Genomic DNA, 55,967 nt, shown 5'->3' with positions numbered 1-55,967 from the left:
TGTCGTCCTTGCTGGTCTCGCCCTTGTTGAAGCGCAGGTTCTCCAGCAGGAGGACGTCGCCGTCGCCCTGGGCGACGGCCTTGTTCTCGGCGTCCGTCCCGACGGTGTCGGTCGCGAAGGCGACCTCGCGGCCCAGGACCTCGCCGAGGCGCTGCGCCACGGGGGCCAGCGAGAAGGCGGGGTCGGGCTCGCCCTTCGGGCGGCCCAGGTGCGAGCACACCACCACGCGGGCGCCGGCCTCGGCCAGCGCCTTGACGGTGGGCGCGACGGCGCGGATGCGGCCGTCGTCGGTGATGTTCTTGCCGTCGAGAGGAACGTTGAGGTCGGCGCGCACGAGTACGCGCCGACCGTTGACGCCCTCCTTCAGGAGTTCGTCCAGCGTCTTCATGAGACTGCTAGCCGACCAGCTTGACGAGGTCCACGAGGCGGTTCGAGAAGCCCCACTCGTTGTCGTACCAGCCGAAGACCTTGACCTGGTTGTCGATGACCTTGGTCAGGAGGCCGTCGATGATGCACGAGTGCGGGTCGGTCTCGATGTCCTTGGAGACGATCGGGTCCTCGGTGTAGTACAGGATGCCCTTGAGCGGGCCCTCGGCGGCGGCCTTGAGCGCGGCGTTGACCTCTTCGGCCGTCACGTTGCGGGAGGCCTCGAAGGTGAGGTCCGTGATCGAGCCGGTCGGGACCGGGACGCGCAGCGAGTAGCCGTCGAGCTTGCCGTTGAGCTCGGGCAGCACCACGCCGACGGCCTTGGCGGCGCCGGTGGTGGTGGGGACGACGTTGAGGGCGGCGGCGCGGGCGCGACGCGGGTCGCTGTGCGGGCCGTCCTGCAGCATCTGGTCCTGGGTGTAGGCGTGGATCGTGGTCATCAGACCCTTTTCGATGCCCACGGCCTCGTTGAGGACCTTGGCCATCGGCGCCAGGCAGTTGGTGGTGCACGAGGCGTTCGAGATGATGTTGTGCTTCTCGGCGTCGTACTTGTCGTTGTTGACGCCCATCACGATGGTGATGTCCTCGTTCTTCGCCGGAGCGGAGATGATGACCTTCTTGGCGCCGCCGTCGAGGTGGGCCGAGGCCTTCGTGCCGTCGGTGAAGAAGCCGGTGGACTCGATGACGACGTCCGCGCCGACCTCGCCCCAGGGGAGGTTCTTCGGGTCGCGCTCGGAGAACGCCTTGATGGTCTTGCCGTTGACGGTGATCTCACCGTCGCCGACCTTGACCTCGTACGGCAGGCGGCCGAGGATCGAGTCGTACTTGAGCAGGTTGGCGATGGTCTTGAGGTCGCCAAGGTCGTTGAAGGCGACGATTTCGATGTCGGCGCCAGAGGCGAGAACCGCCCGGAAGAAGTTGCGCCCAATGCGGCCGAAGCCGTTGACGCCCACACGGATGGTCACGTGGCCATCTCCTCGCTTGAACAGGATCGAATATCTGACTGAGACCGGGAGCGGTCTCGTACGCGATCCGTTCAGCCGAATAGCGACGGTGGAACAGATCGCTGTTCGGCCTCGTCGCCGAGCACTCTTTGACCCTACCGCTGCGGTTCCTGAACCTGTCGCGGCCGGTTCCCCCCGATCATGTCACACCCGGAACATGGGTGTGACATCGCGGTTAAGCCTAACCGTTGACCGGCCGCCGATGCGGGTTTCCGCGCGGGGCGGCGGGCGGGTCCCGCAAGCCTCACGCGACGAGCATTTCCTCTTCGGCGACAACGTCGTCGGGGCCGGGGATGCCGTGCTCCTGGGCGCGCTTGGTGGCCATGTTGATGAGGCGGCGGATGCGCCCGGCGATGGCGTCCTTGGTCAGGGGCGGGTCGGCGAGGGCGCCGAGCTCTTCGAGGGAGGCCTGGCGGTGGTCGAGGCGCAGGCGCCCTGCGGAGGCCAGGTGCTCGGGGACGTCGTCGCCGAGGACCTCGAGGGCGCGGGTGACCTTCGCGGCGGCGGCGACGGCGGCGCGCGCGGAGCGGCGCAGGTTGGCGTCGTCGAAGTTCGCGAGGCGGTTGGCGGTGGCGCGCACTTCGCGGCGGACGCGCCTCTCCTCCCAGGTCAGGACCGAGGAGTGGGCGCCCAGGCGGGTGAGGAGCTCGCCGATGGCGTCGCCGTCCCGGATGACGACGCGGTCGACGCCGCGCACGTCGCGGGACTTGGCGGCGATGCCGAGGCGGCGGGCGGCGCCGACGAGCGCGAGCGCGGACTCGGGGCCGGGGCAGGTGACCTCGAGCGAGGAGGAGCGGCCGGGCTCGGTGAGCGAGCCGCGGGCGAGGAAGGCCCCGCGCCAGGCGGCCTCGGCGCAGCACGGGTAGGCGCCGACGACGTGGTTGGGCAGGCCCCGGACGGGGTAGCCGCGCTGGTCGGTGAGGCCGATCTGCTTGGAGAAGGCCTGGCCGTCGGCCATGACGCGCAGCAGGTAGTGGTTGTTGCGGCGCAGCCCGGCGGCCACGAGGACGTGGATCTCGGACTCGTAGTGGTAGAGCTTGTCGATCATGCGCTTGGCGCGGCGGGCGACGTTCCCGGCGTCGACCTCGGCCTCGACGACGACGTTGCCCTGGCCGACGAGGTGGAGGCCCCCGGCGAAGCGGAAGAGCGCGCCCAGTTCGGCGCGCTGGCAGCAGGACTTCGTCACCTCGATGCGACTGAGTTCGTCCTTGACCTCCGAGGTCATCGCCATTCGTTAACCACCATCTTCGACCAGCAGGTTTCCCAATACGGCAGCCAGCGCGGCGACATCGTGCGTCACGCCGTCGGAGGCGAGGTCCGCCGCGACCAGCTGGGCCTCCAACGATTGTGCCGCACTGTTCAACGATCCGGGATCGGCGAGGGTTCGGGTGTCGCCTGAGACGACGTAGTGAAACCGGACACCTTCGGCGTATCGGCGCAGCGTGTCGACGTGACCGGCCAGTGTCAGGCCGTCCGTCTCCTTCTCCTCGGAGAGGTTGAGGACCACGATGCGGCGGGCCTTGGCGGCGCCGATGGCCTCGCGGAGGTCGGGCAGGAGCAGGTGCGGGATGACGGAGGTGTACCAGGATCCGGGGCCGAAGACGTGCCAGTCGGCCTCGGCGACGGCGTCCAGGGTCTCGGGGCAGGCGGTCGCGGCGGCGGGGAGGAGGCGCACGTCCTTGACGCTGCCGTCGGCGACGGCGATGTCGTGCTGGCCGACGATCGTGCGGGTGCCGGGGCCTTCGGCGAGGTCGGCCTCGATGTCGAGCGGGGTGCAGGACATGGGGAGGACGCGGGCGCGGGAGCCGAGGAGGCGGGCCGCGAAGTCGAGGGCGTCGACGGGGTTGGCGTGGAGTTCGAGGAGGCCGGTGAGGACGACGTTGCCGACGGGGTGGCCGGTGAGGAAGTCCCGGCCGCCGAAGCGGTGGGAGAAGAGCCGCGCGGTCTCGGAGCGGTCGGGGTCGGCGGTGGCGACGAGGGCCTTGCGCAGGTCGCCGGGGGGAAGGACCGGGCGGGTGGCGCGGATGTCGCCGGTGGAGCCGCCGTCGTCGGCCACGGTGACCACGGCCGTGAGGTCGAGGTCGAGTCTGGAGAGGGCGCGGAGCGAGGCGGACAGGCCCCTCCCGCCGCCGAACGCGACGACGCTGGTCATGCGCTCACCTCGGGGATGGGGCGGCGGGGAGCGGGGGCGTCCGGGGGACCCGCGGGCGCGGCGGCTCGATCGGGTCCCGCGGGCGCACAGGTCACTCGTTGCCCCGGTCGCGGTGGTGGGTGTTGGCGGGGAACCCGGCGGCGTTGAGGCGCTTCGCCAGCGATTCGGCGATGGCGACGGAGCGGTGCTTGCCGCCGGTGCAGCCGATGGCGATCGTCATGTAGCGCTTGCCCTCCCGTTCGAACCCTTGCGTGGTGCCGAGCAGCAGGGAGGTGTAGGCGGCGACGAACTCCTCGGCGCCGTCCTGGCCGAGGACGTAGTCGGCGACGTCCTGGTCGGTCCCGGTGTGCTCGCGCAGGGTGGGAACCCAGTACGGGTTGGGAAGGAATCTTACGTCGGCGACGTAGTCCGCATCGCGCGGGATGCCGTACTTGAACCCGAATGACATGCAGGTGAACTGGAGTCCCGGGGTGGAGGGGGCGAGGAAGGCCTCCTCGACGCGCGAGCGCAGCTGGTTCTCGTTCAGGTGCGTGGTGTCGAACAGGGTGTCGGCCGAGCCGCGGGCCGGCTCGAGGATGCGGCGCTCGGCGGCGATGCCGTCGGCGAGCATGCCGTCCCCTTGGAGCGGGTGGGCGCGGCGGACCTTCTCGAAGCGGCGGATGATGATGTCGTCGTCGGCGTCGACGAACACCAGGTGCGGCTTGAAACCGCCCTTGCGGAGGTCTTCGATGACGCCCACGAGGTCGGTCATGAACGCGCGCGAGCGCACGTCGAGGACCATCGCGGTGCGCCGTACCTCTTCTCCCCCGGCCGCGGCCAACTCGGCGGCCTGGCCGACGAGCGATTCGGGGAGGTTGTCGATGACGTAGTAGCCGACGTTCTCCAGTGCGCGGGCCACGGTCGAGCGGCCGCCGCCGGAGATCCCGGTGACGATCACGAGGTCCAGTTCGCCGCGGTCGGTCCCGCCCTCTTGCACTGCTGCCACACCCATAAGTCCAGTATCCCCGAGTTCGTTCCTGCCGCCGTGGTGACACGGCTTCGACGTGCTTGTCGAGCTGACAAGCGTATTACTACCCAGCGCTTCTCAAGCCCCGTTGTCGTCGGGATTACGCAGATGTGTCTGCAAGGCCTCGGCCAGCTTCGGGCCGATGCCCGGGACCGCCTCCAGATCGGACAATTCGGCCTCGCGGATGCGCTTGACGGAGCCGAACTGCTTGAGGAGGGCCTTGCGCTTCGACTCGCCGAGTCCGGGCACGCCGTCGAGTGCCGAGGTGATGAGCCCCTTGCGCCTTCTGGTGCGGTGCAGGGAGATCGCGAAGCGGTGGGCCTCGTCGCGGACGCGCTGCATGAGGTAGAGGGCTTCGGAGGTGCGCGAGAGGATCACCGGGTAGGCCTCGCCGGGGAGCCAGATCTCCTCGAGGCGCTTGGCGAGCCCGGCGAGGTTGATCGTGTCGATGCCGAGCTCGGCGAAGACGGCCTCGGCGGCGGCGACCTGCGGCTGGCCGCCGTCGACGACGAGCAGCTGCGGCGGGTAGTGGAAGCCGCGCTTGGGCTCGTCGTCCTCCTCGGTCGGGGAGCCGGCCGGCTGGTCGGCGAGTTTGGAGAGGCGCCGGCGCAGGGTCTCCTGGAGGCTGGCGAGGTCGTCCTTGCGCTCGCCTTTGATGACGAAGCGGCGGTACTCGCTCTTGCGCGGCAGGCCGTCCTCGAAGACGACCATCGACGCGACGACGTCCTCCCCTTGGGACTGCGAGACGTCGTAGCATTCGATCCGCAGCGGCGCCTCGGGCAGGTCGAGTGCGTCGGCGAGCTCTTCGAGGGCCTTGGAGCGGGCCGTGAGGTCCCCGGCGCGCTTGAGCTTGTGGCGCTGAAGGTTCTCGATGGCGTTCTTCTCGACGGTCTCGGCCAGGGCGCGCTTGTCGCCGCGGCGGGGGATGCGCAGGTCGACCTTCGCGCCGCGGCGCTCGGACAGCAGCTCGGCGAGGGCCGGGGCGTCGTCGGGGAGGGCCGGGACGAGCACCTCGCGGGGCACGACCTCGTTCTGCTCGCCGTAGAACTGCAGGCAGAAGCTCTCGACGATGCCGGCGAGGTCGACCGGTTCGGGCTTGTCGATGACCCAGCCGCGCTGGCCGCGGATGCGGCCGCCCCGGACGTGGAAGACCTGGACGGCGGCCTGCAGCTCGTCGTCGGCGACGGCCATGACGTCGCAGTCGACGTCTTCGGCGAGGACGACGACCTGCTGCTCGAGGACCTTGTCGAGGGCGGCGAGGTCGTCGCGGAGGCGGGCGGCCCGCTCGAACTCGAGCGCTTCGGAGGCCTCCTGCATCTCGTTGATGAGGCGGCGGCGGACGGGGGCGTGGTCGCCGGACATGAAGGCGCAGAAGCCGTTCACGAGTTCGCGGTAGTCCTCGGCGGAGATGCGACCGACGCACGGCGCGGAGCACTTGCCGATGTCGGCGAGGAGGTTGGGTCGGCCGATCCGGTTGCAGCGCTTGAACTCCGTGTCGGAGCAAGTGCGGATCGGGAAGACCCGGGTGAGGAGGTCGAGGGTCTGGCGGATGGCCCACGCGGAGCCGAAGGGGCCGAAGTAGCGCACGCCTTTGCGGCGGTTGCCGCGCATGACGGTGGCGCGCGGGAACTCCTCCCCCACGGTGACGGCGAGCCAGGGGTAGGACTTGTCGTCCTTGAACATGACGTTGAACCTGGGGTCGTACTCCTTGATCCAGGTCCATTCGAGCTGGAGGGCCTCGACCTCCGTGTTGACGACGGTCCACTCGACGCTGCGGGCGGTGTTGACCATGCGGCGGGTGCGCTCGTGCAGCCGCGTCTCGTCGGCGAAGTACGAGTTCAGCCGGTTGCGGAGGTTCTTGGCCTTGCCGACGTAGATGACGCGCCGGTCGCGGTCCCGGAAGCGGTAGACGCCCGGCGCGGTCGGGATGGTGCCGGGGGCGGGACGGTAATCAACTGCCACACCACAAGGATATGACCCGCCCCCGACACTCCCGTGCCTACGGCATGGCCGCCAAGGCCTTCAGCTCCGCCTGGAGGTCGTCGACCTCTTCGCGGGAGATGCCCCGGGCGGTGAACCACGAGCCCAGGTTCTCGACGTCCCTGGTGAGGAAGTCGAAGCCGAGCGGGTTCGCGTACAGGTCGACGACCTGCGGCAGGTCGAGCACGACGAGCCGCCCGTCGTGGACGACGGTGTTGTACGGCGAGAGGTCGCCGTGCGCGAAGCCGAGCTCGGTCATGCGCCGCAGCGCCTCGGCGGCCTGCTCCCACAGGCTCTCGAGTTCGGCCTCGTCGGGCTTGGTCTCGGCCAGGCGGGGAGCGGCGGTGCGGCCGTCGCCGATGAACTCCATGAGGACTTCGCGGCCGAGGATCTGGACCGGGTACGGCACCGGGACGCCGGCGTTGTACAGGCGCTTGAGCGCGTCGAACTCCGCGGCGGCCCACCGGCCCGCGGCCTGCTCGAGGCCGAAGGTGGTGCGCTTGGCCATGGCGCGGGCGTCGCGCGAGCGCTTCGCGCCGCGCCCTGCCGTGTAGTCGCCGGCCCGGTTGAACTGGGTGTGTTCGGCGCTGCGGTAGCGCTTCGACGCCAGGATCACGGCCCGGTCGGTGCCGGGGACGGCGCGCTCGATGAGGAAGACGTCGGCTTCCTTGCCGGTCTTGAGGACGCCGAGTTCGTAGTCGACGGCCCCGTGGTCGGTGATGACCCACTCGGGGCGGGGCTCGGGGCCGCGCTGCAGCGGCTCGGAGTCCCACCAGATCGACCATCGGTCGCCGGTGGGCGGGCCGTCGTCCTGCGGCATCTCGTCGAACTGGGTGCGCATCTCCTCGAACCGGGCGTGCTCCTCGGCCGAGAAGAGCTGGCTGTTCTTGGAGGTGCGGCGACCGCGCTTGGTGGATTGGAAGGATTCGGAAAAGTCGGACTTGCGTGCCAAGGTGGCGAGCTCCTGGAGGAAGGTCCGTCGCTCGCTGTGGAATCAGCGCGAGCCGACGGGAGGTGAACTGAGTTTCAAGGCATGAACGCGGACAACGACAGCCATCAGTGACACCTCCAATCCTCAAGAGTCCCAAGGCGACACGCCTCGGGCAACAGCGCCAACCCTAGCGGATCGCCCCGCGGTCGCGCAACCGGTTTTTCGCCGTGACCCCCAGCACGTCAGTGACCTGCGGATTCGTAGCGGGCGAGGCCCGCCTTCGCGATCAGGACCGCGATCGCGACGAGCGCGAGGGCGACCGCGGGCGGCACCGCCAGCCACCACGCGGGGAGGTCGCCGGTGAGGATCCGGACCGGGATGTAGTTGACGAACGCCAGGGGCACGACCCAGGTGAGCACCGTGCGCACCGCCCGGGGGTAGATGGTCAGCGGGAAGCGCGTCGCGGTCTCCTGGGTCTGGGAGGTGAGCCAGGCGAAGACCGGACTGGGGCCCTTCAGCCAGAAGTTCGCGCAGTTCATGGCCGTGATGACCGTCAGCTGCACGACCACGGCGCACGCGAAGAGCAAGACCGCGGCGGGGACCATCGCCAGCGGGACGCCCGCGCCGCTCCAACCGATGACGATCATCGTCAGGCCGGTGGTCATGTTCGCGGCCGACTGCATCCCGATCGCGCTGGCGCCGATCTGCATCATCGCCGGGGCCGGGCGGATGACGGCGTAGTCCAGCTCGCCGTTCACGATCATGCGGCCGAGCCGCCACATGCCGTCCCAGCCGACCTCGGTCACCGAGTCGGCCAGGACCATGAAGCCGATGAGCAGGAGCATCTGCGGGAAGCCCCAGCCGTCGAGGGTCGTGACCTGCGCGAAGACCACCGCGATGAACGCGATCTGGGCGGCCTGCTGAATCAGCGCGACCGAGACCATGGTCCAGAAGTCGGCCGGGTATTCCGTGATCGAGCGGAACTGCGCCGCGATGAGGCGCGTGTAGAGCGATGCCGTGTGCCGCATGTTCAGCCTCCGTGAATCGTGACGGCCCGGACCGCGCGGCTCCACAGCCAGCGCCCGAGGAGCCAGAGGGCGACCACCCACGCGGCTTGGGCAGCGATGAGCCCGAGCGCGCCGAGGGTGTCGACCCGGCCCAGGTAGATCTGGGACGGGGTGGTCGTGAAGTGGACGAACGGCAGGCACCAGGCGAGGGCCTGCAAGGGCGCGGGCATGATCGCCAAGGGCACCATCGCCCCCGAGAAGAACGCCACGACGGTCTGCCGCGCCCACATGATGCCGTGGTAGCTGCGGGTCCAGAAGCACAGCATCGTGGACAGGTAGACGACGCTGAAGGCGATGGGCGCGATCAGGGCGATGCTGACGAGCGTGAGCAGACCGGCGGCGAAGGTCGCCGGCGGCAGGGGTGTGAAGAAGACCAGGGCGATGGCCAGCCCGACGACCATGGTCGGCAGGGAGCCGGCGAGGCCGCCGTAGAACTCGGCGGCCCGCGCGCGCTGGAAGTCGACGGGTTTGAGCAGGTCGATGGCGACGCTCCCGTCGAGGATGCGCTGCGCGGTGTCGGAGCCGCTGAAGACGAAGGTGGCCGTGACGAAGGCGATCACGTAGTACGTGCGCATCGCGTCCCAGTCGTACCCCGCGACCGACCCCTGCTCGGCCAGGATGGTCCCCCACAGCGTGAGCGACACCAGCAGCTCCCCGCCGCCGAGGACGACGCTGAAGATCCAGTTCATGCGGTAGGCGAGGCGGCGCTTCAAGGCCACCGTGGCCAGCGCGAGGTCGACGGAGAACGCGCTCGGGCGCGCTCGCAGGGGTGCGGCGGTCAACGGCATCAGTCCCAGGAGTGGAGGAGGGCGAGAGGACAGCTTGCCCGGCAAGGGATTGCCAGTCAAAGCCATTTCCACACACCGCGCACACCGAGATTGATACACAAATTATGATACGGTAACCAATATGGGACTCAAGAAGCCGAGCGAGATCGGCATCCGAGAACTCCGGCAGCATGCCAGCGAGTACCTGGCCTGGGTGGGTCAAGGCCACGAGATCATCGTGACGAATCACGGCCGTCCGGCGGCCCGGCTCGTGCCGATCGAAGACCCGAACGAGGACCGGATCGAGGCGCTGATCCGCTCCGGCCGCCTCATCGGACCCGAAGACCCCGGAAATCCGCGCGACATCAAGAGCATCCCCGCCGCCCCTGACACCGCTTCAAGCCAGGAGATCCTCGATGAACTGCGCGAGGACAGGTTTTGATCTACTTCGACACCTCGGCCCTGATGAAACTCGCGGTCACCGAGAATGAGACGCCCGCCCTTGAGGCGTGGTTGGACGAGCGTCCCGAGCAGCCTTGGGCCACAAGCGACCTGACCCGGGTCGAGCTCCTGCGCGGTGTGATGCGCAGGCAGCCGATGGCGCTGCTGCAGGCCCAGCAGCTCATCACGCGCATGATCCGGATCCCGCTGTCGGACGGCATCCTGCTCTGCGCGTCCACGTGTCAACCGCCGACCTTGCGATCACTGGACGCCATCCATCTGGCGTCCGTGATGGAATTCCGCAAGGAGGTCGACTGGATGCTCGTCTACGACAAGCGGCTCCTCGAAGTCGCGAACCTCAACGGCATCAACGTCGTCTCGCCTTCCTGACCGCTGCGGGGAGTTCGCCGGGGCGGGCTTCCCGAACCGCCTCGACCGTGTCGAACGGCAGCCCGATCGGATCCGCCGTCACCTCGTCGAGCCAGGAGGCCATGCTCGGCCGACGGGCGTCGCCAGGCCGCGATCGCCGATCCGAGTCAGTGACCGGCCGAGTCATAGGCTTTCACTCCGGCTCGGAAGACCAGGACGGCGAGGAGGACGGTGGCCGCGGCCGCGAGGGGCGGGGCGGCGAGCCAGACCGGGTCGAGTTTGCCGGTGAGGATCTGGGCCGGGATGAAGCTGGCGAAGGCCAGCGGGAGGCCGAAGGTGAAGACGATGCGGACCGCCGCGGGGAAGATCGTGAGCGGGAAGCGCATCGCCTCGTTCTGGAGTTCGGCGAGCATGAACGCGGCCACGGGGGTGCGGCCCTTGACCCAGAAGTTCACCGCGTTCGCGATCGTCAGCAGCGCGGCCTGGATGACCGCCGCGCACAGGAGCAGGAAGAGCGCCAACGGGATCGCGGCGGCGCTCAGCCCCGCGCCGATCCAGCCGACGGTCATCATCACCAGTCCCAGGGTAACGTCGCCGAAGACCTGCATGCCCACGTGCTTCGACCCGACCTGGATCAGGACCGGCGCGGGCCTGGTGAGCCGGTAGTCCATGTCGCCTTCGACGATGAGCTTCCCGGTGTCCCAGATGCCGTCCCAGAACAGGGCGGTGGAACCCCACGAGACGGCGAGGAACCCGGCCAGCAGCAGCATCTCGTGGTAGTTCCACCCCGCGATGGCCTTGACGTTCGCGAACAGGATGCTCAGGAACGAGAACAGCATGAGCTGCCAGGTGGTCCCGGAGAGGGCCATGACCCAGAAGTCGGCCGGGTACTCCGCGATCGAGCGGAGGTAGGCGCCGATCGAGCGGCGGTAGACGCCCGCGGCGTGGAGGGCGGGACGGGCGCTAGCCGCCATGGACGGTCACCTTCTTGACGAGCTGCCGCCAGATGAGCCGGGCGATCACCAGCAGGCCGACGGCCCAGGCCGCCTCGGCGGCGATGAGTCCGAGGGCGCCCGCGGTGTCCACGCGGCCCAGGTAGATCGAGGCGGGCGTGGTGGTGAAGTGGACGAACGGCATCGCCCAGGCGAGTCCCTGGAGCCAGCCCGGCATGAGCGCGATCGGGATCATCATCCCCGAGAAGAACGCCAGCATGCTGTCCTTGGCCCACTGGATGCCGAGGAATCGCTGGGTCACGAAGCAGCACAGGATCGCCAGGTAGCTGAGGCCGAACGCCAGCGGGAAGATGAACAGGAGGCTGAACGCCGTCAGCGCGGCCGCGAGCGGCGACGCCGGCCCCGCAGGACGGAAGACCAGGACCGCGATGGCCGTGCCGAGGATCGCCGCCGGGATGGAGGCCATCATCCCGCCGATGTACTCCGCGGCCCTCGCCCGCTGGAAATCTATGGGCTTCGTCAGGTCGATCGCGACGAGGCCGTCCAGGATGCGGTTGGCCATGTCCCACTCAGCGCCCGCCCACGCGAGCGTCGTCGTCAGGAAGCCGAGGACCAGGTACGCCTTCATCGCCGGCCAGTCGTAGCCGCCGATCTCGCCGTCGCCGATGAGGTGGTTCCACACCGCGAGGCCCGCCAGCATCGCCCAGCCGCCGAAGAGGACCGAGAACAGCCAGGTCGTCTTGTACGCGATCTTGCGTTTGAACGCGATCGTCGCCAACGCGATGTCGACGCCCGCCATGTCAGTGCCCCGCGGAGTCGTAGGCGCGCAGGCCGAGCCGGTAGACGCCCACGGCCAGCAGCACCGAGCCGAGCACGGCCGCCGGGACGCCGAGGAGCCACCACGCGGACTGGTGCCCGGTCAGGACCGCCACCGGCACGAAGTTGATGAACGCCACCGGCACCAGGAACATCGCCACGAGCCGCACCCCGCTCGGGAAGATCCCCAGCGGCATCTTCATCGCGTTGCCCTGCAGCTCGATCAGGAGGAACGCGAAGATCGACGCCTGGCCCTTGATCCAGAAGTTCACCGCGCACAACGCCGTCACCAGCGCCGACTGGATGATCCCGGCGCAGACGACGGCCAGGACGCCGATCGGCGCCGCGGCGAGGCCGATCCCGGCCCCGATCCAGCCGTAGACGAGCATCGCGGCCCCGAAGACCACCTCGCCGATCGACTGCATCCCGATGTGCGAGCTGCCGACCTGGACGATGACCGGCGCGGGCCGGGTGATGCGGTAGTCGATGTCGCCCTTGATCACGAACCCGCCGGTGCTCCACGCGCCGTCCCAGAACAGCGCGTTGCAGCCGCCCGCGATGCTGAGGAGCCCCGAGAGCATCAGCATCTCGTGGTAGCCCCATCCGGCCACGTCGGGCACGTTGGCGAACAGCACGGCCAGGAACGCGAACTGGAGGATGTTCCAGACCGCGCCGGCCGAGGCCATGACCCACAGGTCGGCCGGGTACTCGACGATCGAGCGGATCTGCGCGAACCAGGTGCGCCAGTAGATCGCGAGCACGTGCCGCGCGGGCACGCCCCGCTTGAGCGTCATCATGTCAGCCACCGTGGACCGTCACTTTCTTCACCGCGCTGCGGAAGACCAGCCAGCCGAGCGCCCACAGGCCCGCGGCCCAGGCGGCCTCGGCCGCGAGGAGGCCCAGGGCGCCGGCGGTGTCGACACGGCCCAGGTAGATCGCGGAAGGCGTGGTCGTGAAGTGCGGGAACGGCAGCGCCCAGGCGAGGGCCTGGAGCCAGCCGGGCATGAACGCCAGCGGGATCATCAGCCCCGAGAAGAAGCTCAGCAGCGCCTCGCGCAGCCACATGACGCCCAGGTAGCGCTTCGTCCAGAAGCACACGAGGGTCGAGAGGTACGTCAGCCCGAACGCCAGCGGGAACATCAGCGCGAAGCTCACGAGCGTCAGCAGCCCCGCGAGCGGCGACACCGGTCCGGGCGGCTCGAAGAGCAGCCAGGCGGCGACGACGCCCATCAGCGCGGTCGGGAACGTCGAGAGCATCGACCCGATGTACTCGGCGGCGCGGGCGCGCTGGAAGTCGACCGGCTTGGTCAGGTCGACGGCGATGTGCCCGTCGAGGATGCGGTCGGCCATGATCCAGTCGGCGGCGCCGAAGACCATGGTCGCGGCCACGAACCCGATGATCGTGTAGGCCCGCATCGAGTCCCAGTCGTACCCCGAGAGGGTGCCGGAGCCGATGAGGTTCTGCCACATGACCATCGCGATGAGCATGGAGCCGCCGCCGATGGCGAGGCCGAAGAACCAGTGCGACTTGTACGCGAGTCTTCGTTTGAACGAGATGACCACGAGCGCGCGGTCGACGGCGAGAGTATGACTCATACGGCGTTTACTCCGGTCCGGGGAGGCGAGCGCAGCGAGCGGCGGGTGCGGGCGTCACTTGGTGAGCTCTCCGGCGTACAGGCGGCGGATGACGTCCTCGATGCTCGGCTCGGAGAGGGACAGGTCCCTCGGGGCGAGCTGGGCGGTCAGGGAGCCGAGCACTTCCGCGGTGGTGAAGCGGCTCGACTCATATGTCACGGTGACCTCGGAGGGCGCCTCGCCGGCGGTCCACTCATAGTCGGGGAACTTCTCGGCCAGCTCGGGCACGTCCGCGGCGCCCTCGAGGTAGAGGTTCACGGCCTTGGTGGTGATGTAGTGGGCCTTGAGCCGCTCGATCGAGCCGTCGTAGGCGATGGCGCCCTTGTCGATCACGACGATCCGCTCGCACACCTCCTCGATGTCGGCCAGGTCGTGGCTGGTCAGCAGGAGCGTGGTGCCATCGTTCACGAGCTCGCGCAGGAACGCGCGCAGGCGGTCCTTCACGGAGATGTCGAGGCCGATGGTCGGCTCGTCGAGGTAGACCATCTTCGGGTCGTGGATGAGCGCGCACGCCAGGTCGGCGCGCATGCGCTGGCCGAGCGAGAGGGTGCGGGCGAGCGCGGGCATGAACTCGCCGAGGTCGAGCAGCTCGTCGAACTTCTCGATGCGGGCCTTGTAGTCGGCGTCCGATACGCCGTACATGTGCTTGAGGAGCTTCAGGGACTCCTCGACGGGCAGGTCCCACCACAGCTGCGTGCGCTGGCCGAAGAGGACGCCGATGTCGTGGGCGTTGGCGATGCGCTCGGTGTGCGGGTCGCGGCCCATCACCCGGACGGTGCCCTCGGAGGGGCGCAGGATGCCGGTGAGGAGCTTGACCGTGGTGGACTTGCCCGCGCCGTTCGGGCCCACATAGGCCACCGACTCGCCCGGTTCGATGGAGAGGTCGATGCCGTCGACCGCGGTGTAGTTCTTGTACTTGCGCTGCATCAGGTGCTTGACGGCGCCTTTGAACCCCGAGGCCTTGTCAGGTCTGCGGAAGGTCTTGGTGAGGGCTCGGGCTTCGAGAATCGGCATGCTTCCACCGTAGGAAGATCCGGTGGGAGCGGGCCACTCGTTTTCCGCCTCTCAGGACGCCGGCTCGGCCTCCCGGGCGGCCTCGTCGGACCGCGTTTGCGCCGGTACCGCCTTGCGGGCCTTGAGTTTCCGGCGTATCAGGCCGGGCAGCCGGGGCGCGTTGCGAATCAGCTCACGCGGATGTATCCGCTCGAGCGGGAGGAAGCAGGCCATGGCCACCAAATGGGGCAGGAAGCTGATCTCGACGGCGAGGAACACCGTGAGGTGGAAGCAGTAGAAGAACGCCACGATCCCGTACTTGAGGCGTTTGGCGGCCACGAACATCACGACGGGGCTGAGCAGTTCGAACCCGACCATGCCCCATTGGGAGAGGCGCAGCAGACCGGGGTATTCGAGGAGCCAGTTCGAGTACTCCGTGCCGCGCCGCAGGATCGCCCACGTCATGGTCGCGGAGTTGACCCATTCCCAGCCGCCGTAGCGGATCTTGGCCCAGGCCGCGAAGAAGTACGTGCAGACCACGCCGATCTGGACGAGGTTGAAGCCCCACCCCACGTGCTCGGAGAGGTTGCGGCGGTCGCCCCAGCGGGCCTTCGGCATGGTGGGCAGCAGGAACAGGAGGATGAGGAAGGCGAACTTGCCGTGGTCGACCTTCCCGTAGGACATCGCGATGATCATCCACTCGAAGTAGGCGATCGCGCAAATCCATCCGAACAGTCGCGGGGCCTTGTTGCACATCATCGGGACGGAGGCCGCGAGGAGCACGACGAGGGTGCCGACGACGATCTCGTAGTCGGGGACCGGGAACACCGGCAGCACGCGGGCGATGAACAGCGGCTGGTAGAGCTCGCCGGGGACGTGGCGGTGGCCGAGGATCCACGGCATGTACCACCACCAGTCGACCCAGATGAACGCTCCCGCGAGGAAGCGCATCGCGGCGACGCGGCCGAGGGCCACGGGCTGGAAGAACCAGCCGGTGGCCTTCTGCGCCAAAGGAAGGGGGGTCATTCGTCGGCCCCTTCACGGGTGTACGTGGCCTCGACGACCTCGACGACCTCGCCGGTCTGGTGGCCGTCCTCGAGCCGGTACTGGCGTTCGATGATCTCGACGGTGACGATCTCGGGCTTGTCGGGGTTGGTGTTCTCGTACGCCTGCGCGATGTACTCGAGCAGCGAGGGGTCCTCGATGAAGCGGCTCTTCTGGCCTTCGACCTCGGCGCGGCGGAAGCCGGTGGCGGCCTCGGTGAGGCTGAACCGCTCGCCCTCCTCGTTGACGGCCTCGACGCGGGTCGATCCGGCCCAGCCGTCGAGCTCCTTCGAGAACGAGTACATCTTGAAGGGCGCGAAGGGGAAGAAGTCGTCCCCGCCCCAGAAGGTGGTGGCGGTGACCAGGGCAAGCACGACCATCGAGATCGTGATCCGCAGGGCCCGCCCGGCGGGGCGGACCTTCGCGTACTGAGTATCCACGGCAAGAGTATGGCACGGGTGTGCCACGGGGCGCGGTGCCGCGTCAGCCGGTCGCGGTCAGCTCCGGGTCGCCCTCACCGGGGTTTCGCCCGCCCGGGGTCCGCTTGCGGCCCTTGAGCTTCGCGCGGGCGCGGCGGGCGAGGTCCCGCGGGTCGACCCGTTCCAGCGGCAGGAAGCAGGCCATGGCGAACAGGTGCGGGAGGAAGCTGATCGTGAGGGCGGCGAAGATCGCCACATGGAACGCGTAGAAGAACGCGACGATCCCGTACTGCAGCCGCTTCCACGGGTAGACGAAGAGCACGAGCGGCGTGAGCAGTTCGAACGCGATCATGCCCCACTGGGCGACGGTGAGGAGCTGGGGGAAGTCGAGCAGCCAGTCGGAGAAGACGGTGCCGCGCCGGATGATCGCCCACGTGAACACCCCCGAGTTCGCCCATTCCCAGCCGCCGTAGCGGAACTTCGACCAGGTCGAGAGGAAGTACGTGCACACGACGGCGATCTGCACCAGGTTGAAGCCCCACCCGACGCGTTCGGAGAGGTGCTCGCGGTCGCCCCAGCGGGCCTCGGGCATCATGCACAGCACGAGCAGCAGCACCATGAAGCCGAAGCTCGCGTGGTCGACCTTGCCGTACGAGTTGTAGATGAGCATCCACTCGAAGTACGCGATGAACAGGATCCACCCGAACAGGCGCGCGCGGTAGCCGAACATCACCGGCAGCGCGGCCGCCAGCATCACGACGAGGGTGCCGGTGACGATCCAGTAGTTCGGGGCGGGGATCGGCAGGACGCGGCCGATGAGCAGCGGCTGGTACAGGTCCTCGGGCAGGAAGCGGTGCTGGATGATGAACGGCTTGTACGCCCACCACTCGATCCACACGAAGAGCCCGGCGAGGAACCGCATGGCGGCGACCCGGCCGAGGGCCACGGGCGTGAAGAAGAAGCCGTTCACATAGCCGGTCACGGCGCGTCCCCTTCGGTCCAGGTGGCGGCGATCTCGACGGTCTCGGCGCCGGTGCGTTCGCCGTCGCGCAGCTCGTAGCTGACGATCCGCACCTCGGCGGCCACGATCTCGGGACTGTCCGGGTGGGCGTCCTCATAGGCCTCGGCGACGAGCGCCAGGAGCGCCGGGTCCTCGCGGAAGCGGCTCAACTGGCCCTCGAGTTCGGCGCGGCGGAACCCGGTGTCGTTGTCCCCGATCGGGAAGCTGCGGCCGGTCGCGTCGGTGAGGATCAGGCTGGTGCTGTTCGCCCAGCCGTCGGGGTCGTGCGCGTGCGAGTACATCTTGAACGGCGCGAACGGGAAGAAGTCGTCAGCGCCCCACAGCGAGGTCGCCATGAGGGCGAGGACCATCGCGAGGGTCCCCGCGATCCGCGCGAGCTTCCCTCGGCGCGTCAGCGGTGGCTCGGCGACGTCTTTCGGCACCGGGCGAGTATGCCATACCGAGTATCGGCCCCCGCCAAGGCATCAGGCTCCGGCGAGGCGGTCCCGCTCGGCCTGCGGCAGCGAGCACGCGGCGGTGCCGCCGGGCAGCTTGTGGCGGTTGCGGGAGATGAGCCGGTACAGCGGCCACATGAGCCACGAGGCGGGCTTGAGCGAGAGCGCCCAGCCGGCCGGCTTCCAGTACCACTGGGCGCGACGCAGCAGCACCGCGATCGCGTCCGGCCCGGCCTGCTTGAGGCCCGGCTCGACCCAGATCACGGCCGCCTCGGCCTCTTCCTGGGTGACACCGAGCGATTCGAGGTCGGCCCACTGCCACGGGACGACCTTCGCGGCGGTGCGGACGCGCCGCTCCAGGAACCGGGCGGACTGGGAGCAGAACGCGCAGTCGCCGTCGTAGATGAAGGTGTGCTCCATGCCGCCTCGATTCAACTCCGGGGGATGCGGGTCATGCGTGCTTTCTCGACGGTACCGCTCCGTACAGCGCCTCGCGCATCGCCGTGACCGGCGCCTCGTCCAGGCCGGTGAACTGCGTCCACTGCCGCACCGCCTGGGCGAGCAGCAATGCGAGCCCGTCGAGGACCTGCACGCCCTGCTGCTCGGCGTCGGCGGCGAGCGCGGTCGGCCACGGGTCGTAGAGGATGTCGAACAGGACCGCGCCGGGCTTCCAGATGGGACGGATGCCGTCCGTGACGCCCTTCGGCACGGTCGCGATGACCAGGTCGGCGGTGCCGACCTCGGCCGCCTGCTCCCAGCCTCGGGCCTCGAGCCTCAGCCCGAGCGCCGAGGCGACCGGTTCGAGCTCGGCGATCGCCTCGCGGCGACGGGCGTAGACCTTGACGGCGCTCGAGCCGAGCGCCTGGGCCGCGGCGAGCGCGGCGCGCGCCGAACCGCCGGCGCCGAGGATCGCGACCTCCTCGGCCGCGGTCAGGCCGACCTCGGCCAGGGCGTCCACGATCCCGGGCGCGTCGGTGTTGTCGGCGAGGCGGCGCCCGCCGCGCAGCACGAGCGTGTTGGCCGCGCCGATCGCCTCCGCGACCGGCGTCGCCTCGTCGGCGACGGTGAGCGCGATCTCCTTGAGCGGCATGGTGAGCGAGAGCCCGGCCCAGGTCTCGTCGAGCGAGTCGACGAAGCGGGCGAGCGCGGGCTCGTCGCATTCGTGCCGCGTGTAGGTCCAGTCGTGCAGCCCGGCCGCGACGTACCCGGCGTTGTGGATGACCGGGGAGAGCGAGTGCTCGATGGGCTTGCCGAGGACGGCCGCGCGCATCAGGCCATCCCGTTCTCTTGGGCGATCACGGTGTTGGCCTCGTGGTCGTCGTGGTCGTGCGCGAACAGGGCCCGGCCGTCCTCGTACGCGGTCACGAAGAAGAGCCAGTCGCCGTCGACGGGGTTGGCGGCGGCTTCGAGCACGGCGGCGCCGGGGTTCGAGATCGGCGTCGGCATGTAGCCGGCGTTCTCCTGCGCGCTGGCCGCCCACGGGTTGTCGGGGTCGCGCATGACCTCGTACCAGTTGATGTCGGCGTGCGAGGTGATGGCCTCCTCGCCGTTGTAGAGGCGGCCGTAGTTCCAGATGGCCTCGGACTCGAAGCAGTTGCAGTTGGTCTGCCCGTGGTCGATCCAGCTGAGGTAGAGCTTGTTGTACATGACCCGGGCGATCCTCGCGTCGTCCTCGGCGATGCCGGACTCGGACTGGACGATCGAGGCGATCTGCAGCGCCATCCACGGGTAGATCTTGAACTCGCCGTTCGTCGGCGGGTTGAACTGCTGCTCGGAGAGGGAGCTCGGGTCGAAGTCGGGGTCGGGGTCCGAGATGTTCTGGATGTCCTCGAGGAAGCCGATCTCCTCGATCTCGGCGTTGAACCGCTCGATCATGGCCTTGAGCATGTCCTCGGCGGTCCACTTCTCGTCGAACTCGTACGTCGACGGGAACAGGAAGCCCTCAACGGACTTCTCCTGCCGGTCGCCGAAGCCCTCGAACCAGAGCGGGTCGACGCCCAGGGCCTCCGGGTCGTCGGCCAGTGCCTCGAACTCCTCGATCGGGACGCCGGTGTGGTCGGAGAGGGTCTTGAAGACCTCGAAGATGCGGAAGCCCTCGGGGATGGTCACCGCGTTGGTCATGCGGTTCTCCTCGTTGAGGAGGAAGTCCAGCGCCGAAGCGGCCGACATCTCGGCCTGCATCGTGTAGGTGCCCGGCTGGATCCCGGTGCCGGCGTCGTTGTTCTCCTCGGAGGCGTTCAGGAACGCCTTAGCGGAGGCGACGACGCCTTCCTCTTCGAGGTGGTTGGCGATGTCGGAGACGAACCAGCCCTCCTCGACGGTCACGGTGACCTCGGTGCCGTTGCCGTCACCGGAGAAGTCGTCGGCGATGAAGTAGTCCTTGATGACGTTGTTGTACGCCCACCAACCGCCCACGCCGATGATGGCGAACAGGGCCACGACCAGGGTCATCGCGATCAGGGACTTGCCGGAGTCCTTGCGGCGGTGGCTCCTGGGAGCATCCGTCCGCTCGTCCTCGGTCCGGAAATCGCCGAGCATCCTGTTCTCTACCTCCGCCGCTGGTCCAACCATTGCTGAAGGATCTCCACCGCGGCCGCCTGGTCGACGATGGAGCGCTTCCGCCTGCCGCGCACGCCGCCTTCGTTCATCTTGCGTGTCGCGACGGCGGTGGTCATGCGCTCATCGGTCAGGGTCACCGGTACGGGTGAGACGTGCTCGGCGAACCGCTGCACCCAGGCTCGGGTGTGGGCGGCGGCCGGCCCCTCTTCACCCGAAAGAGTAACGGGTAGGCCGACGACGATTTCGACAACCTCGTACTCGCGGGCCGTTTCGGCGATTTCCCGGATATCGCTCGGAATGTCCTCACCAGCGGTTTTGAGGTCGCGACGAACGGTCGCGACGGGAGTGGCGAGGAGCCCGTCCGGATCGCACACGGCGATCCCGACGCGCGCTTTGCCCAGATCGATGCCGAGACGGCGGCCCCGCACCCACTCGGTGGATGCGGGGCCGGACGCTGCGTCTTCCATCTAGGCCGTGATCGCGCCGGTGACGGCGGCGAGCAGCTGCGCGGCCTGGTCGGCCGGGACGCCGCCGCCCTGGGCGACCTCGTCGTTGCCGCCGCCCTTGCCGGACAGCGCGGCCTTCACGAGCGCCTGCGCGGAGACGTGCTGCGCCTGCGCGGCCTTGTTGGCCGCGACGACGATGCTGGCCTTGCCGCCGGCGGTCGCGACGACCGCGGCGACACCGGGCTGGTCCTCGGGCAGGTGCCCGCGGATCTGCATCGCGAGGCCCCGCACATCGCCGCCCTTGGTGCCCTCGGGCGCCTGCACGGCCGCGACCTTGACCGCCCCGACCTGCTTCGCGGCGGCCGCGAACTCGGCGGCGCGGCCGGAGACGGCCTTCGCCTGCAGGTTCGCGAGCTCGCGCTCGGCGTCCTTGGTGCGCTGCAGGATCGCGCGCACCCGCTCGAGCACGTCGCCGCGCTGGGCGCCGATCTCCTCGGCGATCTGCGTGACGAGGTCGCGTTCGCGGGCGAGGTACTTGTAGGCCTCCATGCCGGTGGCGGCCTCGACGCGGCGCTGGCCGGAGCCGACCGAGGACTCGCCGGTGAGGACGAGCGGGCCGATCTGGGCCGAGCGGGACACGTGCGTGCCGCCGCAGAGCTCGCGTGACCAGGGGCCGCCGATCTCGACGACGCGCACGGTCTCGTCGTAGGTCTCGCCGAACAGGGCGACCGCGCCGAAGTCCTTGGCCTCCGGGAGCGTCATGTACTGGACGGCGACCGGCAGGTCGTCGCGGACCGCGCGGTTGGAGACCTCTTCGATCTCGCTCTTCGTCTCGTCGGAGAGCTTCGCGCGCCACGAGAAGTCGAGCCGCAGATAGCCGGGGCGGTTGAACGAGCCGGACTGGAGCGCGGTCGGGCCGAGCACCTCGCGCAGGGCCGCGTGGACCACGTGCGTGCCCGAGTGCGCCTGGCGGGCGCCGAGGCGCCACTCCGGGTCGACCGAGGCCTCGACCTTGTCGTCGATGACGAGCTCGCCTTCGAGCACGCGGACCTTGTGGACCACGAGCTTCTTGACCGGGCGCTGCACGTCGAGCACCTCGGCGAACAGGCTCGGGCCGACGAGCTTGCCGGCGTCGGCGTGCTGGCCGCCGGACTCGGCGTAGAACGGGGTCCGGTCGAGCACGACCTCGACGATGTCCCCGGCCTTCGCGAGCGGGATCGGCTGGCCGTCCTTGAGCAGGCCGATCACGCGCGACTCGGTGTCGAGCGTCTCGTAGGCCTTCCAGTCGGTGGGGCCCTGCTCCTGGAGGAGCTGCCAGTACGCGGACAGGTCCGCGTGGCCGGTCTTGCGGGCCGCCGCGTCCGCCTTCGCGCGCTGGCGCTGCTCGGCCATGAGCTGGCGGAAGCCCTCCTGGTCGACCGAGAGGCCCTGCTCCTCGGCCATCTCCAGGGTCAGGTCGATCGGGAAGCCGTACGTGTCGTGCAGCTCGAACGCCTTGGAGCCGGAGAGGGTCTTGCCGCCTTCGGACTTGGTCTCGGTGACGGCGGTGTCGAGGATCGTGGTGCCGTGCTTGAGGGTCTTGAGGAACGCCTCTTCTTCGCCGTACGCGTAGGACGAGATCCGCTCGAAGTCGGTGCGCAGCTCGGGGTACGCGGCGGACATGCGCTCCATGGCGACCGGCAGCAGCTCGGGCATGGCGGGCTTGTCGTAGCCGAGGAGGCGCACGGCGCGGATCGCGCGGCGCATGAGGCGGCGCAGCACGTAGCCGCGGCCCTCGTTGGAGGGCACGACGCCGTCGCCGATGAGCATCAGCGAGGAGCGCACGTGGTCGCCGATGACGCGGAAGCGGATGTCGTCCGGGTGGGACTCGGAGGCGGTGTGCGAGGTCGAGACGCCGTAGCGCTTGCCCGTCAGCTCCGAGGCCTTGTCGATGATCGGCCGGACCTGGTCGGTCTCGTACATGTTGTCGACGCCCTGGAGGAGCGCCGCCATGCGCTCCATGCCCATGCCGGTGTCGATGTTCTTCTTCGGCAGGTCGCCGGTGATCTCGTAGCCCTCCTTGGCGGGGCCGCCGCCGCGGATGTTCTGCATGAACACGAGGTTCCAGAACTCGAGGTACCGGTCCTCGTCGACCTCCGGGCCGCCCTCGGGCCCGTAGTCGGGGCCGCGGTCGTAGTACAGCTCCGAGCAGGGGCCGCACGGCCCGGGGATGCCCATCGACCACATGTTGTCGGCCTGGCCGCGGCGCACGATGCGGTCGAGCGGGAGCCCGATCTGCTTGTGCCAGATGTCGATCGCCTCGTCGTCGTCGAGGTAGACCGTGGCCCAGATCTTGTCGCCGTCGAGGCCGAGGCCGCCCGACTCGAGAGAGCCGGTGGTGAGGTCCCAGGCGAAGCGGATCGCCTGCTCCTTGAAGTAGTCCCCGAAGGAGAAGTTGCCGTTCATCTGGAAGAACGTGCCGTGGCGGGAGGTCTTGCCGACCTCGTCGATGTCGGGCGTGCGGATGCACTTCTGCACCGACGTGGCGCGGTTCCAGTCGGGGGTCGCCTGGCCCAGGAAGTAGGGCACGAACGGGACCATGCCCGCGGGCACGAACAGCAGGTTCGGGTCCTCGAAGGCGGGCAGCGGTGCGCTGGGGACCACCGTATGGCCGTTGGACTCGAAGAACTTCAGAAACCGGCGTTGGATTTCAGCGGTCTCCATGGGGCACCTCCTTCAAGGGTCTAGTACAGGCGGCCGGGCGCGGCCGGGTCGTTCTCGTCGTCGGCGTCGAGCAGCGGCTGGATGTCCTCGCCGCGCTCGATCGCGTCGAAGAGCTCGGCCTCTTTGGCCCGCTTCGCCTCCGACACGTCCGCCCAGAACGCTTTGAACGATTCCTTCATTTCAGCACCGGCGCCGCTCACCCGCTCGGCGACCCCGCCGGGAGTGACCGACTCCGCCGCCTTCGTGACCTTGCGGACCACGATCACGCCGACCGCGATGCCGATGCCTACCCAGATCATCCGTTTCAACACGGTGACTCCTCAACCTGATTATCGCGCGACGGCTATTCGGCGGACTTCCGGCGGGACTTCGCGGCCCGCTTGGCCTCGCGCTTGGACTGGCGGGAGGCCTCGACCATGCGGCGCACCTGCTGCTCGTCGACCTCCTGGTTGCGCTTCTTCACGGCGGTGCGCAGGCCGAACCCGAACGCGGCGGCCTTGATCAGCGGCGAGCCGACGGCCGAGACGACCAGGCTGGTGATGTTGGCGACGTTGGAGGAGATGTGCGCGGCGTTCCCGGTGATGGCGCCGACCTTCTCCAGCTCGCCCTCGACCTGCGTGAGGTTGCCGTTGACGTTGTCGAGCGTGGTGTTGACGTTCCGCAGGATCGGGCCGATCTCGTGGTCGACCTTGTCGAGCGTCTTATTGACGCGATTGAGGGTCGCGGTGCCCTTGTTGATGAGGCGGAAGGCGAGCATCACGCACAGGAGGAAGAAGCCGAGCCCCGCGAGCAGGACCCCCAGCTCCCAGACGCTCCCGGTCCATCCTGCCGCCAAGGTCTCCTCAGGCACGGTCTCCCCCTGTCGCGATACCCCGGTGTCCGACACCGGCGATGAAGTGTGTGGTCCCGTCGCTCTCGGCCTTGTCCACGGCTCCCCACCCTGGCCGAGGCCGCTTGCGAACCGTCAATCGGCGCCGAGCACCCCCTCGCGCGGCCAGCGGCCCCGCCGAGACGGGGGCGGCGCGGCGCAGACGAACCGGGGGCTCTCGCACGAGAGCAACGCGGTGTCGACCTTACCTTGCGGGACCGGACATCCGGCGCAACGGGGCGCGTCGGTCCACAGTCCAGTCCCCGAGGGACGCTCAGCCCGCCGACTCGGCACCGCGTTCGGCGGCGAGGCGCGGCAGGGCCGCCTGCTGCGCGATGACGGCCGTGACCTCGGCGCCGACGCACAGCTCGTAGCGGTCGCCGCAGTCGACCGGGACGACCCACAGCTCCAGGTACAGCTCGTCGCGGACGTAGCAGCCCTCCTCGCCCAGGCCGCCGACGCACTGCTCGGGATCGGCGGGGACCCAGCCCGCGTTGAGGACCGCCTGCCAGTACTCGTTCGCCGTGTCGTCCACTGTGCCTTCAGAAGTCCACGTGCGCATCCGCACCCGGCACTCCCCCAGGCACCAGCGGGAGCCGTACGTCTCGTCGTGCACGCTCACCGCGGCCCAGCCCGGCACCTCGAGCTCGTCCACCGCCCGGCGCGTCGGATCGACCGAAAAGGCCCGTCCCAGCCACAGCACCGCCGCGACCAGGAGCACCGCCAGGACCGCGATCACCGCCACGGTCATGCGCAGCCGCTCGATGCGCGCCCCCGACCGCTCGAGGTCCGCCGCGATGCGCTCCGACGCGCGCCCGGGGCGGCGCGGCGGTTCAACCATCGGCCGGCCTGCGCACGATCCGGCGCAGCTTCTCCAGGCGCTCGCCGATCTCGGCCTCGCGCCCGTGCCGCGTCGGCCGGTAGTAGTCCCGGCCGGCCACCACGTCGGGCGCGTACCGCTGCGGGACCACGCCCCGCGGATCGGCGTGCGGGTAGACGTATCCCTTGCCGTGGCCCAGGTTGCTCGCACCGCCGTAGTGGGCGTCGCGCAGGTCCGCCGGGACCGGGCCGATCTTCCCCTGGCGCACATCGCGCATGGCCTCGTCGATCGCGGTGATGACCGCGTTCGACTTGGGCGCGGTCGCGAGGTGCGCGACGGCCTGCGCGAGGTTGATCCGGGCCTCCGGCAGGCCGATCCGCTCGACCGCGGTCGCGGCGGCCGTGGCGGTCAGCAGCGCGGTCGGGTCCGCCATGCCCACGTCCTCGGACGCGAAGACGACCAGGCGGCGGGCGATGAACCGCGGGTCCTCCCCCGCCACGATCATCCGCGCCAGGTAGTGCATCGCGGCGTCCACATCCGAGCCGCGGAGGCTCTTGATGAACGCGCTCGCAACGTCGTAGTGGCCGTCCCCGTCGCGGTCGTAGCGGACCGCCGCCGTGTCGATCGCGGCCTCCACCACGGCGACCGTGATCTCGGTGCCGCCCTCGCCCGCCACGGTCAAGGCCGCGGCCTCCAAGGCGGTCAACGCCTTGCGGGCGTCGCCGGCGGCCGTGCGCACCAGGTGGTCGCGCGCTTCATTGTCCAGGGTTACCGCGCGGTTCAGGCCCCGCTCGTCCTCGACGGCGCGGTCCACGAGCTCCCCGATGTCGGTCGCGTCCAGCTCCCGCAGGGTGAGGAGCACGCAGCGGCTCACGAGCGGGGCGACCACTGAGAAGTAGGGGTTCTCGGTGGTCGCGGCCAGGAGCGTGATCGTGCGGTCCTCGACCGCGCCGAGCAGGGAGTCCTGCTGCGTCTTGGTGAATCGGTGCACCTCGTCGATGAACAGGATCGTCTGCGGGCCGCCCGTGCGGCGGACGCGGCGGGCCTCGTCGATCGCGGCGCGCACGTCCTTCACCCCGGAGTTCAGCGCCGACATCGCCCGGAAGCGCCGCTCGCCTTGCGCCACAAGATGGGCGATCGTGGTCTTGCCCGTCCCTGGCGGGCCCCACAGGATCACCGACATCGGCTGGCGGCCCTCCACCACCTGGCGCAGCGGCGAACCGGGGCCGAGGAGGTGGTCCTGGCCCACGAGCTCGTCGAGCACGCGCGGACGCATCCGCACCGCCAGCGGCTCGTCCCCCGAGGCCGAGCCGGTGCCCAGAATCCCCGAAGCCTGCGGTTCGGGCGGGGGTGTGTCGTCGAACAAACCTGGAGCGTCCATATCCGAACCAGCGTAAGCCATCTGCGAGTGGTCATCGAGTCACGAGGGGTCGCGTGAATCTGCCGTCAAGATTTAGGTTAGGCTTGCCTTGCTTGTTTGGATTTCGAACATGTGTGGCTCACTTCCGTGAAAGGCCCGGCCATGTCTGCCCTGATCACCCGCCGTCGCTTCGCCCTGCTCGGCGCCGCCGCCCTCACCGCCCCGCTGGCGGCTTGCGGCTCCGACGACGAGCCGGACGAGACCGCTACGGAGGACCGGCCCGTCGTCCTCTACAGCGGCCGCAACGAGGAGCTCATCCAGCCGCTACTCGACCAGTTCACCGCCGCGACCGGCGTCGAGGTCGACGTCCGGTACTTCGACACCGCCGAGGCCGCCGGCCTGATCCTCGAGGAGGGCGACCGCAGCCCCGCCGACCTGTTCCTGTCCCAGGACGCCGGCGCGCTCGGCGCGGTCGCAAAGGCCGGGCTGCTCAGCGAACTCGACGCCGCCCTCCTCGGCCTCGTGCCCGAGCAGTACCGGTCCTCCGACGGCACCTGGGTCGGCCTGACCGGCCGCTCCCGCGTGATGGTCTACGACCCCGCGAAGATCAGCGCGGACGAGCTGCCCGCCTCGGTCTTGGACCTCACCGCCGAGCCCTGGGACAAGCGCGTCGCCATCGCCCCGCTCAACGGTTCCTTCCAGGCGTTCGTCACCGCACTGCGCGTCGCCGAAGGCGACGACGCCGCCGCGGCGTGGCTCGAAGGCATGGCCGACGCCCCGCAGCGCGAGAAGAACGGCCCCATCGTCGAAGGCGTCGCCGCCGGCGAGCTCGAAGCCGGCCTGGTCAACCACTACTACGTCTACGAGAAGGCCGCCGAAGCCGGCGTCCCGGTCGAGGAGTACGGACCGGCGCTGCACTTCTTCGCCCCCGGCGACCCCGGCGCACTCGTCAACGTCTCGGGTATCGGCGCGCTCGGCGACTCGCTCCGCAAGCCCAACGTCGCATCGCTGCTCGAGTACCTGCTGGCGGCCGAAGCGCAGACGTACTTCGCCGAGACCACCTTCGAGTACCCGCTCATCGAGGGGGTCGCAGGACCCGCGGGACAGCCCGCGCTCGCCGAACTCGCCGGACCCGCGATCGACCTGAGCGACCTGGACGACCTCGAGACCACGGTCCGGATGATCCAGGAAGCCGGGCTCGCGTAGCACGAAACGCGGCATCCGCATGACCGACCTCGAAGGCCGCGGCCGCGCGGCGACCCGCCTGCCGGCGCTCCTGCGCCGGACCGGGCGGGCCGCCGCGTGGCTGTGGTGCCTGCCCGCCGTCATCGCCGCACTCGTACCGCTCGTCTACCTCGCCTGGCGCACCGCCGAAGCGGGGGGCGCAGCGGTTCGGGACCAGTTGTCCCGCCCGCGCCTGGCCGAGATGACCGCCAACACGCTGCTGCTGTCGGCGACCGTGACGGCCGCCTGCCTCGTCCTCGGCACCGCCACGGCGTACCTGATCTCACGGACCGACCTGCGCGCTCGGACGGCGTTGAACCTCGCGGCGGCACTGCCGCTCGCGGTGCCCACCTACGTCGCCGCGTTCGCGTGGCGCGCGGCCTTCCCAGAAGCCGCGGGCTTCTGGATCTGTGCGCTCGTACTGACCGTCTCCAGCTTCCCGTACGTCCACCTGCCGGTCGCCGCGGCGCTCAGCCGCACCGACCCGGCAATCGAGGAGCAGGCGCGGATCCTCGGCGACGGTCCGTGGCGGACGTTCTTCAAAGTGACGCTGCGCCAGGTCGCCCCGGCGGCGGGGGCCGGGGGGCTGCTGTGCGCCCTCTACGTGTTCCACGACTTCGGCGCGGTCTCCATCCTGCGCTACGAGACGTTCACGACCGCGATCTACTCGGCCTGGCGGCTCGGATTCGACCGCACGGGCGCCTTGGTCCTGTCCACTGCGCTCGCCGTGCTGGCCCTGCTCCTCCTCGGCGGGGAGTGGGCCGCCACCGCACCGGGAAGTCGTGCCCGGCTCGAGAGCGCCTCCGGGCGCGAGCCGGCCAGGACCCGGCTCGGACGCGCCGCCCCGCTCGCCTACCTCGGTCTCGCCGCACTCACCGCGTTCTCGCTCGGGGTCCCCGCCTGGAGCCTCGTCCGCTGGACCCTCGAAGGCGTCTCCACCGCCGATCCGGCCGAAGTATGGTCCGCTGCATGGACCTCCCTGAGCCTCGCCGCCGCGGCGGCGGCACTGGTCGTGGTGCTCGTCGTCCCCGTCGGGCTCTACGTCGCGCGGCACAGGGGCGTGCTCCCGGCCGCCACCGAACGCGTCATCTACCTCGGTTACGCGCTGCCGGGCGTGGTCATCGGCTTGTCCCTGGTGTTCCTGGCGATCAACGTCGACTGGGTCTACGAGCGCTTCTACCAGTCGGCCCCGCTCCTGGTGTTCGGCTACGCGGTGCTGCTGCTGCCCTTGGGGCTGGGTGCGGTCAAGGCCAGTGCGGCGCAAGCGTCGCCGCAGTTGGGGCAGGTCGCGGCGTCGTTGGGTGCGGGTCCGGCCAAGCGGTTCGCGACGGTCACACTGCCGTTGACGGCACCGGGGATCGCCGCCGGCGCGGCGCTGGTGTTCCTGACCGCCATGAAGGAGCTCCCGGCGACGCTGCTGCTGCGCCCGGCCGGGACCGAGACCCTGGCGACCCGCCTGTGGACGTATACCGACATCGCGGCCTTCTCGGCGGCCGCTCCGTACGCCGCGCTCATCGTGGCGGCTTCGGCGGTGCCGATCTGGTTGCTCAGCAGAAGGATCGGAGGCTCCGGCCATGAGTGAGCTGCGCATCGACGACCTGCACAAGTCCTTCGGCGGCACCGTCGCCCTCGCCGGCGCGGACCTCGCGGTCGCCGAGGGCGAGATCGCCGCCGTCCTGGGGCCTTCCGGCTGCGGGAAGACCACGCTGCTGCGGTGCGTGGCCGGGTTCGAGCGGCCCGACGGGGGCTCTATCACGGTGGCGGGCAGGCGGGTCGAGCATCTGCCTCCGCAGTCGCGACGGATCGGCGTGGTGCCCCAGGAGGGTGCGCTGTTCCCGCACCTGTCGGTGGACCGCAACGTGTCCTACGGGCTGCGGGGAGCGGGGCGGACCGGGCGCGTGGACGAGGTGCTGGACCTGGTGGGTCTCGGCGGCTACGGGCGGCGGATGCCGCACGAGCTGTCGGGCGGCCAGCGCCAGCGGGTGGCGTTGGCGCGGGCGATGGCGCCCCGGCCGGAGCTGATCCTGCTCGACGAGCCGTTCAGCGCGCTCGATGCCGGGCTGCGGCAGTCGCTGCGCGGCGAAGTGGCCGCGGCGCTGCGCGCCGACGGTGCGACCGCAGTGCTGGTGACGCACGATCAGGACGAGGCGTTGAGCCTGGCGGACCGGGTGGCGGTGATGCGCAATGGGCGCATCGTGCAGGTCGCCCCTCCCGCGGAGGTGTACGGGTGCCCGGTCGATCCGTGGACGGCGTCGTTCGTGGGCGAGGCGGTCTGGCTCGAGGGCGAGGTGGCCGCGGGTGTGGCGGAGACCGTGGTCGGCGACGTCGCGGTCGAGGGTCCCGACGGGCCGGCGCGCCTGCTGCTGCGGCCCGAGCAGTTGCGGTTCGGCGACGGGCCGCCAAACGCAACTGTGTCGAAAGTAGAGTATTTCGGGCACGATGCGCTGGTGACGCTGGAGTTCGAAGGCGGCGTGTCGCTGCGGTCGAGGGTGCTGGGCAGGCCTCCGGTCGCGGGACAGCCGGTGGCGGTGTCGGTGGACGGCCCGGCGCACGGGTTCGAACGCTGAGCCCGCCGAAGCGAGAAGGCCGCCGCACCGGAGCCCGGTGCGGCGGCCTTAGAGCCTGCGGAGACTACATGCCGCCCATGGAGGAGGTGAACTCCTCGAAGTCGTGCAGGTTGGTCGACTCGGGGGCCTTGATGTCGTACGACCCGCCGATCTCGGTGATCTCGCTGGTCATCTCCATGGTCATGCCCTCGATCTCGGGCATCGCCATGGTCATGGACTTGAGCAGGCCGTCGCCGTCGAGCGTCACGGTCACCTCGGTGCCCTCGATCATCGCGGCCGCGTCGGAGCCCGCGTCCGAACCGGCGCCGAGGCCGGCGCCGCTCAGGCCCGCCAGCGCCTCGGAGTCGGCGCTGAGCGTGCCGGTGTAGACGCCGTCGCCGGTCTCCTTCACGTCGGTGAGGCCGGTGAGGATGAGCTCGGTCTGCTGCGCGAGGTCCATGCCGCCGTACTGGGCGTAGGCCTCGGCGATCGCGTCCTCGGAGGTGAGGTCCATGGTGAACCAGGCGTCCTCGCCGTAGCTCTCGGCCATGGCGTCGAACATGCCGCCGGAGAGCTGCATGTACATGATGTCGTCGACGACGACGGTCTCGGTGTGCATGTCTCCGAACATGTCGCCCATCATGGCCTGCTCTTCGGCGCTCATCTGCTCGCCGGAGGCCTCGATCATGGCGCTCATGTAGATGTCGGCGCTGGCCTTGGAGCTCTCGCCTTCGTAGGCGCCGGTCATGGCCATGAACTCGACGCCGTCGACGGTCATCGAGGCCTCCATCTGGTAGGAGGAGGCGTTCAGGTTCTCGACGGAGGCGAGGATCGCTTCGCCGGGGCTGAGGGCGGCGGCGCCGCCGTCTTCGGCGGCGGTGGTGGTCGCGCCTTCGGTGGGCTTCTCTTCGCTGCCGCAGGCGGTCAGGCCGAGGCCGAGGGCGGGGATGGCGAATGCGCCGATGAGGCGGGTCGCGGTACGGGAAGACATGGGTGCTCCTGAGTATCGGGGGAACGGGGTTCCGGTTCAGAGCTTAAGGGACGGCTTCCATACCCGAAGGTACGGAAGCCGCCCCTGATCCGAATCGTTACCAGGCCTTTTGCAGCCGTTCGTACTCAGCGGCAGTGATCGGAAGCACGGTGCCGTGGCGCGGACTGGACGGCAGGTCGTACTCGGCGACCGGGGTCCACTCACCGGAGGCGAGGTCGGTGGTCTCGAACGGGACGTAGCCGCGTCCGCCGAACTCGTCGATGAAGAGGTACCACTTGTCCTCGGTGTTGGACTTGAAGACGAGCGGGCCTTCGCCGGCGCCGATGGCGCCCGAGCCGATGCAGTCGGCGAGGAACCGCCATTCCTCGTCGGCGGCGAGGGAGGCGGCGGTCTCGGCGAGGATGAACTTGCCGCAGGGGGTCGAGGCGGTGTTCGAGCGCTCGTCCTTGGTGAAGCGGTAGTAGACGCCGTCGTCCTCGATCATGGTCGAGTCGATCGTGGAGTAGCCCTGGTCGACCCAGACCTGCGCTTCGGAGAAGTTGACGAAGTCGCGGGTCGTCGCGTACATCATGCGGTGGTAGAAGCCCTCGGAGTGGTCCTCGGTGGTGAACAGCGGCGAGGCCCAGTAGACGACGTACGCGTTCTGCTCGGGGTCCCAGTAGGCCTCGGGCGCCCAGGTCGCGCCGGCGTTCTCGGGCGAGACCTCGACGAGTCGGCCTTCGCTCCAGTTCACGAGGTCGTCGCTCTCCCACACCATGATGGAGAGGCTGCCGTGGCGCTGGGCCCGGTTCCAGTCGCCGTTGCCGTTGATCTTGAGGTCGGTGGCGATGAGGAAGAACCGGTCCCCTTCGGGCGAGCGGATGAGGAACGGGTCGCGGACGCCCTGCTCGCCCTGGTCGGAGGTCAGGATCGGCTGGGCGTCGTTGAGTTCCGTGAAGCTGAGCGGGTCGTTGCCGTCGCTGAGCGCGCCGTAGACCTGCTCGCCGGTGGGGGTGCCCTCGCCGGTGAAGTAGGTGAAGAAGTAGCCGGTGTAGTCGGCTTCGGCGGGCAGCGGCGGGACGGTCGCGATGAAGGTCAGCTTCTCCTTGGCGTCGCCGCGCTGGACGGTGGCCTTGAGCTTGACGGTGTAGGTCTCGCCGCCGGGCTGGGCGCGGTGCACGAGGCCGTCGTTGGCGATGACGGCGCGGTTGTCGGACTTCCAGGTGATCTGGGAGCCGTTGGCGCCTTCGGTGGGCAGGTGGATCGCCGAGCGGACGTCGTCGAGGTTCGGGATGGCGATGGCGGCGGCGTCGAGGGCGACCGCTTCCGCGTTGTCGTATTCGGCGAGCACCGTCGCCGTGAAGTCGCGTTGCTCTTGCACGGAGCCGAGGATGGCGGTTGCCGTGAGGGTGACGGACGCGTCGGCGGCGTCCATGTCCGGGCGGGTGACCGTCCCGTCGGCGCCGATGACCTCGGGATCGCTTGAGGTCCAGGTGATCTGGGAGCCGTTCGCACCGCGGGACGGCAGGTCGAGGTCGGCGGTGACGGCGCTCGTGTCGCCGAGGTCGATCGCGTCGGCGTCCTGGGCGGCCTTCTCGGCGCTGATGTGGGCGGCCTGCGCGCCGATCTCCGCCCCGGTGAGGGCGCCGTCGTAGATGCGGAAGTCGGCGAACTTGCCGTTGAGGTAGCGGTCGCCGCTGTAGAGGGAGCGGCCGAGGTAGTTGGCGGTGGTCACGCCGGCGCCGATGTCGCCGGGCTTGATGGTGACCCCCTCGTTGCGGGCCACTTCCTGGCCGTTGAGGTAGAGGACGGCGGTGCCGCCGGCGAGGGTGTAGGCCAGGTGGTTCCAGGTGCCGCGCGCGAGGTTCTGGCCGGTCGAGGCGTTCTGCTCGCAGGCCCAGTGGCAGGTGGAGATCGAGGTCCGGTAGCCGTTGCCGGTGGTGAAGAGGTAGCCGTCGCCCCAATCGCCGCTGGAGTTGCCGAGGCCGTAGATGAAGTACGGGCTCGCCTGCTCGGGCTCGATGTACACCTCTGCGGTCACGGTGACCGCGTCGAGGCCGGCCAGGAGGTTGTCGGGCATGTCGACGTAGTCGTCCACGCCGTCGAGATCGAGGCCGTCGTTCCAGGTGCCGCCGACGAGGACGCCGTCGCGGCCGTGGCCGGAGGCGTCGGCGACGACGCTCCCGCTCGTCTCGTCGAACTGGTACCAGAGCAGCGGCCCGTCGGCCGGGGCGGCGATCGCCGCTGATGCCGGAACCGTCACGGCCGCAACGGCGACGAGGGCTCCGATGAATCGTTTAGACGTCACTGTCCAACCTTCTTCAACTCGAATCGATCGCACAGGTAGACGCCTGAGTGACCGATAACCAACAAGGGGTTGGCGCCAGCTTATTCCAACCATCGACATAAGCGAACGTGACAATGTCACGATTCTCGATCGATTTCGGTGGGCCCTCTCGTCTGGACATTTCGGCTAAATCCTGCCTACGATGGCAATTTCATAGATATTCATCTATATCAGCTTTTCTTCGCTTTCTTACCCGGCACCAAGAGAGACAAGGACCAGCGATGCGACGCAGACTGCCCGCCATCGGCGCGGCCCTCGCGGGCCTGACCCTGGCCGTCGGCACGGCCACGGCCTCGGCCCAGGAAGCCCCCGACCCCGGGGCGCTCCAGGACCCCGCCTTCGACTTCCGAACCGGCGACACCGTCGCCACCGGCCTCACCATCCCGTGGGGGCTCGGGTTCCTTCCCGACGGATCGGGGATCGTCGCCGAACGCGACTCCGGCGACGTGCTGCGCATCGGCACCGACGCCGACCCGGTGGTCCTCGGCAGCCTCGACGTCGTCGGCGGTACCAGCCAGTTCGACGAGCGCGGGCTCCTCGGCCTCGCGATCTCCCCCACCTTCACGACCGACGGCTGGGTGTACGCGTACCTCTCGACCGCCGAGGACAACCGGGTCGTGCGGTTCACCCTGAACCGCTTCGAACCCGAGCCGGTCATCACCGGCATCCCCGCCGCGCTCAACCACAACGGCGGGCGGCTCTCCTTCGGTCCGGACGGCAAGCTCTACATCACCACCGGCGACGCGAACGACACCGCGAACGCCCAAGACCTCGACAGTCTCGGCGGAAAGATCCTGCGCGCCAACGCGGACGGCACGGTCCCTGAGGACAACCCGATCCCCGGCTCCCTGGTGTACACCTGGGGCAACCGCAACGTGCAGGGCCTCTCCTGGGACGCCGAGGGCGGCCTCTACTTCTCCGAGCTCGGCCAGAACACCTGGGACGAGCTGAACTACGCCGAACCCGGCGCGAACTACGGCTGGCCGGAGGTCGAAGGCACCGGCGGCGCACCGGAGTTCGTCGACCCGCTGGTCACCTGGGCCACGGCCGAGGCCTCGCCTTCGGGCGCGGAGGTCGTGGGCGACACGATGTACGTCGCGGCGCTGCGCGGCCAGCGCTTGTGGACGGTCCCGGTCGCGGGAGGCGAAGCGGGCGAACCGGTCGCGGTCCTGGAAGGGACCCTCGGCCGCATCCGCACAGTCGAACTCGGCCCGGACGGCTGGCTGTGGGTCGCCACATCGAACGGCGCCGGCCAGGACAAGGTCGTGCGGTACCGGCCGATCGGCGGCTGAGAACGCGAAGCGGCCCACGGCGATCGGCGGATTTTGGGGGTCGTTGCAACACTGCTGTTAGTTGGTGGTGTTGAGGAGTTGAGCGAGGCGCTCGGCGGGGGTTTCCCAGCCGAGCGTTTTGCGTGGGCGCCCGTTGAGTTCGGCGGCGACCGCGGCGAGGTGTTTGGCGCTGTGGACGGACAGGTCGGTGCCTTTGGGGAAGTACTGGCGGAGCAATCCGTTGGTGTTCTCGTTGGAGCCGCGCTGCCAAGGGCTGGCCGGGTCGCAGAAGAACACAGGGATGTCGGTGGCGAGGGTGAAGGCCTTGTGGGCGGTGCGGATCGCGGCGCCCTCACGGCGGCGGTCGGCGATCAGGATGCGGTCGTCCTCGCCCAGGTACCGCGACGGCCCTGCCACGACAGCGACCGAAGGCGCCGCCCGCCTGTCGGCGGGCAGCGCCTTCCGGTTCCGGCTCGCGTGCGACCCGTACCGCCATGTCGAGCCGGTCCGCCGGTCGACACCGACGATCCGGCACGCGGCCGTGTTGCTATATCCCTGCTCCATGAGCTGAAAGTATGCGTCCCGCTCACGAGTCAGCTTCATCGCGCCTTGCGGCTTGCACCGGTCCTCACGGATCTCGAAGTCCATCGCATTCCCTTGTGTACCAAGGTGTTGCAACGACTCCCAGAACCCACGAATCGCCGTGGGCCGCTTGCCGGCGCCTAGCCTTCTCCCCCGCCGCCGCCACCGGCGGCTTCAGAGGTCTCTCCATTGGTGGGGTCCGCGGAGGTCGGTCCGGCCGTCGTCGGTTCCTCCGACGTCGGTTCCTCGGTCGTCGGTTCCTCAGTCGTCGGCGTTTCGGACGGCGTCTCACTCGGTGTCTCTGAGGTCTCCTCCTCGGTGGAAGGCTCCCAGTGCGAGTCGTCGTCATCGTCGTCGTCGGCGCTGGTCTCAGCTTCGGTGGACGGCGCCTCTTCGCTGGTCGCCGCCGCCGAGGTCGTCGGGGTGGGCTCCTTGATCTGGGCGTTGCGGCCATTGGTGTAGTTCCACCAGATCAACGACCCGATGATGACCATCACCGCGACGACTGCCGCCGTGATGAGCCAAGGAGTGACCCCGCTCTTCTCGCCTTCCTGCATCATCGCGCCGGTCGGCTGCTCGGCGGTGTTGCCGCCTGCGCCGACGCCGGCGCCGATCAGCGCTGTCTGGTCGGAGCCGAAGTACTGGGTCTGCCCATCGGGCGGGGTCGTCGGCGAGACGGGGATGCCGCCGGTGACGACGCGGCCTTCCCGGGCAGAGCGGGCCATCTCGGCGGCCGAGGTGTAGCGGGCGCGCGGGTCCTTCTGCAGGGACTGGAGCACGACCTGGGCGACCCCGGCGGGGATGTCGCGGGAGAGCGGGGGCGGGGCCTGGGTCATGTGGCCGTTCATGACCGCGACGGGCGTGTCCGAGACGAACGGCGGGCGGCCCATGAGGGCCTCATAGGCGACGATGCCGAGGGAGTAGAGGTCGCTGGCGCCGGTGAGTTCGGCGCCGTTGAGCTGCTCGGGAGAGGCGTACGCGAGCGTTCCCATGACGGTGCCGGTCTCGGTGAGGCCGGAGGCGCCGCGGGCGGCGGAGATGCCGAAGTCGACGATCTTGGCCGCGCCCGTCTCCTCGTCCACGAGGAGGTTGGCGGGCTTGATGTCGCGGTGGATGATGTCGTGGCGGTGGGCGGTCTCGAGGGCGTCGGCGGCGGCGGCGACGATCTGCATGACCTCGGCGGGCGGGAGCGGTCCGCGGTCGCGCAGGATGTCGGCGAGCGAGCGGCCGCGCACGAGTTCCATGATGAGGTAGGAGACTTCGCCGTCGTCGTTGGTCTCTTCGCCGTAGTCGTAGAGCGCGACGATGCCCGGCGACTGGAGGGCTGCGACGGCGCGGGCCTCGAGCTGGAAGCGGGCGCGGAACTTGTCGTTACTGGACAGTCCAGCGTGGAGGATCTTAATCGCGACGGTGCGGCCGAGCCTGGTGTCGGTGCCTTTCCAGACCTCCCCCATGCCGCCTGCGGCAAGCCGCTCGTCCAATCGATAGCGACCCGCCACCAAGGTCCCGCTCTGCACGTCGAACCCGCTCCTCTTACTCCTGCTTCGGCCGGATGTTACATATAGCAGCCGTCAGCGGACCACGGCCGCCGCCTTCACGGACTCCTGCCAGTCGGAATTGGCTGAGGGGCAACCGGGCACGCATCGAACGAACGGCGGCCCGGGCCGTAGACCCGGGCCGCCCACTACGACATCGTAGGACTAACCGGCAAGCTGTTCGGTACCCGCTTCCTCCTCCGGCACGAAGTCGATGCCGGCCTCGGCGCGCTGCTCCGGGGTGATGCGGGTGGGAGCCGAGGTCAGCGGGTCCATGCCGCCGCCCGACTTGGGGAACGCGATGACGTCGCGGATCGAGTCGGACTTAGCGAGGAGGCCGCAGACGCGGTCCCAGCCGAGGGCGATGCCGCCGTGCGGCGGCGCGCCGTACTTCAGGCCCTCGAGGAGGAAGCCGAACTGCTCCTTGGCCTCCTCGTGGGAGAGGCCGAGCACGTCGAAGACGCGGCTCTGGACCTTGGCGTCGTGGATACGGATCGAACCGCCGCCGAGCTCGTTGCCGTTGCAGACGATGTCGTACGCGTAGGTGAGCGCGTTGGCGGGGTCGGTCTCGAACTTGTCGACCCACTGCGGGTTCGGCGAGGTGAACGGGTGGTGGATCGCGGTCCAGCCGCCGTCCTCGGTGGGCTCGAACATGGGGGCGTCGATGACCCAGCAGAAGGCCCACGCCTCGGGGTCGATGAGCCCGGTGCGCTTGCCGACTTCGAGGCGGGCGGCGCCCAGCAGCTCCTGCGCCTCGCGGCGGTCGGCGCCGGCCGCGAAGAACACGGCGTCGCCGGCCTTGGCGCCGACGGCGTCCGCGAGCCCGGCCAGGTGCTCCTCGGAGAGGTTCTTGGCGACGGGGCCCTTCGGCTCGCCGGTCTCGGCGTTGAAGGTGATGTAGGCGAGGCCCTTGGCGCCGCGCGCCTTGGCCCAGTCCTGCCAGCCGTCGAGCTCCTTGCGGGTCTGCGAGGCGCCGCCGGGCATGACGACCGCGCCGACGTAGCCGCCCGCGTCGATCGCGCCGGCGAAGACGCGGAACTCGGTGCCGCGCAGGTAGTCGGTGAGCTCGACGAGCTCCTGGCCGAAGCGCAGGTCGGGCTTGTCCGAGCCGTAGCGGTCCATGGCGTCGTGCCAGGTCATGCGCGGGATCGGCAGCTGGATCTGGTGGTCGGCCAGCTCGGACCAGAGGGCCTGGACGACGCGCTCGCCCAGGTCGATGATGTCGTCCTGGTCGACGAAGGAGGCCTCGATGTCGAGCTGGGTGAACTCGGGCTGGCGGTCGGCGCGGAAGTCCTCGTCGCGGTAGCAGCGGGCGATCTGGAAGTACTTCTCGAAGCCGCCGACCATGAGGAGCTGCTTGAACAGCTGCGGGGACTGCGGGAGGGCGTACCAGGTGCCGGGCTGGAGGCGCACGGGCACGAGGAAGTCGCGGGCGCCCTCGGGGGTCGAGCGGGTCAGCGTCGGGGTCTCGATCTCGACGTAGCCGTCCTCGACCAGGAGGTTGCGGGCGATGTGGTTCGCCTTGGAGCGCAGGCGGATCGCGTGGCTCGGGCCGGTGCGGCGCAGGTCGAGGTAGCGGTGGCGCAGGCGGATGTCCTCGGAGACGTCCACGTGGTCGTCGATCTGGAACGGCAGCGGCGCGGACTCGGACAGCACCTCGAGGACGGTCGCGTTGATCTCGATCTCGCCGGTGGGCAGTTCGGGGTTCTCGTTGCCTTCGGGGCGGCGCGCGACGGTGCCGGTGACGGAGACGCAGTACTCGTTGCGAAGCTTCTGGGCCGCCTCGGCGGCCTCGGAGTCGCGGAAGACGACCTGGACGACGCCCGAGGCGTCGCGCAGGTCAACGAACTCCACCCCGCCGTGATCGCGGCGACGCGCCACCCATCCGGCGAGGGTGACTTGCTGGTCGACGTCAGCGGCACTCAGCGTGCCGGCGAGGTGTGTCCGATACACGGGTTCAAAACTCCTCGAAGGAAACGGTTGGTCGATCGACCGGCGGAGCCGGTTCGGACCCCGGGGCTCGCCCGGAACGCCCGCGCCGAGGCCCGCTCCGCGGGCCGGGGCCAATGACATTCTCTCGAGAACCCGGTGCCAGCAGCAATCGTATAACCGCCCGCACCGCAGCGAACCGCCCGTGCCGCCCGCCACGGCCGACGTCACCCAGGTCACCGCGGTGAGCATGGCGAAGCTAGGACGGGCGGCGCGCACGGTCAGCGCGCCAGCGAGCTACCGCGCCTCTGCTTCCGCGCGCGAGTGCAGTACTTCGCACCTCCTCCGGCACGCGAGCGCGCTACCCCGCACCTCCTTCGGCGCGCGAGCGCGCTACTCCGCACCCCCTTCAGCGCGCAAGCGCACTGAAGCCGAGCAGTCTCACCACCACGTCGAGGAAGCGGCGGGCGTCGGCGACGATGGCGTCGGCCTCCTCCGGGGTGACGATGTCGGGGATGCCGGCCTGCGCGAGGACCCGTTTGCGGGCGGTGCGGGCGAAGTGCGACGCCCACTCCTCCAGCTCCGGGGCGACGCCGCGCAGCAGCTCCCAGGTGCTCGACGGGCGGCCGGGCCGGCGCCGTCCGGTGGCGTCGCCCGCCCGCACGGCGAGGACGGCCACGGCCACTCGGAGGGCGGCCAGGTGGGCCTCGGCGTAGCGTTCGCCGGGGCGGGTGCGCTCGGCGGCGTCGTCGAGGTCGACTCGGGCGGTGGCGAGGAGCTGGAGCGGGGACCGGTTGGGTAGTTGGTCGGCGGGGATGCGCAGACGGGAGTTCTGCACGGTGCCCGCTTGCACCAGTCGGGGGCCGCTCGCGCCGCGGGTTCCCACGGGCGAGGCGGATCGGGTTACAGCGGGTCGAGAAGCTGCCATGACGTGGGCCTCCTAAACCTGTTCGAACTTGCGTTCGAGAAATATGGAACCACAGGGGTCCGACATTTCCAACCCCCATCGTCGCCCGAAATCAGCAAATCGCTACGGAGTGTCGCCCATCCGACAGGACTGTCGTTGCGCGGCAAAGCGAAAGGGCCGCGAACCTAACGGTTCGCGGCCCTTTGCGTTCACCTGCGGCACACCTGTTGTTCGATCAAACGCGGGCGGCCGCGCTAAGCCGCCCGCGTCCGGGTGGCTACTCGGTGATCTCGTCGATCATGCGGAGGTGGCCCCGCGCCTCATCGGCACGGCCGAGCCGCTGCAGCGTGCGGCCGAGGAGCCGGCGGGCGTAGAAGTCCGCCGGGTTGGCCTCGACCATCTTCTCGGAGAGCTCGAGCGCCTTGTTCAGCTGCGCGGACTTGAAGTACGCGCGCGCGGCGACGAGCATGACGTCCGGGTGGTCCGGGTGGTCACGCAGGAGCGGCGCGAGGAACTGCAGGGCCCCCAGCGGGTCCTTGAGCGCGAGCATCTCCTCGGCGTCGCGCAGCCGCCGGGTCTCCTCGGGGATCCGGCGCGGCCGCGAGTCGGAGTCGATGAACGCGGCGATCTGGTCGTCGGTGATTTCTTCGTAGCGCATGCCGCTCACAACGCAACGACCCCTCGGATCATTCCCGCCCCTGCTCAGTCGTTGCGCAGCGCCGTCGACACCACGATCACCAGCTGCAGCAGGCCCAGGGCCGCCAAGAGCATCCACGCGGTGACCGCGATCGTGATCGCGCCGCCGATCCACTGCTCGACTGCGCCTTCTCCGATCGCGCCGCCGCCCGCGACGGCGATCACGCCCGCCGCGCCGAAGCCCAGGGCCACCACGATCTCGCGGACCGACCGCTCCCCCATGGTGATCATGCCGAGTTCGCGCAGCCCCACCTGCCTCGCGCGGTTGCGCGTGAGGACGTACATCCAGCACAGCGCACCCGTGACCGTGACGCTCCATCCCGGCGCGCCGAGGAACCACAGCGCGAGCAGCCAGGCCCCCTCCGAGAGGCGCGCGGCCAGCGGCTCGAACACCAGGACCCGCCGCGACAGGCTCGTCGAGCGCGCCGCCAGGAGCGCGTACGACGCGTCCGCCAGCGCCGTGACCGCGATGAGCGGCAGGGAGACCAGGATGATCGGTCCGCCGAGGAGGACGCAGACCGGGATGAGCAGGCTGGCGGAGAGTCCGACGCCGACGACGGCGCCGGGAGGGAACCGGGTGGAGAGGATAGCCCTGCCCACAAGGGAGTCGGGGGCCACGCGGGTACGCATGGATGTTGTTGTAGCAGACGGCATCAAACGCGCATTCGCAGCATCGAACATAGAAGAGCACTCTACGTGTTCGCGGAGTGACCGCAATCCCTCGATCGGGTAGCCGACACTCGCCGCGCTAGGAGCGAAGGTTCTCCCAGACGCGGCGCGTGGAGCGCGAGTGGTTCAGGGTGGTGAAGTGCAGCCCGGGGGCGCCTTCGGCGAGGAGCCGGGCGCCCATGTCGGTGGCGACTTCGACGCCGATGTCGCGGATGGCGTCGCGGTCGTCCTCGACGGCGCGCAGGCGCTCGGCGAGCGCCTCGGGGAAGGTCATGCCGGTGAGGACCGCGAACCGCTCGATCTGCTTGATGTTCGTGACGGGCATGATGCCCGGGACGATCGGGATGTCGCAGCCGGCGGCGGCGACGGCGTCGCGCAGGCGCAGGTAGTCCTCGACGTCGTAGAAGATCTGCGTGATCGCGAAGTCGGCGCCGGCCCGGCACTTCTCGACGAAGTACCGCACGCCGGTCTCCCAGTCGGCGTCGCGCGGGTGGCCTTCGGGGAAGGCCGCGACGCCCACGCTGAAGTCGCCGGACTCCTTGATGAGTTCGACGAGCTCGCGGGCGTGGAGGACGCCTTCGGGGTGCTGGACCCAGTCGGCGCGCGGGTCCCCGGGCGGGTCGCCGCGCACGGCGAGGATGTTGCGGACCCCGACGTTGGCGAAGTGGCCGATGAGGTTGCGCAGCTCGGCGATCGAGTGGTTGACGGCCGTGCAGTGGGCCATCGTCAGCAAGGTCGTCTCGGAGTTGATCCGGTCCGTGGTCTCGACGGTCTTCTGCCTGGTCGAGCCGCCCGCGCCGTAGGTGACGGAGACGTAGTCGGCGCTCAGGCCCTCGAGGGCGCGGATGGTGCGCCACAGGACGGTGTCGGCGTTCTCGTCGCGGGGCGGGAACATCTCGAAGGAGAACTTCGGCATGCCGGAGCGCAGCAGATCACCGATCTTGGCGGTCTTCTGCGGCATCACGCTGGGCACTCCGAGAGTCATGCCTGCAAATGTAACGGCCCGGGTACACGTGTGCTGACCTGCACTGGCGACCACCCAATAGTTGGGATGGAACGGCATGAGCCTAGGGTTCGACCCGTGGAGCTCAACGACCGCATCGACGCCGCCCTGACCGTGTTCCTGGACCGGCAGGCCGCCGTGATCTGCGGGATCGACGACAGCCTCGCGGCGTACGCGGACGCGGTGCGCGACTTCGTGCTGCGGGGTGGCAAGCGCCTGCGGCCGGCGTTCGCGTACTGGGGCGCGCGGGGCGCGGGGCTCGCCGATTCGGACGAGCTCGTGGCGTGCGCGGCGTCGCTGGAGCTGCTGCAGGCGTCGGCGCTCATGCACGACGACCTCATCGACGGCTCGGACACGCGGCGCGGCATGCCCTCGATCCACCGCCGGTTCGCGGCGCTGCACGAGGCCGAGGGCTGGTCGGGTCGGCCCGGCGGGTTCGGGGCGGCGGCGGCGATCCTGCTCGGGGACCTGTGCCTGGCGTGGTCGGACGAGCTGTTCTGCTCGGCGGGGATGCCGTTCGCGGCGGTCGCGGCGGCGCGCGGCGACTTCGACCTGATGCGCACCGAGGTGAGCGCCGGGCAGTACCTGGACGTGCTGTCGGAGGTGCGGCGGGACGTCTCGGAGGCGACGGCGGCGAAGGTGGCGCGGTACAAGTCCGCGAAGTACACGATCGAGCGGCCGATGCTGATCGGGGCGTCGCTGGCGGGCGCTCCGGAGCGGATCCGGGCGCACTACTCGGCGATCGGGCTGCCGCTGGGCGAGGCGTTCCAGCTGCGCGACGACGTGCTGGGGGTGTTCGGCGACCCGGCGCAGACCGGCAAGCCCGCCGGGGACGACTTGCGGGAGGGCAAGCACACGTTCCTCATCGCGCGGGCGTCGGCGGCGGCCGACGCGGCGCAGCGGTCGGAGCTGGACGCGGGGCTGGGGAACCCGGAGCTCGACGAGGCCGGGGTGCAGCGGCTGCGGGCGATCCTGATGGACACCGGGGCGCTGGCGGACACGGAGGAGCGGATCGCGGCGCTGGCGGCGGAGGCCGAAGCGGCGCTTGAGGAGTCGCGGGCCGACGTGGACCCGGCGGCGCTGCAGGTGTTCGCGGGACTGCTGGTCAGGGCTGTGAAACGGGACTTCTGAGCACCGCTCCGCCATTCGTCCACACTGGAATTCGGGTTTTCGGTCGGCGCCGGTTCACCCGAACGGGCCGATTGACACCCGCACGGGTGACGCAACGGTTACCACCCGTCCCCTCGCTCGTTGATCCGAGTGAAGGACAAGGACATGGACGGTGGGACACAGTGGGACTCTTCGGCGCCATCGGGCGCGAGACCAGGGGCGCGTTCCGTTCCCTCGGTTACGACCTGCGCCGGTCGCGGCGCTTCCGGCGGGCCGGCGCGATCGCGGTGGTGGCGGTCGCGGGCGGCATGATCGCGACCGGGGCGCTGCTCCGCGAGCCCGTGCCGGGCCTGCAGGGCCTGGCCGACGAGGGCTCGGACATCACCGAGGGCTGGTTCGGCCTGAGCGCGGACACGACCGGGCAGGACGCGGAGTCCGCGGAGGAGACCGCCTCGCAGTCGTCTTCGCCCGCAACGGAGCACGCCGAGCCCGAGGCGTCCTCCAGCACGCCGGCCCACGAGGCGGGGGGCAGGCATCTCGGCGAAGCGCCCGGACTCGTGCCGGTCGACGGCGGTGAGAGCCCCGACCCGGTCGAAGAGGGCTCGCCGACCCCGACGCAGGAGCCCACCGAGGAGCCGACGGAAGAGCCCACCACGCAGGAGCCGACCGAGACGCCCACCGAGGAGCCCACCGCGGCGGAGCCCACGACCGAGGAGCCGACGCCGAGCGCCTCCTTGCCCACGAGCGACGCCCCCACGGGCGGCGACCCGACGCAGGAGCCGGCGCTGCCGACGACTGAGGCGAGCGCCGAGCAGGCCCCGCGCCACATGACCGCGCCGATCCCGCACAAGCGCCCCGTCGGCTGAAACCGTTGCGGCCCTGGGCCTTAACGCCATCAGGTTCCCTTGGCCTCGGCCAGCTCGGCCCTGATCGCCGCGATGTTGCGCTTGACGGCCGCCACGTCGGGCCCGTCCTCGACCGACTCGCCCCGGCGCTGGTCGCGGGCGACGAGCGTCGCGAGGTTCACCAGCTCCCGGTGCAGCTGGCCGAGCAGGTGCGAGGCGTCCCTGCCCCACTGCTTGTGCGCGTGCTGCCGGGCCTTGCGCCGGCTGCGCAGCGAGCGCATGTCCGTGAGGTCGTCGGTGGTGATCACCGCTTCATCCTGATCGGACATCGTGGTCACGAACCAGTGCCATTCCGCGCGGGCCGCGAAATGGTAGAGCACGAAGAACAGTCCGAGGATGATCAGGCCCTTGCCATAGCTCAAGGGAATCCCCAGCGCCGGGGGCATGCTCGAGGGCAGGGGCATGTTCCACAGGCCGTGCATGCCCAGGGCCAGCGCGTACAGGCCGATCGCGACCCCCAGGCGGGTGCTGAGCCGGCGCCGGGTCTGGGTCACGAAGAACGCGATGCCGAGGCCGGCCGCACCGGTGTACAGCGGGTGCGACCACGGGCCGGCGACGAGGACGCGCGTGAAGGTCACCGTGAGCGCCCCGGTCAGGTCCGAGTTCGGGTTCAGGCCCGCGTACTTGATGGCGTACGTGAGGTTCTCGACGACCTGGAAGCCGAGGCCCACGAGCGCGCCGTAGATGAGGCCGTCGATGGAGCGGTCGAAGTGCTCGCGCACGATGAGGACGAGCATGACCACGCCCATGGCCTTGAGCCACTCCTCGTTGAGCGGGCCCGCGATGGGCGGCCCCCACGTCCGGGCCCACTGCACGTCGGTGAACTCGGCGAGGACGACCAGCGCGGCGTCGTTGGCGAACATGGCGAACGCGACCGCGGCGAGGCCGCCCCAGCACATCGCGGCGGCGCGCACCGTGGGCGGTTCGCGCTCGAACAGGTCGAGGCGGGCGAGGATGTCGAGGAAGAAGTACGCGAGGACCGCGTTCACGCCGATCGAGGCCCACAGGGCGGTCGCGATGTCGCCGTAGTCGGGCGCGAGGACGCGGCCGAGCGCGAGCAGGCCGTAGACGAGGCACGCGACGAACAGCCAGTAGGCGGGGCGCCGGATGCGGACGAACGCGCCCTGGCTCTCGACGACGACGCGTTCGGTACGGACGGCGTTCACTTCCCCTCCAGTTCGAACGCGTCGATGAACGGGTCGGGGTCGAACGTGGCGCTGTTCGGGTCGTCGCCGGGCGCGAGGAGGATGAGGATCGCGGCCGCGCCGCCGTCCTCGCCGACGACCGTGATCGATCCGGCGGTGTCGGGGCCGACGATGTCGGCGCGGAATCCGGAGAGGCCGGAGGCGGCGTTGGTGTAGGGGCGCTCGTTGTTGTAGGCGTAGCCGCGTTCGGCGATGATCGGGTCGGCGCGGCGGGCCAGGAGCTTCTCGAGGTTCTCGACGTGGGTGTCGACCTCGACGGCGACGGTGAGGGCGCCCTTGCGGAAGTTCTGGCGCTGGTCGGCCATGTGGATGCCCGGCGAGGTCCAGCCGTCCCCGGGGAGCTGGAACTCGAGGCTGGCGCCGGTGACGGGGTAGGACCGGAGGTAGAGGGTCTCGCCGGCGTCGATGTCCAGCACCGAGTCGCCCAGAGCGCGTTCGATGCCGATCCAGAACAACAGCGGCAGCGCGATCGCCGCGGCCGCGACCACGGCCTGCCACATGCGGCCCTGCTCGACCCCGAACCGGTTCAACCGGATGGTGACGTCGCCCAAAGTCCCCTCCCCGAGCCTTGACACGCGTGGATATCAAGGTACGGGAAGGGGACCGGGATTGGTCCCGAATGCCGCGACCGGGGGACGAATCTCCCTGCCGCGGAACGGGGTGCGTCTGCTAGACGACCTTGGTGGTCCAGCCGTGGGTGTCCTCGGTGCGGCCGTGCTGCAGGTCGAGGATGGTCTGGCGCAGCTGCATGGTGAACTTGCCGGCCTCGCCTCCGTTGACCTTGAACTCACCGCTGCGGCCCTTGACGGTGCCGACCGGGGTGATCACGGCGGCGGTGCCGCACGCGAAGGCCTCGGAGAGGACGCCGCTCTCGGCGTCGTCGCGCCAGCGGGCGAGCGAGTAGTCGGTCTCCCGGACCTCCCAGCCCAGCTCGGTCGCGAGCGTGAAGATCGCGTCGCGGGTGATGCCGGGGAGGATCGTGCCGAGCTTCGGCGTGTACAGGACGCGCTCGTTCTCGTAGACGAAGAACAGGTTCATGCCGCCGAGCTCGTCCACGTTCTCGTACTTGACGGCGTCGAGGAAGACCACCTGGTCGCAGCCGTGCTCGATGGCCTCGGCCTGCGGCAGCAGGCTCGCGGCGTAGTTCCCGCCGCACTTGGCCGCGCCGGTGCCGCCGGGTCCGGCCCGGTTGAACTCCTCGGAGACCCACAGGTTGAGCGGCTTGGGGCCGTTCTTGAAGTAGGCGGCCGCCGGGGAGGCGATGACCAGGTACGTGAACTCCTTGGCGGGGCGCACGCCGAGGAACGCCTCCGAGGCGAACATGTACGGGCGCAGGTAGAGGCTGGACTCCTCCTGGCTGGGCACCCAGTCGCCGTCGACGGCGAGGAGCTCGCGGATCGAGGCGAGGAACCACTCCTCGGGCAGCTTCGGCATGGCCATGCGCTGGGCCGAGAGGTTGAGGCGGTGCGCGTTGGCCTCGGCGCGGAACAGGCCGATGCCCCCGTCGGGGTAGCGGTAGGCCTTGAGGCCCTCGAAGATCTCCTGGGCGTAGTGGAGGACCGCCGCGGCCGGGGAGAGCGTGAGCGGCCCGTACGGCTTGATCGTGGCGCTGTGCCAGCCGCGCCCCTCAGTCCAGGTCATCTGGAACATGTGGTCGGTGAACACGGTGCCGAACACGGGGTCGGCGATGAGCGCGTCGCGCTCGGCGGCCGGGGTCGGGTTCGGGTGCGGCTCGTGCCGCAGGTCGGGAAGACCGTCGCTGGTCATGGATCTGTCCTTCAAATGCAAAATGGCTTGGGTGTGCGGCTGTATCTGGTCCTGATGCCTAACTTACCGCTCGTTCAGGTGGACGGGCGGTGCGCGGCCCGGTCGGCATTGACACGGAAAAACGCCCGGCGAACACGCTCTTGTCAGAGCGATGGCCCGCCGGGCGTCGAAGCTGCTTGGGTGTTAGCTGAGCTGTCCGGCGACGTCGGCGGCTACTCGGTCGCCTACCTCGCCGGTGCGGATCTTGGTGCCGGAGTCGCGGCCGGCCAGCTCCCGCTCGACCGCGGCGTTCACCGCGGCCGCGGCGTCGCTGCGGCCCAGGTGCTCCAGCAGGAGCGCGGTCGAGGAGATCGCGGCGACCGGGTCGGCGATGCCCTGCCCGGCGATGTCGGGGGCCGAGCCGTGCACGGGCTCGAACGTCGACGGGTGCGTGTGGTCGGGGTTGATCGAGCCGGTCGCGGCCAGGCCGATGCCGCCGGTCACCGCCGCCGCGATGTCGGTGAGGATGTCGCCGAACAGGTTGTCGGTGACGATCACGTCGAACGTGTGCGGCCGGTTCACCAGGAACATGGCGGCGGCGTCGACGTGCTGGTACTCGGTGGTCACGTCCGGGTACTCGGCGGCGACCTCGTCGAAGGTGCGCTTCCAGAGACCGCCGGCGTGCACGAGCACGTTGGTCTTGTGGACCAGGGTCAGGTGGCCGCGGCGGCGCTTGGCGCGCTCGAACGCGTCGCGGATGACCCGCTCGGTGCCGTAGCGGGTGTTCAGGGACTCCTCGGTGGCGATCTCCGCGGCCGAACCGGTGTGGAGGTTGCCCCCGGCGCCGGTGTACAGGCCCTCGGTGCCCTCGCGGACGACCACGAAGTCGATGTCGCCGGGCTTCACGTCGGCGAGCGGGGTGGCCGCGCCCGGGTAGAGGCGGCTCGGGCGCAGGTTCACGTACTGGTCGAACTCGAAGCGGAGCTTGAGCAGCAGGCCGCGCTCGAGGACGCCCGGCGGGACCGACGGGTCGCCGATGGCGCCCAGGAGGATCGCGTCGTGCTCGTCCAGTTCGGACAGGACGCTCTCGGGAAGGATCTCACCGGTGCGGTTGTACAGGCGGGCGCCCAGGTCGTACTCGGTCGACTCGTAGCCGGGAAGGGCCACGGCGAGCACCTTCTGCGCCTCGGCGATGACCTCTTGCCCGATCCCGTCGCCCGGGATGACCGCGATCCTGCTCATGCTGCCTCTCTGGTTTCGTCCTCAGTCGCTGACGCGAACTGGTGCGCCGCTTCCGGTCTGCGACCGGCCCGTACCCTCCCGGGGCTGTGCCGGGCTGAAACGCGGAATGCGGGCGAATGCGTTCACCTTAACGCACCCATCCCGCATTCCGACGAACGACTCTCAGCAGGTGGAACCGGTCCGGGGAACACCGTGACCGGCGCCCCCGGACGGAGCCCTAGTCCTGCAGGGTCACCGACTTGACGCCGCTCGCGCCGACCGCTTCCTTGATGCGGCCCAGCACCTCGGCGGGCACCGGCGCGTCGAGCGCCATCGCCATGACCGCCTCGCCGCCGGCGGCCTTGCGGGCCACCTGCATCGCGGCGATGTTGATGCCCAGGTCGCCGAGCGCGCCGCCGATGAGGCCGACGACGCCGGGACGGTCGGTGTAGCGCAGGAACAGCAGCGAGCCGTCCAGGTCGATGTCGAGCTCGAACCCGTCGATCTCGGTCAGGCGCAGGCCGCCGTGCGGGCCGGGGCTGATCGTGCCCGAGACCGTGAGGCTGCGGCCGTCGACGAGCGCGCCGCGCAGCGTCAGCAGCGTCTGGTACTCCGGGGACTCCTTGGTCGCGAACAGGCCGACCTCGACGCCGCGCTGGTCGGCCACGAGCGGCGCGTTCACGTAGGTGACCGAGTCGGCCACGTCCACGAACAGGCCCTTGGTGGCCGCGAGCTGGAGCACGGTCACGTCGTGGTCGACGACGTCGCCGCGGACCTCGACCGTGAGCGACTGGACCGGGGCGCCGGTCAGCGCGTTGAAGGTGCGGCCCAGGCGCTCGGCGAGCGGCAGCAGCGGACGCACGTCCTCGTGGACGACTCCCCCGGCCTGCACGTTCGCGGCATCCGGCACGAACTCGCCGGAGAGGGCGAGGCGCACGCTCTTGGCGACCGCGAGGCCGGCGTTGTCCTGCGCCTCGCGGGTCGAGGCGCCCAGGTGCGGGGCCGCGACCACGTTGTCGAGCGCGAACAGCGGCGAGTCGGTGCACGGCTCCTTGACGAACACGTCGAGGCCGGCGGCGGCGACGCGGCCGTCCTGCAGCGCGGCGGCCAGCGCCTCTTCGTCGATGAGCCCGCCACGGGCGGCGTTGACGATCCGCACGCCCGGCTTGACCTTGTTGAACGCGTCCTCGCCGAGGATCCCCACGGTCTCGGGGGTCTTCGGCAGGTGGATCGTGATGAAGTCCGAGGCGGCCAGCAGGGTGTCGAGGTCGACGAGCTTGACGCCGAGCTTCGCGGCGATCGCGGGCTGGGCGTACGGGTCGTAGGCGACCACGTCCATGTCGAAGGCCTGCATGCGGGTGGTGACGAGCTGCCCGATCTTGCCGAAGCCGATGACGCCGAGGGTCTTGCCCTGGATCTCGACGCCGGTGAACTTCTTGCGGTCCCAGCGCCCGGCGCGCAGCGAGGCGTCGGCGCGGGCGATGTGGCGCGCGCTGGCGAGCAGCAGCGTGATGGCCTGCTCGGCGGCGGAGACGATGTTGGAGGTCGGCGCGTTGACGACCATGACGCCGCGTTCGGTGGCGGCGGGCAGGTCGACGTTGTCGAGCCCGACGCCCGCGCGGGCGATGACCTTGAGCTTCGGCGCGTGCTCGAGCGCCGCGGCGTTGATGGTGGTGGCGGAGCGGACGATCACGGCATCGGCCTCGACCAGCGCGGCGTGGAGGGACTCCACGTTCGTACCGTCGATCTCCCGGACGTCGAAGTCGCCGGAGAGGACTTCGACCGCGGCGGGCGCGAGTGGGTCGGCAATGACCACGACGGGTTTCGGTTCGGTCATGGATACCTCGCAAAGGTAAGGAGAGACGGAGGACCGGGCGCGGCGCTGCGTCGTCGCGGCCCATCGTATGTCGAACGCGTTAACGGCTCCTTACCGACCTGCCGTATTCCGGATGATGGAACGCCCCACGCACGTCGGACCCCACAGGTCACGGCCGGGACGGCCCGCGCCTCACGAGCCGAAACCCGCCTCGTGAGACCCGCGAGCGATCGCGAACGCGAGACCTGCTCGGCTTCGCAGTCGCCCCCGCTTTCGATGATGCCCGGCGCCACCGACATGTCGTACCCCTGCGCCACAATGGAATCGGGGGCGCCGCGAATGCCCGATTTGTGGGCAAGAGTCGATAATGCGCCGCTATTCGAAGTGGGCGTCCTCGTCGAGGAGCTCGGCGGCGTCGCTTTCGGCCTCGGCGAGGACCTGCTTGACGACCGGGATGGCGATGCCGGAGCCGTAGCCTTTGCGCGCGAGCATGCCGACGAGCTTGCGGAGGACCGCGTCGTCGCTCTGGCCCGCGAGGGACCGGTAGCGGCGCCGGGCCAACTCGAGGGCGGCCGCACGCTCGTCGTCGTCGCTGACCTGCTCGACCGCCGCGTCCACGAAGTCGGGGTCGACGCCCTTGCGGCGCAGCTCCCCCGCGAGGCTCCGCTTCGACAGGCCCCGGCTGCGGTGGCGCGACTCGACCCAGGCGCGGGCGAACACCGCGTCGTCGATGAGGCCGACCTCGGCGTACCGCTGCAGGATCTCGGTGACGACCTCCTCCTCGAAGCCTTTGCGGCGCATCGAGTCCCCGAGCTCAGAACGCGTGCGGGGCCGGCCCGACAGCAGTTGGAGACAGTACTGCCGGGCCGCCTCGGGATCGTTCGGCTTAGAAGTCGACCGGGGGTTCTTCAATCTCGTCCTCGATCGGGGCGTCGGCCGCGGCGGCGTCCACGCCCAGCTTCTCCTTGATCTTCTTCTCGATCTCCAGGGCCAGGTCCGGGTTCTCCTTGAGGTTGGTCCGGGCCTTCTCCTTGCCCTGGCCGAGCTGGTCGCCCTCGTAGGTGTACCAGGCGCCCGACTTCTTCACGATGCCGTGCTCGACGCCCATGTCGATGAGCGAGCCCTCCTTGGACACGCCGTGCCCGTAGAGGATGTCGAACTCGGCCTGGCGGAAGGGCGAGCCGACCTTGTTCTTGACGACCTTGACGCGGGTGCGGTTGCCGACGGCCTCGCCGCCGTCCTTCAGCGTCTCGATCCGGCGGATGTCGAGGCGCACCGAGGCGTAGAACTTGAGCGCCTTGCCGCCGGCGGTGGTCTCGGGCGAGCCGAACATGACGCCGATCTTCTCGCGCAGCTGGTTGATGAAGATCATCGTGGTGCCGGTGGTGTTCAGGCCACCGGTGATCTTGCGCAGGGCCTGGCTCATGAGCCGGGCCTGCAGGCCCACGTGCGAGTCGCCCATCTCGCCCTCGATCTCGGCGCGCGGCACGAGCGCGGCCACCGAGTCGATGACGATGAGGTCGACGGCGCCGGAGCGGACCAGCATGTCGGCGATCTCCAGGGCCTGCTCGCCGGTGTCCGGCTGGCTGACGAGGAGGTCGTCGACGTTGACGCCGAGCTTCTCGGCGTAGATCGGGTCGAGCGCGTGCTCGGCGTCGATCATCGCCGCGACCCCGCCCTCGGCCTGCACGTTCGCCATGGCGTGCAGGGCGATGGTGGTCTTACCGCTGGACTCCGGCCCGTAGATCTCGATGATGCGGCCCTGCGGCAGGCCGCCGACGCCGAGCGCCACGTCGAGCGCGATCGAGCCGGTCGAGATGGTCTTGACGTTCTGCTTCGGCTTCTCGCCCAGCCGCATCACTGAGCCCTTGCCGAACTGCTTGTCAATCTGTGCCAAGGCGAGATCGAGCGCCTTGGACTTGTCCTGAGCGGAGTTCATCCCGCCTCCCCTGGTTCCTGTCTGCTTAGCCATGGTGAATACGGTAGTCGCCCCCACCGACAACCTAGGACAACGGCTTGTTCGAACAGGGCACATCTCGCAGAGACGGGCGTTCCTCAGGTCCTGGCGGAGGGGTCAGCGCACCAGGCGCGAGGGGATCCGCTCGGGCCAGGCGCGGCAGACGGCCATCCAAACGGCCTTGGCGTTCTCGCCCTCGGCGAGCGCCTGGTCGATGGTGCGGCCGCCGAGCTGGCCGAGGGAGAGGTCGGAGGCCACCGACCGGGCGTACGAGGCGCCGAAGGTCTCGTCCATCCTGTCCCAGAAGTCGCTCAGTTTCATGCGCCGCTCCCCCGCTTCCCGCACCGTCCGGTGCGTCGTTCCCGCCGTTCCACTGGGACAACCGTAGGCGACTCTTTGGGCCGGGGCCAAGCGCAGGTGGCAAGATTGCCGGGTGCCTCGCGTCAGCCAAGAACACCTCGACTCCCGCCGCCAGCAGATCCTGGACGGCGCCCGCTCGTGCTTCGCCAAGTTCGGATACGAGGGCGCGACGGTGCGGCGGCTCGAGGAGGCCACGGGGCTCTCCCGCGGGGCGATCTTCCACCACTTCCGCGACAAGGACGCGCTGTTCCTCGCCGTGGCGTCCGTCGACGCGGCGGAGATGGCGGCGACCGTGGCCGAGCGGGGCCTGGTGGGCGTCATGCAGGACCTCACGACGGGCGCGGACAAGCCCGAGACCGCGGGCTGGCTCGGAACGCAGCTGGAGGTGGCGCGGCGCCTGCGCACCGACCCGGAGTTCGCCGAGGCCTGGGGCCGGCGGCGCGAGGCGATCGCGGAGGCGAGCCGGGAGCGGCTGGAGCACCAGCGCGAGATCGGGGTGCTGCGCACGGACGTCGACATCGAGGTCCTGGCGGGGTTCCTGCAGCTGATGTACGACGGCCTGGTGCGCTACCTGGCGACGGGCCGCGACGACCTCGACATCACGCGCATCCTCAAGCTCGTGGAAGAGGCCGTGCGCCGCCACTGAGCGGGCGGGGCATTGTGCCCGCCTTTCCGGTATTTGTCACTGCCTCGGAGCGACGCAATTCCCGCACCCGATTCCTCGACCTTACATATTTACGCACATCACTATATGTTGCTACACTCTGTCTTTGATTGAAAAATCAATCAGTTGCTGCGGGTTCCCCCACTGCGGCGGCCGGAACGGCCGCGCCCCAGTGCCTCTCGCAGGCCCGCCGTGACACCACACCCCACATGGGAGGGCAAATATGATCACCCGACTCCAACCGATCGGGCTCCTCATCGGACGCGTCGTGCTCGGCGTCGTCTTCATCGCGCACGGATGGCAGAAGTTCAGCACCAACGGCATGGACGCCACGGTGCAAGGTTTCGACAGCTTGGGCATCCCGGCACCCGCGCTGGCGGCGTACTTCACCGTCGGCGCCGAGATCATCGGCGGCGCGATGCTTGTATTGGGAGCGCTCCTACCGCTCGCGGGGCTCGCCCTCGCCGGGGTCATGCTCGGCGCGATGTACTTCGTGCACCCGCTCAACGGCGCCTTCTTCTCGCAAGAGGGCGGCTACGAGTACGTGCTCCTGCTGGCCGCGCTCTCGATCGCCATCGGGTTCTCCGGCGGCGGCGCGCTGGCGCTGGACTCGCTGTGGCTCAACAACGTCGGCGACAAGAAGGAGAGCGACGAACCGGCCCGCGCCGAGAGCATGGCGTAGGGGCGAAACGAACCGGAGCCTCCGAGCGGTGCCCGCTCGGAGGCTCCGGTCGTTCAGGCCAGGAACGCGCGCACACGGGCGCGGATGCCCTCCGCGTCGAGGCCGTGCAGGCGCTCGTGCTCGGCGGCGGTCCCGTAGCGGCGCAGCTCCTCGCGGCCCACGCCGAGCGACAGCAGCCGGTGCGGCCGGTCCTCGTACGCCCGCGAGACCAGCCACGCCGAGGTCCCTTCGAGATAAGGCTCGACCATGACGATCGCGTCGCCGGTCTCGGCGGCCAGTGCGCGCAGGCCCGCGGTGTCGAGCGGGCGCGGCGTGTTCGTGTACGCCACGGTCACGTCGAGGTCGGCCGTCGCCTCCAGCACGTTGTCGAGCAGCGGGCCGACCACGACCACGGTGGCGCGCCGGCCCTCTCGCAGGACCAGCAGCTCGCCGTCCGGCACCGCGTACGGGTGCTCGTTGTGCCGCAGGGAAAGGCGGATGTAGACGCCGTCCTCCGCCTCCACTGCGCGGTCGAGGAGGGGCGGCACCTCCGCGGCGTGACCGGGGACGAACACCCGCCAGCCCGGGAGGGTGTCGAACAGCGCCACGTCGCGCGGGCTGAAATGGGTGAAGCTGCCCTCGGCCCAGTCGTACGACGCGCCCACGCTCACCAGGACGCCGCTCGTCCCCTGGTGCTCGAAGTCGAGCTTCACCTGCTCGAACGCCCGCTCGATGAGGAACGGCGCGTAGGTGTGGGCCACCGGGCGCATCCCGGCCAGCGCCAGTCCCCCGGCGGCGCCGATGAGCAACTGCTCGCGAATGCCGACGTTGATGACGCGGTCGGGGTGCGCCTTCATCGCGTCGGTGAACATGTCGCTGGAGATGTCGGCGAGGACCACGGCGAGGCGCGGGTCGGCGTCGACGAGGTCGGAGAGGTGCGCGGCCCAGGCGTCGCGCATGGTCAGGGACTGCAGGTCGTCTTCGAGCGGGTCGGCTTGGTACACCATCGGTCTTCTCCGTTCAGGGGCGGTGGGCGGCGACCGTGACGTGCGGCCGGTCGGGGTGGGCGGTGGTGAAGGAGCGGTACAGGGCCTCGTGGTCGGTGGCGTCGACGGTGGCGGCGCTCCAGCCGTTCACTTCGAAGCGGGACGCGATGCCACCGGGCCAGCCGTGGGAGGCCGAGTCATTGTCGGCGACGATGACGTTGAGGTTGGCGAGGCCGACGGCGCCGGCGTAGGCGATCGCCTCGTGGTTGGAGCCTTCGTCGAGTTCCGCGTCGCCGACGAGGACGAAGACGCGGGCGCCGGTGCGGCCGGTGGCGCGCAGGCCGTGGGCGGTGCCGACGGCGAGCGGGAGGCCGTGGCCCAGGGAACCGGCGGACATCTCGACGCCGGGGACGAGGGTCGCGTCGGGGTGGGAGCCGAGGCGGGACTCGAGGCTGGCGATGCCGTCGAGCCAGGCGGTCGGGAAGAAGCCCTTGGCCGCGAGGACCGCGTAGAAGGCGCTGGGGCCGTGGCCCTTCGAGAGGAGGAAGCGGTCTCGGTCGGGGTCGTCGGGGCGGTCGGGGTCGATGCGGAGGACCCGGTCGTAGAGGACCCAGAGGGCGTCGAGGGTGTAGGTCTTGACGATCGGGTAGCGCACGTCGGTCACGGAGCGCAGCGCCAGCTCCCGGACCTGTTCGAAGGTGGTGTCCATGGAGAGCATCATGTAACTTCAAGTCGACTTGAAGTAAAGACTGGAGTGGGCAGGGACACATGGCTTCGCATGATCCGGCGACGTTGCTGTCGATCGGCGACTTCGCCGCGCGGGCGGGCGTCAGCGCTTCGGCGCTGCGCTACTACGAGTCGCTCGAGCTCATCCGCTCGGTGCGCACGGGCGGCAATCAGCGGCGGTACCGCCGGGCGGAGCTGCGACGGGTGGCGTTCATCCGGGCGGCGCGGTCGATCGGGTTGTCGCTGGACGAGATCAAGGCGTCGCTGGACCGGCTCCCGGAGGGGCGCATCCCGGACCGGGCCGACTGGCAGCGGCTGTCGACGGAGTGGAGCCAGCGGATCGAGGAGCGGATCGCGCGCCTGCGGAACCTGCAGGAGGAGCTCGACGGCTGCATCGGCTGCGGATGCCTCTCGATCAGCCGGTGTGCGATCTACAACCTGTCGGACAAGGTGGCGGACGAGGGCGCCGGCCCGAGGCTGGGTTTCCAGGCGGAGTAGCGGCTCCGGCCCCCCGGGGCCGGTGCGCACCCTCGAACGCTGGGTGGGGGCCATAGGTGCGACACCGGTCTGTCGCGAGCGCGCGGGCGATGAGATCTGCTGGCGGCTACGGCCCCCCGGGGCCGGCGAGCACCCCCGATTACTGCGTGTGGGGCATGGGTGCGACACCGGTCTGCCGCGAGCGCGCGGACGATGGGACCTGCTGGCGGCTACGGCCCC

56 protein-coding genes and 1 pseudogene (1 of these 57 only partly in view) are annotated in these 55,967 nt (G+C 69.8%); 11 read left to right on the top strand and 46 right to left on the bottom strand.

Going from position 1 to position 55,967, the window contains the following annotated elements; translation table 11 throughout:
- From AB0K52_RS14145 to AB0K52_RS14105, 9 genes are all read right to left on the bottom strand, one after another.
- Positions 1-388: the 5' end (the start) of a phosphoglycerate kinase gene (locus AB0K52_RS14145; protein ID WP_363531188.1), read on the bottom strand. The gene continues 809 nt to the left of window position 1, outside the view; only the first 388 of its 1,197 coding nucleotides appear in the window; it begins with the start codon at positions 386-388; its stop codon lies off the left edge, out of view.
- Positions 389-395: 7 nt separating this feature from the next.
- Positions 396-1,391: a type I glyceraldehyde-3-phosphate dehydrogenase gene (gene gap, locus AB0K52_RS14140; RefSeq protein WP_363531185.1), complete on the bottom strand. Its 996-nt coding sequence runs from the start codon at positions 1,389-1,391 to the stop codon at positions 396-398.
- A gap of 283 nt (positions 1,392-1,674) precedes the next feature.
- On the bottom strand, positions 1,675-2,661 hold the full coding sequence (whiA, locus tag AB0K52_RS14135) for a DNA-binding protein WhiA (RefSeq protein ID WP_363531182.1): 987 nt from the start codon (positions 2,659-2,661) through the stop codon (positions 1,675-1,677).
- Positions 2,662-2,664: 3 nt separating this feature from the next.
- Positions 2,665-3,582 carry a uridine diphosphate-N-acetylglucosamine-binding protein YvcK gene (yvcK, locus tag AB0K52_RS14130; protein WP_363531179.1) on the bottom strand — a complete coding sequence of 306 codons (918 nt, stop codon included), beginning with the start codon at positions 3,580-3,582 and terminating at the stop codon, positions 2,665-2,667.
- Between the two features lie 91 nt (positions 3,583-3,673).
- Positions 3,674-4,567: an RNase adapter RapZ gene (gene rapZ / locus AB0K52_RS14125; protein WP_363531176.1), complete on the bottom strand. Its 894-nt coding sequence runs from the start codon at positions 4,565-4,567 to the stop codon at positions 3,674-3,676.
- Positions 4,568-4,666: 99 nt separating this feature from the next.
- Positions 4,667-6,550, bottom strand: coding sequence for an excinuclease ABC subunit UvrC (gene uvrC / locus AB0K52_RS14120; protein ID WP_208498419.1), 1,884 nt, complete (start codon positions 6,548-6,550; stop codon positions 4,667-4,669).
- A gap of 37 nt (positions 6,551-6,587) precedes the next feature.
- Positions 6,588-7,520, bottom strand: a complete 933-nt coding sequence (locus AB0K52_RS14115; RefSeq protein ID WP_363531172.1) for an RIO1 family regulatory kinase/ATPase — start codon at positions 7,518-7,520, stop codon at positions 6,588-6,590.
- A 221-nt stretch (positions 7,521-7,741) separates the two neighbouring features.
- The gene (locus AB0K52_RS14110) at positions 7,742-8,527 is read right to left on the bottom strand and encodes an ABC-2 family transporter protein (protein ID WP_363531169.1); all 786 of its coding nucleotides are present in this window, start codon (positions 8,525-8,527) and stop codon (positions 7,742-7,744) included.
- 2 nt (positions 8,528-8,529) lie between these two features.
- Complete coding sequence (locus tag AB0K52_RS14105; RefSeq protein ID WP_363531166.1) at positions 8,530-9,348, bottom strand: ABC-2 family transporter protein; 819 nt, start codon at positions 9,346-9,348, stop codon at positions 8,530-8,532.
- A 127-nt stretch (positions 9,349-9,475) separates the two neighbouring features.
- On the opposite strand from AB0K52_RS14105, the gene AB0K52_RS14100 reads away from it, so the two are divergent.
- Together AB0K52_RS14100 and AB0K52_RS14095 are read left to right on the top strand one after the other, a co-directional pair.
- On the top strand, positions 9,476-9,775 hold the full coding sequence (locus AB0K52_RS14100; protein WP_363531163.1) for a type II toxin-antitoxin system prevent-host-death family antitoxin: 300 nt from the start codon (positions 9,476-9,478) through the stop codon (positions 9,773-9,775).
- The gene (locus AB0K52_RS14095) at positions 9,772-10,164 is read left to right on the top strand and encodes a type II toxin-antitoxin system VapC family toxin (protein WP_363531160.1); all 393 of its coding nucleotides are present in this window, start codon (positions 9,772-9,774) and stop codon (positions 10,162-10,164) included. The genes AB0K52_RS14100 and AB0K52_RS14095 overlap by 4 nt, the downstream gene beginning before the upstream one ends.
- 146 nt (positions 10,165-10,310) lie before the next feature.
- On the opposite strand, the gene AB0K52_RS14090 is transcribed toward AB0K52_RS14095, so the two are convergent.
- The 18 genes from AB0K52_RS14090 to AB0K52_RS14005 form a co-directional block, all read right to left on the bottom strand.
- Positions 10,311-11,117, bottom strand: coding sequence for an ABC-2 family transporter protein (locus AB0K52_RS14090; RefSeq protein WP_363531157.1), 807 nt, complete (start codon positions 11,115-11,117; stop codon positions 10,311-10,313).
- Positions 11,107-11,895 (bottom strand): ABC-2 family transporter protein, encoded by a 789-nt coding sequence (locus tag AB0K52_RS14085; RefSeq protein WP_363531154.1) that lies wholly within the window; start codon positions 11,893-11,895, stop codon positions 11,107-11,109. Before AB0K52_RS14085 ends, AB0K52_RS14090 begins: the two co-directional genes overlap by 11 nt.
- Position 11,896: 1 nt before the next feature.
- The gene (locus AB0K52_RS14080; protein ID WP_363531151.1) at positions 11,897-12,709 is read right to left on the bottom strand and encodes an ABC-2 family transporter protein; all 813 of its coding nucleotides are present in this window, start codon (positions 12,707-12,709) and stop codon (positions 11,897-11,899) included.
- 1 nt (position 12,710) lies between these two features.
- On the bottom strand, positions 12,711-13,508 hold the full coding sequence (locus AB0K52_RS14075) for an ABC-2 family transporter protein (RefSeq protein ID WP_363531148.1): 798 nt from the start codon (positions 13,506-13,508) through the stop codon (positions 12,711-12,713).
- A gap of 54 nt (positions 13,509-13,562) precedes the next feature.
- Positions 13,563-14,561, bottom strand: a complete 999-nt coding sequence (locus AB0K52_RS14070) for an ATP-binding cassette domain-containing protein (protein WP_363531145.1) — start codon at positions 14,559-14,561, stop codon at positions 13,563-13,565.
- Positions 14,562-14,612: 51 nt separating this feature from the next.
- The gene (locus AB0K52_RS14065; RefSeq protein WP_363531142.1) at positions 14,613-15,566 is read right to left on the bottom strand and encodes an MFS transporter permease; all 954 of its coding nucleotides are present in this window, start codon (positions 15,564-15,566) and stop codon (positions 14,613-14,615) included.
- Positions 15,563-16,024, bottom strand: a complete 462-nt coding sequence (locus AB0K52_RS14060) for a hypothetical protein (protein ID WP_363531139.1) — start codon at positions 16,022-16,024, stop codon at positions 15,563-15,565. The genes AB0K52_RS14065 and AB0K52_RS14060 overlap by 4 nt, the downstream gene beginning before the upstream one ends.
- A 43-nt stretch (positions 16,025-16,067) precedes the next feature.
- A complete protein-coding gene (locus AB0K52_RS14055; RefSeq protein WP_363531136.1) occupies positions 16,068-16,985 on the bottom strand; it encodes an MFS transporter permease in 918 nt (305 codons plus the stop codon).
- Positions 16,982-17,446 (bottom strand): hypothetical protein, encoded by a 465-nt coding sequence (locus AB0K52_RS14050; RefSeq protein WP_363531133.1) that lies wholly within the window; start codon positions 17,444-17,446, stop codon positions 16,982-16,984. The genes AB0K52_RS14055 and AB0K52_RS14050 overlap by 4 nt, the downstream gene beginning before the upstream one ends.
- A 42-nt stretch (positions 17,447-17,488) precedes the next feature.
- Complete coding sequence (locus AB0K52_RS14045) at positions 17,489-17,878, bottom strand: DUF393 domain-containing protein (RefSeq protein ID WP_363531130.1); 390 nt, start codon at positions 17,876-17,878, stop codon at positions 17,489-17,491.
- Between the two features lie 31 nt (positions 17,879-17,909).
- Positions 17,910-18,728, bottom strand: coding sequence for a shikimate dehydrogenase (locus AB0K52_RS14040; protein ID WP_363531128.1), 819 nt, complete (start codon positions 18,726-18,728; stop codon positions 17,910-17,912).
- A complete protein-coding gene (locus AB0K52_RS14035) occupies positions 18,728-19,996 on the bottom strand; it encodes an endolytic transglycosylase MltG (protein ID WP_363531125.1) in 1,269 nt (422 codons plus the stop codon). The genes AB0K52_RS14040 and AB0K52_RS14035 overlap by 1 nt, the downstream gene beginning before the upstream one ends.
- A gap of 8 nt (positions 19,997-20,004) precedes the next feature.
- Complete coding sequence (ruvX, locus tag AB0K52_RS14030) at positions 20,005-20,484, bottom strand: Holliday junction resolvase RuvX (RefSeq protein WP_363531122.1); 480 nt, start codon at positions 20,482-20,484, stop codon at positions 20,005-20,007.
- The gene (alaS, locus tag AB0K52_RS14025) at positions 20,485-23,166 is read right to left on the bottom strand and encodes an alanine--tRNA ligase (RefSeq protein ID WP_363531119.1); all 2,682 of its coding nucleotides are present in this window, start codon (positions 23,164-23,166) and stop codon (positions 20,485-20,487) included.
- Positions 23,167-23,186: 20 nt separating this feature from the next.
- Entirely contained in the window at positions 23,187-23,477 is a 291-nt protein-coding gene (locus tag AB0K52_RS14020) for a hypothetical protein (RefSeq protein WP_363531116.1), read from the bottom strand.
- Between the two features lie 32 nt (positions 23,478-23,509).
- Positions 23,510-24,016, bottom strand: a complete 507-nt coding sequence (locus tag AB0K52_RS14015) for a DUF948 domain-containing protein (RefSeq protein ID WP_363531113.1) — start codon at positions 24,014-24,016, stop codon at positions 23,510-23,512.
- Positions 24,017-24,308: 292 nt separating this feature from the next.
- Entirely contained in the window at positions 24,309-24,875 is a 567-nt protein-coding gene (locus AB0K52_RS14010; protein WP_363531110.1) for a hypothetical protein, read from the bottom strand.
- Positions 24,868-26,235: a replication-associated recombination protein A gene (locus AB0K52_RS14005; RefSeq protein ID WP_363531107.1), complete on the bottom strand. Its 1,368-nt coding sequence runs from the start codon at positions 26,233-26,235 to the stop codon at positions 24,868-24,870. The genes AB0K52_RS14010 and AB0K52_RS14005 overlap by 8 nt, the downstream gene beginning before the upstream one ends.
- 141 nt (positions 26,236-26,376) lie before the next feature.
- On the opposite strand from AB0K52_RS14005, the gene AB0K52_RS14000 reads away from it, so the two are divergent.
- Genes AB0K52_RS14000 through AB0K52_RS13990 form a run of 3 tightly spaced genes read left to right on the top strand, consistent with a single transcriptional unit; the run spans position 26,377 to position 30,005 of the window.
- Complete coding sequence (locus tag AB0K52_RS14000; protein ID WP_363531105.1) at positions 26,377-27,420, top strand: iron ABC transporter substrate-binding protein; 1,044 nt, start codon at positions 26,377-26,379, stop codon at positions 27,418-27,420.
- A 19-nt stretch (positions 27,421-27,439) separates the two neighbouring features.
- Positions 27,440-29,020: an iron ABC transporter permease gene (locus tag AB0K52_RS13995; protein ID WP_363531102.1), complete on the top strand. Its 1,581-nt coding sequence runs from the start codon at positions 27,440-27,442 to the stop codon at positions 29,018-29,020.
- The gene (locus tag AB0K52_RS13990) at positions 29,013-30,005 is read left to right on the top strand and encodes an ABC transporter ATP-binding protein (protein WP_363531099.1); all 993 of its coding nucleotides are present in this window, start codon (positions 29,013-29,015) and stop codon (positions 30,003-30,005) included. The genes AB0K52_RS13995 and AB0K52_RS13990 overlap by 8 nt, the downstream gene beginning before the upstream one ends.
- A gap of 64 nt (positions 30,006-30,069) precedes the next feature.
- On the opposite strand, the gene AB0K52_RS13985 is transcribed toward AB0K52_RS13990, so the two are convergent.
- Positions 30,070-30,975, bottom strand: a complete 906-nt coding sequence (locus AB0K52_RS13985; protein WP_363531097.1) for a hypothetical protein — start codon at positions 30,973-30,975, stop codon at positions 30,070-30,072.
- 97 nt (positions 30,976-31,072) lie between these two features.
- Positions 31,073-33,262, bottom strand: a complete 2,190-nt coding sequence (locus AB0K52_RS13980; RefSeq protein WP_363531094.1) for an immunoglobulin-like domain-containing protein — start codon at positions 33,260-33,262, stop codon at positions 31,073-31,075.
- 260 nt (positions 33,263-33,522) lie between these two features.
- Between AB0K52_RS13980 and AB0K52_RS13975 the strand changes: the two genes are divergently transcribed.
- Entirely contained in the window at positions 33,523-34,593 is a 1,071-nt protein-coding gene (locus tag AB0K52_RS13975) for a PQQ-dependent sugar dehydrogenase (protein ID WP_363531091.1), read from the top strand.
- Positions 34,594-34,650: 57 nt separating this feature from the next.
- Here the strand turns inward: AB0K52_RS13975 and AB0K52_RS13970 are convergent.
- The 7 genes and pseudogenes from AB0K52_RS13970 to metF all read right to left on the bottom strand — a co-directional run.
- A pseudogene (locus AB0K52_RS13970) lies at positions 34,651-34,905 on the bottom strand (IS30 family transposase); the annotation flags it as partial.
- A 389-nt stretch (positions 34,906-35,294) separates the two neighbouring features.
- Entirely contained in the window at positions 35,295-36,671 is a 1,377-nt protein-coding gene (locus AB0K52_RS13965; RefSeq protein WP_363531088.1) for a serine/threonine-protein kinase, read from the bottom strand.
- 183 nt (positions 36,672-36,854) lie between these two features.
- Positions 36,855-38,642, bottom strand: coding sequence for an aspartate--tRNA ligase (gene aspS, locus AB0K52_RS13960; protein ID WP_363531085.1), 1,788 nt, complete (start codon positions 38,640-38,642; stop codon positions 36,855-36,857).
- Between the two features lie 385 nt (positions 38,643-39,027).
- Positions 39,028-39,456, bottom strand: a complete 429-nt coding sequence (locus tag AB0K52_RS13955; protein ID WP_208498367.1) for an SAV_6107 family HEPN domain-containing protein — start codon at positions 39,454-39,456, stop codon at positions 39,028-39,030.
- Between the two features lie 346 nt (positions 39,457-39,802).
- Positions 39,803-40,183, bottom strand: coding sequence for a tetratricopeptide repeat protein (locus AB0K52_RS13950; RefSeq protein WP_363531082.1), 381 nt, complete (start codon positions 40,181-40,183; stop codon positions 39,803-39,805).
- A 44-nt stretch (positions 40,184-40,227) separates the two neighbouring features.
- The gene (locus AB0K52_RS13945) at positions 40,228-40,851 is read right to left on the bottom strand and encodes a hypothetical protein (protein WP_363531079.1); all 624 of its coding nucleotides are present in this window, start codon (positions 40,849-40,851) and stop codon (positions 40,228-40,230) included.
- A 118-nt stretch (positions 40,852-40,969) separates the two neighbouring features.
- Positions 40,970-41,875, bottom strand: coding sequence for a methylenetetrahydrofolate reductase [NAD(P)H] (gene metF / locus AB0K52_RS13940; protein WP_243901419.1), 906 nt, complete (start codon positions 41,873-41,875; stop codon positions 40,970-40,972).
- A 66-nt stretch (positions 41,876-41,941) separates the two neighbouring features.
- Here metF and AB0K52_RS13935 point away from each other — a divergent pair, with 66 nt between their 5' ends.
- Both AB0K52_RS13935 and AB0K52_RS13930 read left to right on the top strand, forming a co-directional pair.
- On the top strand, positions 41,942-43,024 hold the full coding sequence (locus AB0K52_RS13935; protein ID WP_363531074.1) for a polyprenyl synthetase family protein: 1,083 nt from the start codon (positions 41,942-41,944) through the stop codon (positions 43,022-43,024).
- A gap of 161 nt (positions 43,025-43,185) precedes the next feature.
- Entirely contained in the window at positions 43,186-43,869 is a 684-nt protein-coding gene (locus tag AB0K52_RS13930) for a hypothetical protein (RefSeq protein ID WP_363531071.1), read from the top strand.
- Between the two features lie 29 nt (positions 43,870-43,898).
- Here the strand turns inward: AB0K52_RS13930 and AB0K52_RS13925 are convergent, their stop codons facing one another.
- The 8 genes from AB0K52_RS13925 to AB0K52_RS13890 all read right to left on the bottom strand — a co-directional run bounded on the left by AB0K52_RS13925 (position 43,899) and on the right by AB0K52_RS13890 (position 52,174).
- Complete coding sequence (locus AB0K52_RS13925) at positions 43,899-45,074, bottom strand: PrsW family intramembrane metalloprotease (protein WP_363531069.1); 1,176 nt, start codon at positions 45,072-45,074, stop codon at positions 43,899-43,901.
- Positions 45,071-45,664: a hypothetical protein gene (locus tag AB0K52_RS13920; protein ID WP_363531066.1), complete on the bottom strand. Its 594-nt coding sequence runs from the start codon at positions 45,662-45,664 to the stop codon at positions 45,071-45,073. The genes AB0K52_RS13925 and AB0K52_RS13920 overlap by 4 nt, the downstream gene beginning before the upstream one ends.
- Before the next feature lie 118 nt (positions 45,665-45,782).
- Positions 45,783-46,880, bottom strand: a complete 1,098-nt coding sequence (locus tag AB0K52_RS13915) for a branched-chain amino acid aminotransferase (protein ID WP_363531063.1) — start codon at positions 46,878-46,880, stop codon at positions 45,783-45,785.
- 183 nt (positions 46,881-47,063) lie between these two features.
- Positions 47,064-48,101 (bottom strand): 3-isopropylmalate dehydrogenase, encoded by a 1,038-nt coding sequence (locus AB0K52_RS13910; protein ID WP_363531060.1) that lies wholly within the window; start codon positions 48,099-48,101, stop codon positions 47,064-47,066.
- Positions 48,102-48,318: 217 nt separating this feature from the next.
- The gene (gene serA / locus AB0K52_RS13905) at positions 48,319-49,917 is read right to left on the bottom strand and encodes a phosphoglycerate dehydrogenase (protein ID WP_208498350.1); all 1,599 of its coding nucleotides are present in this window, start codon (positions 49,915-49,917) and stop codon (positions 48,319-48,321) included.
- A gap of 354 nt (positions 49,918-50,271) precedes the next feature.
- The gene (locus tag AB0K52_RS13900) at positions 50,272-50,697 is read right to left on the bottom strand and encodes a regulatory protein RecX (protein WP_363531057.1); all 426 of its coding nucleotides are present in this window, start codon (positions 50,695-50,697) and stop codon (positions 50,272-50,274) included.
- 85 nt (positions 50,698-50,782) lie between these two features.
- Positions 50,783-51,835 carry a recombinase RecA gene (gene recA / locus AB0K52_RS13895; protein WP_205325792.1) on the bottom strand — a complete coding sequence of 351 codons (1,053 nt, stop codon included), beginning with the start codon at positions 51,833-51,835 and terminating at the stop codon, positions 50,783-50,785.
- A 135-nt stretch (positions 51,836-51,970) separates the two neighbouring features.
- On the bottom strand, positions 51,971-52,174 hold the full coding sequence (locus AB0K52_RS13890) for a DUF3046 domain-containing protein (protein WP_208498346.1): 204 nt from the start codon (positions 52,172-52,174) through the stop codon (positions 51,971-51,973).
- Positions 52,175-52,286: 112 nt separating this feature from the next.
- Here AB0K52_RS13890 and AB0K52_RS13885 point away from each other — a divergent pair, with 112 nt between their 5' ends.
- Both AB0K52_RS13885 and AB0K52_RS13880 read left to right on the top strand, forming a co-directional pair.
- A complete protein-coding gene (locus tag AB0K52_RS13885; protein ID WP_363531053.1) occupies positions 52,287-52,859 on the top strand; it encodes a helix-turn-helix domain-containing protein in 573 nt (190 codons plus the stop codon).
- A gap of 241 nt (positions 52,860-53,100) precedes the next feature.
- On the top strand, positions 53,101-53,559 hold the full coding sequence (locus AB0K52_RS13880) for a DoxX family protein (protein ID WP_363531050.1): 459 nt from the start codon (positions 53,101-53,103) through the stop codon (positions 53,557-53,559).
- A 53-nt stretch (positions 53,560-53,612) separates the two neighbouring features.
- Here AB0K52_RS13880 and AB0K52_RS13875 read toward each other — a convergent pair whose 3' ends face one another.
- Both AB0K52_RS13875 and AB0K52_RS13870 read right to left on the bottom strand, forming a co-directional pair.
- A complete protein-coding gene (locus AB0K52_RS13875) occupies positions 53,613-54,545 on the bottom strand; it encodes a transketolase C-terminal domain-containing protein (RefSeq protein WP_363531047.1) in 933 nt (310 codons plus the stop codon).
- A 13-nt stretch (positions 54,546-54,558) separates the two neighbouring features.
- Positions 54,559-55,233, bottom strand: coding sequence for a transketolase (locus AB0K52_RS13870; protein WP_363531044.1), 675 nt, complete (start codon positions 55,231-55,233; stop codon positions 54,559-54,561).
- Positions 55,234-55,292: 59 nt separating this feature from the next.
- Between AB0K52_RS13870 and soxR the strand changes: the two genes are divergently transcribed.
- Entirely contained in the window at positions 55,293-55,748 is a 456-nt protein-coding gene (gene soxR, locus AB0K52_RS13865) for a redox-sensitive transcriptional activator SoxR (protein ID WP_363531041.1), read from the top strand.
- Positions 55,749-55,967: the final 219 nt, after the last annotated feature.

This window comes from Glycomyces sp. NPDC049804, from assembly GCF_040674615.1.
Taxonomy (GTDB): domain Bacteria; phylum Actinomycetota; class Actinomycetes; order Mycobacteriales; family Micromonosporaceae; genus Glycomyces; species Glycomyces niveus.
The sequence above is the reverse complement of the archived record's forward strand: the minus strand, read 5'-3'. Positions and strand labels throughout refer to the sequence as shown.

Bases quoted from the DNA above. Each gene is read 5' to 3' on its own strand.
- whiA (WP_363531182.1), bottom strand. From the start codon at position 2,661: ATGGCGATGACCTCGGAGGTCAAGGACGAACTCAGTCGCATCGAGGTG.
- yvcK (WP_363531179.1), bottom strand. From the start codon at position 3,582: ATGACCAGCGTCGTCGCGTTCGGCGGCGGGAGGGGCCTGTCCGCCTCG.
- AB0K52_RS14110 (WP_363531169.1), bottom strand. From the start codon at position 8,527: ATGCGGCACACGGCATCGCTCTACACGCGCCTCATCGCGGCGCAGTTC.
- AB0K52_RS14100 (WP_363531163.1), top strand. From the start codon at position 9,476: ATGGGACTCAAGAAGCCGAGCGAGATCGGCATCCGAGAACTCCGGCAG.
- AB0K52_RS14090 (WP_363531157.1), bottom strand. From the start codon at position 11,117: ATGGCGGCTAGCGCCCGTCCCGCCCTCCACGCCGCGGGCGTCTACCGC.
- AB0K52_RS14085 (WP_363531154.1), bottom strand. From the start codon at position 11,895: ATGGCGGGCGTCGACATCGCGTTGGCGACGATCGCGTTCAAACGCAAG.
- AB0K52_RS14080 (WP_363531151.1), bottom strand. From the start codon at position 12,709: ATGATGACGCTCAAGCGGGGCGTGCCCGCGCGGCACGTGCTCGCGATC.
- AB0K52_RS14075 (WP_363531148.1), bottom strand. From the start codon at position 13,508: ATGAGTCATACTCTCGCCGTCGACCGCGCGCTCGTGGTCATCTCGTTC.
- AB0K52_RS14070 (WP_363531145.1), bottom strand. From the start codon at position 14,561: ATGCCGATTCTCGAAGCCCGAGCCCTCACCAAGACCTTCCGCAGACCT.
- AB0K52_RS14065 (WP_363531142.1), bottom strand. From the start codon at position 15,566: ATGACCCCCCTTCCTTTGGCGCAGAAGGCCACCGGCTGGTTCTTCCAG.
- AB0K52_RS14045 (WP_363531130.1), bottom strand. From the start codon at position 17,878: ATGGAGCACACCTTCATCTACGACGGCGACTGCGCGTTCTGCTCCCAG.
- AB0K52_RS14040 (WP_363531128.1), bottom strand. From the start codon at position 18,728: ATGCGCGCGGCCGTCCTCGGCAAGCCCATCGAGCACTCGCTCTCCCCG.
- AB0K52_RS14035 (WP_363531125.1), bottom strand. From the start codon at position 19,996: ATGCTCGGCGATTTCCGGACCGAGGACGAGCGGACGGATGCTCCCAGG.
- ruvX (WP_363531122.1), bottom strand. From the start codon at position 20,484: ATGGAAGACGCAGCGTCCGGCCCCGCATCCACCGAGTGGGTGCGGGGC.
- alaS (WP_363531119.1), bottom strand. From the start codon at position 23,166: ATGGAGACCGCTGAAATCCAACGCCGGTTTCTGAAGTTCTTCGAGTCC.
- AB0K52_RS14010 (WP_363531110.1), bottom strand. From the start codon at position 24,875: ATGGTTGAACCGCCGCGCCGCCCCGGGCGCGCGTCGGAGCGCATCGCG.
- AB0K52_RS14005 (WP_363531107.1), bottom strand. From the start codon at position 26,235: ATGGACGCTCCAGGTTTGTTCGACGACACACCCCCGCCCGAACCGCAG.
- AB0K52_RS14000 (WP_363531105.1), top strand. From the start codon at position 26,377: ATGTCTGCCCTGATCACCCGCCGTCGCTTCGCCCTGCTCGGCGCCGCC.
- AB0K52_RS13995 (WP_363531102.1), top strand. From the start codon at position 27,440: ATGACCGACCTCGAAGGCCGCGGCCGCGCGGCGACCCGCCTGCCGGCG.
- AB0K52_RS13990 (WP_363531099.1), top strand. From the start codon at position 29,013: ATGAGTGAGCTGCGCATCGACGACCTGCACAAGTCCTTCGGCGGCACC.
- AB0K52_RS13985 (WP_363531097.1), bottom strand. From the start codon at position 30,975: ATGTCTTCCCGTACCGCGACCCGCCTCATCGGCGCATTCGCCATCCCC.
- AB0K52_RS13975 (WP_363531091.1), top strand. From the start codon at position 33,523: ATGCGACGCAGACTGCCCGCCATCGGCGCGGCCCTCGCGGGCCTGACC.
- AB0K52_RS13950 (WP_363531082.1), bottom strand. From the start codon at position 40,183: ATGCGCTACGAAGAAATCACCGACGACCAGATCGCCGCGTTCATCGAC.
- AB0K52_RS13945 (WP_363531079.1), bottom strand. From the start codon at position 40,851: ATGCGTACCCGCGTGGCCCCCGACTCCCTTGTGGGCAGGGCTATCCTC.
- metF (WP_243901419.1), bottom strand. From the start codon at position 41,875: ATGACTCTCGGAGTGCCCAGCGTGATGCCGCAGAAGACCGCCAAGATC.
- AB0K52_RS13935 (WP_363531074.1), top strand. From the start codon at position 41,942: ATGGAACGGCATGAGCCTAGGGTTCGACCCGTGGAGCTCAACGACCGC.
- AB0K52_RS13915 (WP_363531063.1), bottom strand. From the start codon at position 46,880: ATGACCAGCGACGGTCTTCCCGACCTGCGGCACGAGCCGCACCCGAAC.
- AB0K52_RS13910 (WP_363531060.1), bottom strand. From the start codon at position 48,101: ATGAGCAGGATCGCGGTCATCCCGGGCGACGGGATCGGGCAAGAGGTC.
- serA (WP_208498350.1), bottom strand. From the start codon at position 49,917: ATGACCGAACCGAAACCCGTCGTGGTCATTGCCGACCCACTCGCGCCC.
- AB0K52_RS13900 (WP_363531057.1), bottom strand. From the start codon at position 50,697: ATGCGCCGCAAAGGCTTCGAGGAGGAGGTCGTCACCGAGATCCTGCAG.
- recA (WP_205325792.1), bottom strand. From the start codon at position 51,835: ATGAACTCCGCTCAGGACAAGTCCAAGGCGCTCGATCTCGCCTTGGCA.
- AB0K52_RS13890 (WP_208498346.1), bottom strand. From the start codon at position 52,174: ATGAAACTGAGCGACTTCTGGGACAGGATGGACGAGACCTTCGGCGCC.
- AB0K52_RS13880 (WP_363531050.1), top strand. From the start codon at position 53,101: ATGATCACCCGACTCCAACCGATCGGGCTCCTCATCGGACGCGTCGTG.
- AB0K52_RS13875 (WP_363531047.1), bottom strand. From the start codon at position 54,545: ATGGTGTACCAAGCCGACCCGCTCGAAGACGACCTGCAGTCCCTGACC.
- AB0K52_RS13870 (WP_363531044.1), bottom strand. From the start codon at position 55,233: ATGGACACCACCTTCGAACAGGTCCGGGAGCTGGCGCTGCGCTCCGTG.
- soxR (WP_363531041.1), top strand. From the start codon at position 55,293: ATGGCTTCGCATGATCCGGCGACGTTGCTGTCGATCGGCGACTTCGCC.